The sequence below is a fragment of the Croceicoccus estronivorus genome (genome assembly GCF_001625325.1).
In the GTDB taxonomy this organism is placed as follows: Bacteria; Pseudomonadota; Alphaproteobacteria; order Sphingomonadales; family Sphingomonadaceae; genus Caenibius; species Caenibius estronivorus.
Window position 1 is genome coordinate 1 of sequence record NZ_JRQQ01000010.1, and the last position, 56,507, is coordinate 56,507.

The 56,507-nt window shown below is 59.1% G+C and carries 55 protein-coding genes and 1 pseudogene (1 of these 56 running past the window's edge); 31 read left to right on the plus strand and 25 right to left on the minus strand.

Translation table 11 applies throughout. The annotated features are described in order from the left end of the window. From MB02_RS14690 to MB02_RS14705, 4 genes and pseudogenes are all read left to right on the plus strand, one after another. Positions 1–227, plus strand: a pseudogene (locus MB02_RS14690) (phosphoenolpyruvate carboxykinase (ATP)); the annotation flags it as partial. Positions 228–375: 148 nt separating this feature from the next. Then, positions 376–699 carry a hypothetical protein gene (locus MB02_RS14695; RefSeq protein WP_067539339.1) on the plus strand — a complete coding sequence of 108 codons (324 nt, stop codon included), beginning with the start codon at positions 376–378 and terminating at the stop codon, positions 697–699. Between the two features lie 205 nt (positions 700–904). Beyond that, the gene (locus MB02_RS14700; protein ID WP_067539342.1) at positions 905–1,402 is read left to right on the plus strand and encodes a hypothetical protein; all 498 of its coding nucleotides are present in this window, start codon (positions 905–907) and stop codon (positions 1,400–1,402) included. A 5-nt stretch (positions 1,403–1,407) separates the two neighbouring features. After that, positions 1,408–1,632, plus strand: coding sequence for a hypothetical protein (locus MB02_RS14705; protein WP_067539345.1), 225 nt, complete (start codon positions 1,408–1,410; stop codon positions 1,630–1,632). A gap of 102 nt (positions 1,633–1,734) precedes the next feature. Here MB02_RS14705 and MB02_RS14710 read toward each other — a convergent pair whose 3' ends face one another. Beyond that, complete coding sequence (locus tag MB02_RS14710; protein WP_067539348.1) at positions 1,735–2,391, minus strand: alpha/beta hydrolase; 657 nt, start codon at positions 2,389–2,391, stop codon at positions 1,735–1,737. Positions 2,392–2,498: 107 nt separating this feature from the next. On the opposite strand from MB02_RS14710, the gene MB02_RS14715 reads away from it, so the two are divergent. From MB02_RS14715 to parC, 4 genes are all read left to right on the plus strand, one after another. Next, positions 2,499–3,578 carry a cysteine desulfurase family protein gene (locus MB02_RS14715; protein WP_067539353.1) on the plus strand — a complete coding sequence of 360 codons (1,080 nt, stop codon included), beginning with the start codon at positions 2,499–2,501 and terminating at the stop codon, positions 3,576–3,578. Then, on the plus strand, positions 3,575–4,663 hold the full coding sequence (locus MB02_RS14720) for a cysteine desulfurase family protein (protein ID WP_067539356.1): 1,089 nt from the start codon (positions 3,575–3,577) through the stop codon (positions 4,661–4,663). Before MB02_RS14715 ends, MB02_RS14720 begins: the two co-directional genes overlap by 4 nt. Before the next feature lie 2 nt (positions 4,664–4,665). Next, entirely contained in the window at positions 4,666–4,998 is a 333-nt protein-coding gene (locus tag MB02_RS14725; protein ID WP_067539359.1) for a 2Fe-2S iron-sulfur cluster-binding protein, read from the plus strand. 79 nt (positions 4,999–5,077) lie between these two features. Then, positions 5,078–7,369 carry a DNA topoisomerase IV subunit A gene (gene parC, locus MB02_RS14730; RefSeq protein ID WP_067539362.1) on the plus strand — a complete coding sequence of 764 codons (2,292 nt, stop codon included), beginning with the start codon at positions 5,078–5,080 and terminating at the stop codon, positions 7,367–7,369. Between the two features lie 60 nt (positions 7,370–7,429). Here parC and MB02_RS14735 read toward each other — a convergent pair whose 3' ends face one another. The 7 genes from MB02_RS14735 to MB02_RS14765 all read right to left on the minus strand — a co-directional run bounded on the left by MB02_RS14735 (position 7,430) and on the right by MB02_RS14765 (position 13,441). Next, positions 7,430–7,966 carry a hypothetical protein gene (locus tag MB02_RS14735; protein WP_067539365.1) on the minus strand — a complete coding sequence of 179 codons (537 nt, stop codon included), beginning with the start codon at positions 7,964–7,966 and terminating at the stop codon, positions 7,430–7,432. Positions 7,967–8,415: 449 nt separating this feature from the next. Beyond that, complete coding sequence (locus MB02_RS14740; protein WP_067539768.1) at positions 8,416–9,066, minus strand: DUF2971 domain-containing protein; 651 nt, start codon at positions 9,064–9,066, stop codon at positions 8,416–8,418. A gap of 254 nt (positions 9,067–9,320) precedes the next feature. Next, positions 9,321–10,499, minus strand: coding sequence for a CCA tRNA nucleotidyltransferase (locus MB02_RS14745; RefSeq protein ID WP_067539368.1), 1,179 nt, complete (start codon positions 10,497–10,499; stop codon positions 9,321–9,323). Then, positions 10,492–11,094 carry an NUDIX hydrolase gene (locus MB02_RS14750; RefSeq protein ID WP_067539371.1) on the minus strand — a complete coding sequence of 201 codons (603 nt, stop codon included), beginning with the start codon at positions 11,092–11,094 and terminating at the stop codon, positions 10,492–10,494. Before MB02_RS14750 ends, MB02_RS14745 begins: the two co-directional genes overlap by 8 nt. Then, a complete protein-coding gene (locus MB02_RS14755; RefSeq protein WP_067539374.1) occupies positions 11,091–11,636 on the minus strand; it encodes a DUF1285 domain-containing protein in 546 nt (181 codons plus the stop codon). Before MB02_RS14755 ends, MB02_RS14750 begins: the two co-directional genes overlap by 4 nt. 40 nt (positions 11,637–11,676) lie before the next feature. Further along, positions 11,677–12,186, minus strand: coding sequence for a GNAT family N-acetyltransferase (locus MB02_RS14760; protein WP_067539377.1), 510 nt, complete (start codon positions 12,184–12,186; stop codon positions 11,677–11,679). 55 nt (positions 12,187–12,241) lie between these two features. Further along, on the minus strand, positions 12,242–13,441 hold the full coding sequence (locus tag MB02_RS14765; protein WP_067539771.1) for a PQQ-dependent sugar dehydrogenase: 1,200 nt from the start codon (positions 13,439–13,441) through the stop codon (positions 12,242–12,244). A gap of 136 nt (positions 13,442–13,577) precedes the next feature. Here MB02_RS14765 and MB02_RS14770 point away from each other — a divergent pair, with 136 nt between their 5' ends. From MB02_RS14770 to folP, 5 genes are all read left to right on the plus strand, one after another. After that, the gene (locus MB02_RS14770) at positions 13,578–14,486 is read left to right on the plus strand and encodes an oxidoreductase (protein ID WP_235829536.1); all 909 of its coding nucleotides are present in this window, start codon (positions 13,578–13,580) and stop codon (positions 14,484–14,486) included. 84 nt (positions 14,487–14,570) lie between these two features. Next, the gene (locus MB02_RS14775; RefSeq protein WP_067539383.1) at positions 14,571–15,185 is read left to right on the plus strand and encodes a ribonuclease HII; all 615 of its coding nucleotides are present in this window, start codon (positions 14,571–14,573) and stop codon (positions 15,183–15,185) included. A 95-nt stretch (positions 15,186–15,280) separates the two neighbouring features. After that, on the plus strand, positions 15,281–16,873 hold the full coding sequence (locus MB02_RS14780; protein WP_067539386.1) for an ABC-F family ATP-binding cassette domain-containing protein: 1,593 nt from the start codon (positions 15,281–15,283) through the stop codon (positions 16,871–16,873). Between the two features lie 196 nt (positions 16,874–17,069). Further along, positions 17,070–18,218, plus strand: a complete 1,149-nt coding sequence (locus MB02_RS14785; protein ID WP_067539389.1) for a site-specific DNA-methyltransferase — start codon at positions 17,070–17,072, stop codon at positions 18,216–18,218. 58 nt (positions 18,219–18,276) lie between these two features. After that, positions 18,277–19,392, plus strand: a complete 1,116-nt coding sequence (gene folP, locus MB02_RS14790) for a dihydropteroate synthase (RefSeq protein WP_067539396.1) — start codon at positions 18,277–18,279, stop codon at positions 19,390–19,392. Positions 19,393–19,438: 46 nt separating this feature from the next. On the opposite strand, the gene MB02_RS14795 is transcribed toward folP, so the two are convergent. Continuing rightward, positions 19,439–20,863: a sigma-54-dependent transcriptional regulator gene (locus tag MB02_RS14795; RefSeq protein ID WP_067539399.1), complete on the minus strand. Its 1,425-nt coding sequence runs from the start codon at positions 20,861–20,863 to the stop codon at positions 19,439–19,441. Positions 20,864–21,071: 208 nt separating this feature from the next. Between MB02_RS14795 and MB02_RS14800 the strand changes: the two genes are divergently transcribed. From MB02_RS14800 to MB02_RS14845, 10 genes are all read left to right on the plus strand, one after another. Further along, the gene (locus tag MB02_RS14800) at positions 21,072–21,197 is read left to right on the plus strand and encodes an aa3-type cytochrome c oxidase subunit IV (protein ID WP_082826232.1); all 126 of its coding nucleotides are present in this window, start codon (positions 21,072–21,074) and stop codon (positions 21,195–21,197) included. Then, entirely contained in the window at positions 21,197–22,330 is a 1,134-nt protein-coding gene (locus tag MB02_RS14805) for an NAD(P) transhydrogenase subunit alpha (protein WP_067539405.1), read from the plus strand. The genes MB02_RS14800 and MB02_RS14805 overlap by 1 nt, the downstream gene beginning before the upstream one ends. Positions 22,331–22,347: 17 nt before the next feature. Continuing rightward, a complete protein-coding gene (locus MB02_RS14810; RefSeq protein ID WP_067539408.1) occupies positions 22,348–22,632 on the plus strand; it encodes an NAD(P) transhydrogenase subunit alpha in 285 nt (94 codons plus the stop codon). Positions 22,633–22,823: 191 nt separating this feature from the next. Beyond that, positions 22,824–24,227 (plus strand): NAD(P)(+) transhydrogenase (Re/Si-specific) subunit beta, encoded by a 1,404-nt coding sequence (locus MB02_RS14815; RefSeq protein ID WP_067539774.1) that lies wholly within the window; start codon positions 22,824–22,826, stop codon positions 24,225–24,227. 187 nt (positions 24,228–24,414) lie between these two features. After that, entirely contained in the window at positions 24,415–25,110 is a 696-nt protein-coding gene (locus tag MB02_RS14820; protein WP_067539777.1) for an aspartate/glutamate racemase family protein, read from the plus strand. A 78-nt stretch (positions 25,111–25,188) separates the two neighbouring features. Next, entirely contained in the window at positions 25,189–26,349 is a 1,161-nt protein-coding gene (locus MB02_RS14825; RefSeq protein WP_067539411.1) for a deoxyguanosinetriphosphate triphosphohydrolase, read from the plus strand. After that, complete coding sequence (locus MB02_RS14830) at positions 26,342–27,076, plus strand: NAD(P)H-binding protein (RefSeq protein ID WP_067539414.1); 735 nt, start codon at positions 26,342–26,344, stop codon at positions 27,074–27,076. The genes MB02_RS14825 and MB02_RS14830 overlap by 8 nt, the downstream gene beginning before the upstream one ends. A 55-nt stretch (positions 27,077–27,131) precedes the next feature. After that, positions 27,132–28,139 carry a bile acid:sodium symporter family protein gene (locus MB02_RS14835; RefSeq protein ID WP_067539417.1) on the plus strand — a complete coding sequence of 336 codons (1,008 nt, stop codon included), beginning with the start codon at positions 27,132–27,134 and terminating at the stop codon, positions 28,137–28,139. A 4-nt stretch (positions 28,140–28,143) separates the two neighbouring features. Beyond that, the gene (locus MB02_RS14840) at positions 28,144–28,593 is read left to right on the plus strand and encodes an abscisic acid-deficient protein Aba4 family protein (RefSeq protein ID WP_067539420.1); all 450 of its coding nucleotides are present in this window, start codon (positions 28,144–28,146) and stop codon (positions 28,591–28,593) included. Further along, positions 28,590–29,189, plus strand: a complete 600-nt coding sequence (locus MB02_RS14845) for a DUF938 domain-containing protein (protein WP_067539423.1) — start codon at positions 28,590–28,592, stop codon at positions 29,187–29,189. The genes MB02_RS14840 and MB02_RS14845 overlap by 4 nt, the downstream gene beginning before the upstream one ends. Positions 29,190–29,210: 21 nt before the next feature. On the opposite strand, the gene MB02_RS14850 is transcribed toward MB02_RS14845, so the two are convergent. From MB02_RS14850 to MB02_RS14860, 3 genes are all read right to left on the minus strand, one after another. Then, on the minus strand, positions 29,211–29,339 hold the full coding sequence (locus MB02_RS14850; RefSeq protein ID WP_067539781.1) for an entericidin A/B family lipoprotein: 129 nt from the start codon (positions 29,337–29,339) through the stop codon (positions 29,211–29,213). A gap of 77 nt (positions 29,340–29,416) precedes the next feature. Next, positions 29,417–30,328: a DMT family transporter gene (locus MB02_RS14855; protein WP_067539426.1), complete on the minus strand. Its 912-nt coding sequence runs from the start codon at positions 30,326–30,328 to the stop codon at positions 29,417–29,419. A gap of 80 nt (positions 30,329–30,408) precedes the next feature. Beyond that, positions 30,409–31,947 carry a CpaF family protein gene (locus MB02_RS14860; RefSeq protein ID WP_156495542.1) on the minus strand — a complete coding sequence of 513 codons (1,539 nt, stop codon included), beginning with the start codon at positions 31,945–31,947 and terminating at the stop codon, positions 30,409–30,411. Positions 31,948–32,194: 247 nt separating this feature from the next. Between MB02_RS14860 and MB02_RS14865 the strand changes: the two genes are divergently transcribed. Continuing rightward, positions 32,195–33,094 (plus strand): DMT family transporter, encoded by a 900-nt coding sequence (locus MB02_RS14865; RefSeq protein WP_235829537.1) that lies wholly within the window; start codon positions 32,195–32,197, stop codon positions 33,092–33,094. A 2-nt stretch (positions 33,095–33,096) separates the two neighbouring features. Here the strand turns inward: MB02_RS14865 and MB02_RS14870 are convergent, their stop codons facing one another. After that, positions 33,097–34,605, minus strand: coding sequence for a hypothetical protein (locus tag MB02_RS14870; protein ID WP_082826233.1), 1,509 nt, complete (start codon positions 34,603–34,605; stop codon positions 33,097–33,099). A gap of 123 nt (positions 34,606–34,728) precedes the next feature. Between MB02_RS14870 and MB02_RS17500 the strand changes: the two genes are divergently transcribed. Next, on the plus strand, positions 34,729–35,928 hold the full coding sequence (locus MB02_RS17500) for a glycosyltransferase (protein ID WP_170304753.1): 1,200 nt from the start codon (positions 34,729–34,731) through the stop codon (positions 35,926–35,928). A 38-nt stretch (positions 35,929–35,966) separates the two neighbouring features. Here the strand turns inward: MB02_RS17500 and MB02_RS17505 are convergent, their stop codons facing one another. From MB02_RS17505 to MB02_RS14885, 4 genes are read right to left on the minus strand one after another with little or no spacing between them, the layout of a single operon-like run. Beyond that, complete coding sequence (locus tag MB02_RS17505; RefSeq protein ID WP_082826235.1) at positions 35,967–36,866, minus strand: lysylphosphatidylglycerol synthase domain-containing protein; 900 nt, start codon at positions 36,864–36,866, stop codon at positions 35,967–35,969. After that, entirely contained in the window at positions 36,859–37,605 is a 747-nt protein-coding gene (locus MB02_RS17510; RefSeq protein WP_082826236.1) for a class I SAM-dependent methyltransferase, read from the minus strand. The genes MB02_RS17505 and MB02_RS17510 overlap by 8 nt, the downstream gene beginning before the upstream one ends. A 9-nt stretch (positions 37,606–37,614) precedes the next feature. Next, complete coding sequence (locus MB02_RS14880) at positions 37,615–39,294, minus strand: hypothetical protein (RefSeq protein WP_067539438.1); 1,680 nt, start codon at positions 39,292–39,294, stop codon at positions 37,615–37,617. Beyond that, entirely contained in the window at positions 39,291–40,301 is a 1,011-nt protein-coding gene (locus tag MB02_RS14885) for a glycosyltransferase family 2 protein (protein WP_067539792.1), read from the minus strand. The genes MB02_RS14880 and MB02_RS14885 overlap by 4 nt, the downstream gene beginning before the upstream one ends. 191 nt (positions 40,302–40,492) lie before the next feature. On the opposite strand from MB02_RS14885, the gene MB02_RS14890 reads away from it, so the two are divergent. After that, positions 40,493–40,768 carry an HNH endonuclease gene (locus MB02_RS14890; protein ID WP_067539440.1) on the plus strand — a complete coding sequence of 92 codons (276 nt, stop codon included), beginning with the start codon at positions 40,493–40,495 and terminating at the stop codon, positions 40,766–40,768. A 15-nt stretch (positions 40,769–40,783) separates the two neighbouring features. On the opposite strand, the gene MB02_RS14895 is transcribed toward MB02_RS14890, so the two are convergent. The 7 genes from MB02_RS14895 to MB02_RS14925 all read right to left on the minus strand — a co-directional run bounded on the left by MB02_RS14895 (position 40,784) and on the right by MB02_RS14925 (position 48,846). After that, complete coding sequence (locus tag MB02_RS14895; RefSeq protein ID WP_082826237.1) at positions 40,784–42,124, minus strand: GGDEF domain-containing protein; 1,341 nt, start codon at positions 42,122–42,124, stop codon at positions 40,784–40,786. Between the two features lie 222 nt (positions 42,125–42,346). Beyond that, positions 42,347–42,604: an ATP synthase F1 subunit epsilon gene (locus tag MB02_RS14900; RefSeq protein ID WP_067539443.1), complete on the minus strand. Its 258-nt coding sequence runs from the start codon at positions 42,602–42,604 to the stop codon at positions 42,347–42,349. A 4-nt stretch (positions 42,605–42,608) separates the two neighbouring features. Beyond that, complete coding sequence (gene atpD, locus MB02_RS14905) at positions 42,609–44,066, minus strand: F0F1 ATP synthase subunit beta (protein ID WP_067539446.1); 1,458 nt, start codon at positions 44,064–44,066, stop codon at positions 42,609–42,611. Between the two features lie 24 nt (positions 44,067–44,090). Continuing rightward, positions 44,091–44,969, minus strand: coding sequence for a F0F1 ATP synthase subunit gamma (locus MB02_RS14910; protein ID WP_067539449.1), 879 nt, complete (start codon positions 44,967–44,969; stop codon positions 44,091–44,093). Between the two features lie 23 nt (positions 44,970–44,992). Further along, entirely contained in the window at positions 44,993–46,522 is a 1,530-nt protein-coding gene (gene atpA, locus MB02_RS14915) for a F0F1 ATP synthase subunit alpha (protein ID WP_067539452.1), read from the minus strand. A gap of 28 nt (positions 46,523–46,550) precedes the next feature. Then, a complete protein-coding gene (locus MB02_RS14920) occupies positions 46,551–47,105 on the minus strand; it encodes a F0F1 ATP synthase subunit delta (protein WP_067539454.1) in 555 nt (184 codons plus the stop codon). A 172-nt stretch (positions 47,106–47,277) separates the two neighbouring features. Beyond that, the gene (locus MB02_RS14925) at positions 47,278–48,846 is read right to left on the minus strand and encodes a S1 family peptidase (protein WP_328585425.1); all 1,569 of its coding nucleotides are present in this window, start codon (positions 48,844–48,846) and stop codon (positions 47,278–47,280) included. A 76-nt stretch (positions 48,847–48,922) separates the two neighbouring features. Between MB02_RS14925 and MB02_RS14930 the strand changes: the two genes are divergently transcribed. Then, the gene (locus MB02_RS14930) at positions 48,923–49,960 is read left to right on the plus strand and encodes a bifunctional transcriptional activator/DNA repair enzyme AdaA (RefSeq protein ID WP_067539457.1); all 1,038 of its coding nucleotides are present in this window, start codon (positions 48,923–48,925) and stop codon (positions 49,958–49,960) included. A gap of 28 nt (positions 49,961–49,988) precedes the next feature. On the opposite strand, the gene MB02_RS14935 is transcribed toward MB02_RS14930, so the two are convergent. Further along, entirely contained in the window at positions 49,989–52,154 is a 2,166-nt protein-coding gene (locus MB02_RS14935) for a primosomal protein N' (protein ID WP_067539460.1), read from the minus strand. 161 nt (positions 52,155–52,315) lie between these two features. On the opposite strand from MB02_RS14935, the gene fsa reads away from it, so the two are divergent. The 4 genes from fsa to MB02_RS14955 form a co-directional block, all read left to right on the plus strand. Then, positions 52,316–52,972, plus strand: a complete 657-nt coding sequence (fsa, locus tag MB02_RS14940) for a fructose-6-phosphate aldolase (RefSeq protein WP_067539463.1) — start codon at positions 52,316–52,318, stop codon at positions 52,970–52,972. Positions 52,973–53,080: 108 nt separating this feature from the next. Continuing rightward, positions 53,081–54,901: a cobaltochelatase subunit CobT gene (gene cobT / locus MB02_RS14945; protein WP_067539468.1), complete on the plus strand. Its 1,821-nt coding sequence runs from the start codon at positions 53,081–53,083 to the stop codon at positions 54,899–54,901. A gap of 76 nt (positions 54,902–54,977) precedes the next feature. Next, positions 54,978–56,498, plus strand: a complete 1,521-nt coding sequence (cysS, locus tag MB02_RS14950; protein ID WP_067539471.1) for a cysteine--tRNA ligase — start codon at positions 54,978–54,980, stop codon at positions 56,496–56,498. Next, positions 56,495–56,507: the start of a D-2-hydroxyacid dehydrogenase gene (locus MB02_RS14955; RefSeq protein WP_067539474.1), read on the plus strand. It continues 932 nt past the right edge of the window; only the first 13 of its 945 coding nucleotides appear in the window; its start codon is at positions 56,495–56,497; its stop codon lies off the right edge, out of view. Before cysS ends, MB02_RS14955 begins: the two co-directional genes overlap by 4 nt.

Below are 56,507 nucleotides of genomic sequence, written 5' to 3' on the forward strand. Positions count from 1 at the left end.
GCAGCCTGAACGATGTGGAGTTCCGCAAGGACCCGAACTTCGGGTTTGATGTGCCGGTCGCGGTTCCCGGCGTCGACACCGCGATCCTCGATCCGCGCTCGACCTGGACGGACAAGGACGAATACGACGCCACCGCACAGAAACTCGTCCAGCTCTTCGTCGACAACTTCGCCCAGTTCGAAGACCACGTCGACGATAGCGTCAAACAAGCCGCACCTGCAGCCTGATTGACAAATTTGATGGGTATCAACGGGTTGGCTGGCACAAGCCCGGCCAACCCGTTTTGATTCTGGATCTTTCACCTTTTGGGCTTGTGACAGGGCACGTTGAGTGCATCATGGGCGTGGCTTCAGAAGGTTTGCAAGGAGTGGTTAGATGAGCATTTTTGACGCAGTTCTGAAAGGCATTGGCGGCGCACCCGACGATGTCGCAAATCTTGCTTCACAGCTTGGTATTGACCCTGCGATGGTGGAAAAGGCGATCGGAGCCCTTGGTCATGCGCACCAGCTTCAGGGCGATACGGTAGATGCCGCTGCTGCGCAGACCGGCCTTTCGAAAGCAACGCTGCAGCAGATCGTTGAAGCTATCGGCGGTGAAGGCTCGCTGATGCAGTTCGCCAACATGCTGGACTTCGACGGCGATGGAAATCCGTTGGACGATATCGCAGGCATGGCGAAAGGCTTGTTCGGCAAGAAATAGGCCACTCTGTCCGAGGGGCTATAAACAAACCTGCCCCATGACAGGACAATTGATCTGAACGTCGGAAGAAAGTGTGAACAGGTCGTCCTGAGGCGTCGCTTATCTTGCTCAAGCAATTGCGACGTTTCTGGATGGATTATTAAGACCTCGCCGCAATAATCGGGAACAGAAACCGGGTCGCACGGTTTCAGCGGGGGAAACCGCAATGAATATACTTGAGACGCTACGCCGCACAGGCGGGCTGTCGGCCATTTCCAACAGGCTGGAGATTTCTCCGGCTGAGTCCGCGCAAGTGGCTGATGCCTTTTTGCCTTTTCTTATCGCCGGCTTCCGGCGAGTGTTTGAACGTGCCGGTCAGGATGGCCTCCTTTTCCAATTGGAAAGCCTGGGAGGCGAAGAAATGGCCCAGGCGGTTCTCATGCCGCAGGAAATCGCCGGATCGGCAGGGGATGCGGCATTGAGGCTAGCATTCGGATCCCGCGAAGGTGCGCGCAATGTCGAAGCGCAAGTGCGCGACGTGATCGAACTGGAACCCACAAAATTGCGAGATGCCATGCGATTGCTGGCGATGCTGCTGGGTGGGTATCTCGCGTCCCGGGCGGAGCGGGAAGAAATCAACGTGACCGACAGCATGGCGACATTGCTGAAACCGAATGGGGACAAGGATCCGCTGGATGCGATCCTTCCCGCGGTTGAGGGCTAGCCGCGATGGATGCCGTTCTTTCCGTCATGATGCTGACGGCCATTGCCTTGTTGCTGGGCGCGCTGTTTCTATGGCGCCGCGGTGGCAAGCCTGTCCGTCAGGTGGTGCTGATGGTGATCATGGCGCTGGTGCTGATGGTCAATGTCGCGATCTGGACATTGCCGGATGCCAGTGGAGAGAACCCGCTGGAGCAGGTCGAGGCTCAACAAGCAGCTCACGGCGACAGTTAATCACACTCCCCCTGCGTTCGGGCAGGGAAGCGCACCCAGGCCAACCTCCCGCGCTCCGGCAAACATATGATTTGACGGAGCCGGGCAAGGTCGATGGTCCGATTACTTGATCGGGCAATCCGGCGAGAGGCGGAAATCGAGATAATTGTCGACCGAAAGCATCAGGTCTTCCAACTCGTTTTCGAAGAAGTGGTTCGCACGCGGGATCTCGTCGTGGTGGATCGTGATATGTTTCTGCGTGCGCAGTTTATCGACGAGCTTCTGTACTGCGGACGGCTGTACGACTGTATCGCCCGCACCCTGAACGATGATGCCTGAGGCAGGGCAGGGGGCGAGGAATGAAAAATCATACATGTTCGCGGGCGGATTGATCGAAATGAAGCCGCGGATTTCCGGCCTCCGCATGAGTAACTGCATGCCGATCAACGCACCGAAACTGAATCCCGCGATCCAGGTGGTCTGTGCTTCGGGGTGGATTGACTGCACCCAGTCGAGCGCGGCGGCGGCGTCGGACAATTCACCGATGCCGTTGTCGAAGCTGCCCTGGCTGCGGCCAACACCGCGAAAATTGAAACGCAAGGTTGCAAAACCGCGATCGACGAATGTCTTGTAGAGACGTTGGACGATGCGATCGTTCATCGTGCCGCCGCCCTGGGGGTGCGGATGAAGGATCATGGCCACAGGCGCGCGTGGGCGGGCAGAAGGCTGGAAGCGGCCTTCGAGGCGGCCTTCGGGACCGGGGAAGATGACTGACGGCATGGGTGACCCCTGAGAATGCGAAAATGTCGCGCGGGTGGCGCGCTGGAAGTGTAGGGCTATATAGTGTCCGTTCCATATTTCGCAATTCCCGTGGACAAGGACCTTTCTTGCGCATCTATTTCGATCACGCCGCGACCACACCGGTCCGGCCCGAAGCCCAGGCCGCAGTGGCGGAAGGCCTGGCGCGCTGGGCCAATCCGTCGAGCCCGCATGGGGAAGGGCGCGCGGCGCGCGCTGCTCTGGAAGATGCGCGCGTCAGGATCGGAAAAGCACTGGGCTGGAACGGTGAGGTCATTCTGACCAGCGGTGCCAGCGAAAGTGCGGTTATCGCCTTGACCCGAGCCAAAGGCGGTGCGCGTCTGGCAAGTGCCGTGGAACATGAATCGGTCCTACGCGCCTTGCCTGAGGCTGGAATACTTCCGGTGATGGCGAATGGTGCATTGGACCTCGAGGCGCTGGGTCAGGCTCTCAATGGGCAAGAGCGCGCGGTTGTCGCCGTCCAGGCCGTGAATTCGGAAACTGGCAATCGGCAGGACATTCAGGCCATTGCTGCCGTGGTACACGATGCCGGCGGATTGCTGATCGTCGATGCGGCGCAGAGCGCGGGGAAATGGCCGGTTCCCGCAGAGGCGGATATGGTGATCGTATCCGCGCACAAGCTTGGTGGCCCACCGGGTGTGGGGGCCTTGCTGGTCAAGGACTTCGCGCAGTTGGAAGCCTCGGGCGGACAGGAGCGTGGCTATCGCCGCGGGACTGAGAACCTGCCTGGCGCGCTTGGCTTCGCGGCAGCTCTGGAAGCTTGCTCGCAGCCATATTGCGATCCGGCCGTGCTAGCCCCGATTGTCGAAATTCTGGCTCCGGCAATGGGCGAACTGGGAGGGACGCGGCTGGCTACGAGCCTTGCCGATCCGACCCCCTATGTGGAAGCATTGGCCATGCCGGGGTTGTCGGGTAGCGCGCAGTTGATGCGCTTCGACATGGCAGGCTTTGCCGTGTCGCAAGGCAGTGCCTGCTCATCCGGCAGTCTGAAACGCAGCCATGTGCTGGAGGCAATGGGGCTGGATACCGATATTGCCGACCGTACGATCCGGGTAAGCTTTGGCTGGAACACCCGGAAAGAGGAGGTGGAGGCTTTCTGCGCTGCCTGGATTGCGATGGCCAGGGATGCGAAGGCTCGCGCCGCATGATCTATTGCGATTATCAGGCGACAACCCCACTGGCACCCGAAGCGCGCGAGGAGATGCTGCGCTGGCTCGACGGGCCAGCCGGCCAGGGTTTCGGCAATCCCCATAGTCCGCATCGTCTTGGCCGGATGGCGGCGGCGGCAGTGGAATTGGCGCGGGAACGGGTGGCAGCGCTCTGTCCGCCGGGCGGCAGCGTCGTATTTACCGGTTCGGCGACCGAAGCGCTCAATCTCGCTTTACGGGGCAGCACTGCACCGGGTGACATCCGGCCCGTGGCCGTGTCGGCGATAGAGCACGCGGCTGTCCTCGATACCGCCCATGCGCTGGGCGGCCCGGTGAATGTCTTGACGGTCGACGCTGCGGGGATGGTGGCTGAGGAGCCTGACCTTGTGCCTGACACCCGTCTTGTGGCCGTTATGCAGGTCAACAACGAGATCGGTACGATCCAGCCGGTCGAGGCAATAGCCGCGCATGCGAAGCGGATCGGGGCGTTGTTCGTGTGCGATGCCGTGCAAGGGGCGGGGAAGGTCGCGCCGCCCGCAAATGCCGAAATGATCGCGATTTCCGCGCATAAACTCTATGGTCCGAAAGGCATTGGGGCGCTTTGGGTTCGTGAAGGGGTCGAACTCGCGCCGATCGTTACGGGTGGCGGGCAGGAGATGGGTTTGCGTTCAGGCACTCTCAGTCCGGCGCTCTGTGCCGGTTTCGGGATGGCGGCGAAGCTGGCCTTCGAACAGCAGGAGGCCGACGCGAGGCATGTGGAAACCCTGTGGAAAAGGGCGGGAGAACTTTTCTCGGGCTGGACTCTCAATGGCAGCGCCGAGATGCGCTGGCATGGCAATCTCAATCTGCGGCGGGATGGGCTGGATGTGGCGCGGTTGATGGCGGATGTCCGTGATGTGGCATTTTCCGCAGGTTCGGCCTGTGCCAGTGGTTCAGGAAGGCCGAGCCATGTGCTGAGCGCCATCGGCCTTGACCGGAAACAGGCGAAAAGTTCTATCCGCCTGGGATTTGGGCGCTATTCGACCCTTGCGGAAATCGAGGAAGCGGCGGAAAAGATCAATGCAGCCGCTCAGAAACAGGAATGAGGATGATCCGGGTCACATTCATCACCGCGAATGGCGAAAAGGTCCCGGCAGAGGCCGAAGAGGGATCGTGCCTGTTGGACGTAGGCCAAGCGGCGGGGATGCCGCTGGAGGGGACTTGCGAAGGGCAGATGGCCTGTTCCACATGCCATGTCATCGTGGCAGGTGACTGGTTCGGAAAATTGCCGGAGGCCCGTGAGGAGGAAGAGGATATGCTCGACCTGGCGGCAGGCGTCCAACGCACCAGTCGCCTCTCCTGTCAGATCACGTTGACTGCGGATCTGGATGGGCTGGAAGTACGGATACCGCCGGAAAGCCACGATCTGAAGGGTATATAGCCAACTATCCCTTCAAACGGTGGATTGCACAAACCTGGCGCTAGAGCGCATCCTGCAGCCCTGCTAGGTCATTCCGATCATGGATACGACCACCACTGACGAATCCTCCGATCCGTTCGACGCCATTGTCGATGCCCCGTTCGATTCCGCCCTGTCGGAACGATATCTGGTCTATGCGCTGTCGACGATCACCGCTCGTTCGCTGCCGGATTTGCGCGACGGATTGAAGCCCGTCCACCGCAGGCTGTTGTGGGCCATGCGTCAGTTGAAACTGGACCCGAGCCAGGCGTTCAAGAAATCGGCGCGCGTGGTGGGTGACGTAATCGGTAAATACCACCCTCATGGCGACCAGTCGGTCTATGACGCGATGGTTCGCCTCGCGCAGGATTTCGCGCTGCGCTATCCGTTGGTCGAGGGGCAGGGCAATTTCGGCAATATCGATGGCGATAATGCCGCAGCCTACCGTTATACCGAGGCGCGGCTGACGCCCACGGCAATCCGCCTGATGGCGGGGCTGGACGAAGGCACGGTCGATTTCATCCCGACGTATAATGGGGAGGAGGAAGAACCGGAGATATTCCCCGGCCTGTTCCCGAACCTGCTGGCCAATGGGGCCAGCGGGATTGCGGTCGGCATGGCAACCAACATCCCCAGCCACAATGTGGCCGAGATCGTCGATGCCACGCTGGAACTGGTCGATAACCCCCATGTCGAACACAGCCGCCTTATGGAACTGTTCCAGGGGCCGGATTTCCCCACTGGCGGCGTTGTCGTCGACAGTCCGGAAACGATTGCGGCGGCATACGAGACGGGGCGCGGCTCCTTCCGCGTGCGCGGGCGCTTCCGTGCGGATGAGGCTGACAAGGAAGAGGATCGCGAGGCGGGGATAGAGCGGCTGGGCGGCGGGCAATATCAGCTCGTCATCTCCGAGATCCCCTACATGGTGCAGAAGGGCAAGCTGATCGAACAGATTGCCCAACTGATCGCGGATCGCAAACTGCCGATCCTGGAGGATGTACGTGACGAGAGTGACGAACATATCCGTATCGTGCTGGTGCCCAAGAGCAGGAATGTCGATCCGGAACTGCTCAAGGAAAGCGTTTACAAGCTGACCGATCTCGAAACGCGTTTCGGCCTCAATCTCAATGTGCTCGATGCCACGCGCACGCCCATGGTCATGGGATTGAAGGAATTGCTGGCTAACTGGATCGCCAGCCAGATCGACATTCTCCAGCGCCGCAGCCAGCATCGGCTGGACAAGATCGCCGCACGACTGGAGCTGGTCGAAGGCTATATCGTCGCTTTCCTCAACCTCGACCGGATCATCGAAATCATCCGGACGGAGGATGAGCCGAAATCCGTGATGATGGCGGAATTCAACCTGACCGACCGCCAGGCCGAAGCGATCCTCAACATGCGTTTGCGCAGCTTGCGCAAGCTGGAGGAAATGGAGCTGCGCCAGGAACGGGACGACCTGCTGGCGGAACGTGACGAACTGGAAAAGCTGCTGGCCAGCCCCGCACGGCAACGGACCCGGTTGAAACGCGACCTTGGCCAGTTGCGCAAGGAATATGCGGAGGACACGCCGCTCGGCCGCCGTCGCACGACGATTGCCGAAGCCGCGCCGACTGTCGAATTCAGCATGGACGCGATGATTGAAAAGGAGCCGGTCACGGTGATCCTTTCGCAACGCGGCTGGATTCGCGCGGCGAAGGGTCATGTCGCGCTCGATTCCGATTTCAAGTTCAAGGAAGGCGATGGGCCGGCCTTCGCGCTTCACGCCCAGACGACGGACAAGCTGTTGATCGCGGCGGACAATGGCCGCTTCTACACCCTGGGTGCGGACAAGCTGCCGGGCGCACGCGGTTTTGGCGAGCCGATCCGGACAATGGTCGACATCGATGCAGACGCGCAGATCGTGAGCGTGCTGGTCTATCGGTCCAAGGGGCAGGTTCTGGCTGCCAGCAGTGCGGGCAAGGGCTTCGCTGCGGAGATGGACGAGCTGCTCGCCGAAACGCGCAAGGGCCGCCAGGTGATGAACGTAAAGGCTGGGGTGAAGCTTGCGGTCGTGCGCGAGATTGCCCCGGAGCACGATCACGTCGCGGTTGTTGGCGACAATCGCAAGCTGGTGATCTTCGCGCTCGAAGAATTGCCGCTGCTCGCACGTGGGCAGGGCGTGGCGCTACAACGGTATCGGGACGGCGGGTTGTCCGATGCGGTCACGCTCAAGCTGGAGGATGGCCTCAGCTGGACCATGGGTGGTGAGACGGGCCGCACCCGCACTGAAAAGGATATGATGTTGTGGAAGGTGGCCCGTGGCGCTGCCGGGCGTTTGCCCCCCACCGGGTTCCCGCGCGACAACAAGTTCTAGGCAAATTATGGAAATTGCGGAGGGGCCGGATGCGATAACGAGCATCCGGCCCCTTCCAAATCAGCCGCCAGCCTGCTGCGACAACGCGTCGCTCAATGCCTGGGCGGTGAAACGCACGATCAGCCCCTGGCCGTCGGTCGCGAAATATTCGCGCTTGAGAGTGACCGGCTTGCCCGAATAGTCGATGACCACGTTGCCTTCTTCGAGCTTGGTGACACTGCCCAGCGCAACGCCGTCCACGCTGCGTACCGCGGCGCCAACCTGCAAGGCAGCGTCGAGTGCGGCCGCGGCCTTGGCTGCTGCTGCTTCTACGGCAGAGTCCAGTTCGGCCTTGGTGGCGCCGATCATCGGGCCGTTCGGGCCGTCAGCGAAAGATGCGGCACCCAAGGTTGCCTTGTTCGTGCCGGTATCGATAATCACGACATCGTCGCGGATTTCGGCAATCGTGCCTACCACTTCACCCTGCGGGTCATAGACCGTCGCACCGGCAGTGAGCGTTGCCCCCTGGTTCGCTTCTGCCGGCGCCTGAGCCCATGCGGAGGCAGGAACGCCAGCCGTGGCAAGCGCCGCGATTGCGGCCAGTTTAGAAAATTTCATTATATACTCCAATACGTTACCTTCAGGACTTCCATGCCGAAAGGAAACGGGTCTGAGCGCGGGAGTGGTGCGCTGTGTGGCGACGGCGAGAGATGCGGTCACCTGGCAGCATATTGCCGCCGTAAGGGGTGGAAGCGGGCGCAATGCCCGGCTCCATGCGGAAAGTCGTTCCAGCACAGTTGCTGGACACACCACCCTGCCAATGCAGGACAGCCCGCAAACCCGTTCCGTTCTGACAAGGGACCTGTCCCATCATTGGCGGTGAATGGCAACCGTAAATGGCGGAAAAACGTAACTTGATGGAGGTGAGGGGCATTGCATGGAACACTTACCGCTGTTGGGAAGGTGAGACCCAGCCATTGACTCCTTCGTTCATTGTTAGCCTAAGCGTAATCCCCTTTTTGACCCACAATTCACCATTCTGGGGTAAGACCCTGAAGTCTAGCTGCTCATTTCCAAAGGTCGGCGCGCATCTGGTTCACTACGGCGAAACGTTGGAATGGCAGGCGCGCCTTTCGCTTTGTGACGGTGGCGTTGAGATCGCCCAACGCGTTGCCAAGCTGGCTCCTTGTAACGTCGCACACTTGGCCTACGATCACCTCCTTAAGCGCCAGGTCGGCATCGAAATCCCGAAACCAAAGACCGGTCTCCGCATCACGATCCTCCAACGCAACGAACAACCTGACCTCATTTTCGTAACGCCAATGACTGAATTTCGTGCTGGCTACTGTTCGCATCAATGCCTTAGCGTCGGGGCCTTCGAGCAATGCCCGATCAATCGGCAATCGCTTCCGACTATAGGCTACCCTTGTGAGGAGGTCGTCTGGAACGTCGAAGCCTAGGCACATACCGTGGTGGCGCTCGGCGTAATGACTCCATTGTACCGGATTTCGCCAACTGCGGCTGAAACAAAGCATGCCGGCCAGCTGAGACATTTGGGATTTCATCGCTTGAAATGCCTGCCGCAACTCAGGATCGCGGAGCGACAGCGCAAACATTTCGAATGGGCCGTTTAGATCATCGAGTGTCGCGATTTTGAGACGACGTTGGTTAATGTTCTCCAGCCCATATTTGCGGTCTAGGAAGTGATAAACTCTCATCTGGCCCCCCAAGCATTCGAGACGTTTATGTCGCAATAGCAACTTGGAATAGAAACGCCCCGCTGCATTTGGAAGGTCAACCCTGAGCTTGCTCTGTTCGAAGCCGCAGCGCATCAAGTTCTGTAAAACGCACTATTGTTTGCTTAGGTCAAAGCTGTCGGGCTCGGGCCAAGAGATTACCATGCCAGCCAAGAGTGCCTCCGCCCCAATTCCGACAAGGAAAGTTTGCGGCCGCTATTCATGCAGCCGAAGCATCAGGACTGGGCCAATAAGGCCTCAAGGAGTTCCTGTACCCGCTCGGGGCCCGGGAAACCTTCCTCGACCCATTGGGCTTCGACCATGCGCAAGGTTCGTGCGACCAAGGGGCCGGCCTTGACGCCGCGAGCAACGATGTCTCCGCCTTTGAGTGGAAAATTCGGTATTTCCCAATGTGTTATCGGGGTAATGGCGAAGCCGCCAAGCAGGAGCCGGTCGACGGCGCATTCCAGCCCTTCCCGGTAAGCGAGGGCGCGGGGATCTGTTCCGTCGGCGTCCTGCCGCTCTGCAATACAGGAAAGCCGCTTGCGCTGCTTTCCTGACAGGCGGAGCCGTGCTGCGACATTGTCGGCCACCGGTTCTGCTGCTGGCAGGAGAGCCGCAAGACGGCGCAGAGGGTCCGGCGAAACGTTTGCCGCACGCTCGGCAGCGATGAGCCGCTCCAGCACGGCAATCTGCGCATTCCCCGCTTCGGGGAGAATGACTGGCAGCACGCCGAGTGATCGCATGCGGGCGACAGTCGCCGATGGGTCGGGCAGGGCGAGCAGGTTGAGCAGTTCCATCGCAACCCGTTCGCGGCTGAGACCTTTCAACGTGCCGGCGAGTTCCTTGCAAGCGGCCTCTGCCGCTGGATCAAGCTCGGCACCGAAACGGGCCTGAAACCGAAAATAGCGCAGGATCCGCAAATGGTCTTCACGGATGCGTTCATGGGCATCGCCAATGAAACGGACGCGTCGCGCGACGAGATCGGCCAGCCCGTCATGGAAATCCGAAATTTCCAGCGTCGTCGGATCTGCGTAGAGCGCGTTGATCGTGAAATCCCGCCGGTCGGCGTCGTGGTGCCATTCCTCGGCATATTCCACGGTCGCGCGGCGCCCATCGGTCGAAATGTCGCGTCGCAGCGTGGTGATTTCCACGTTGCCTTCGGGAAGCACGGCGGTGACCGTTCCATGGTCAATGCCGGTCGGCACTGTGGTGATGGTTGCGTGTTTCAGGCGGCGGATCACTTCTTCGGGCGGGAGTGGCGTTGCGCAGTCCACGTCCTTGACCTCTACGCCCAGCAACGTGTCACGCACTGCGCCGCCGACCCAGCGGGCATTGCCATCGCCAAGCGCGGCAACCAGCGCGGCAAGGTCTTCGCGAGCGGTCCACGCGGCCGCTGGGAGATACTCAGCCATTGCCGAAATCCCCCCACGCGATGCGTTTGGACAGATTGGCGATGATCCCCGCTGTCACGCCCCAGATGCGGTGGTCCTGCCACATGATCTCTGTGTATCCGCGCTCTATACCGTTCCAGACCTTGTATTTGCGTTGCTGGTTGGCGGGGTTGAATACAAAATCGACCGGCGCCTCGAACCATTGGGCGACTTCGGTCGGATTGGGTTCAAGCTTTATGTCGGGCGGAACCACGGCGACGACAGGGGTCACGGCAAAGCCCGAGCCTGTCCGGTAAAGGTCGCTTTGCCCGATCACCGTGACATCGCTTTCGCGAATGCCGAGTTCTTCCCATGCCTCGCGCAGAGCGGCTTCCACCGGTGTTTCATCGCCGTCGATCTTGCCGCCGGGAAAGGCCACCTGCCCCGGATGGGAGCGCATATTGCTGGGCCGGTGGATGAACAGGAAGCCCGGTCGCTCGCGTTCCGTAATCGCGGCAAGGACGGCAGCGGGCCGGAACGTGCCCGAAGGAAAGGCGGAAGCTTCGTCCTCCATGTCGGCAGCGACAGCGTGCCCTGCCGTGTGGAGCGAGCGTAAGCGTTCGACAAGCATGCTCATGCAGGCACCAGCGGGAAGCGCATGCCTTGGCTGGTAACGGCCATCTCGCCGTTTTGGAGCGCCATTTCGGCAAGCTGCCCATATGTGCTGCGGTTGAGGCGAGCCTCTGTGCCATGGCGAACGCCGATATACAGGGCGGGCGTATCGGGATCGCCCCGCGCGATAATCGGATGGCCAGGCCCGGCGATGACCGTGTCGCCGGTGTTGAGCCGGAAGGCGAGAGTGCCGTCCTGCTGCACAACGTCAGTGGCGATAAATGCTGCGTCTTCCACTTCGATGGACTGTTTTTCCACCGGCGTGACCAGCCAATGCTGGCCTGCTTCGTCACGCCACAAGAGAGAGGAAAAGGCGCGGACCATGGCAGGGCGGGTAATTTCGCCGCCGTCATGGAACCAGCGCCCATCCGCGGCGATGCGCATGAGACTGTCGCTGCTGTGTTGCGGTTGCCATTGATCCACGGGAGGCAGACCTTGCGCCTCGGCCAGTGCGGCAATTTCTTCCAGCGTGAGGGAAGCCAGTTCGGGGGGCGGTTCGTAAGGCATCGGTTCCAGTCTGTTCTTCAGACCCCGATGCCAGAAGCGATCAGCCGCGCCAAGGCCCCAACATGCCTTCGCGAGGGAGAACGCCGGGATTGTCGCACCGTACCAGCAAACGCTTCGGGTCGACCGGGCCGGGGACCTGCCAGCCTTGAGTGGGCGCGGCGGAAAAGCCGAAGAAGCGGCCGTAGTAATCCTCGTCCCCGATCATGACCAGGGGCAGGGGGGCACGTTCGTCCAGCGCGCCGATCAGGGCGAGCATCAGGGCCTTGCCATAGCCTTCCCCCTGATGTTCAGGCACCACTGCGACCGGGCCGACCATGACCATCGGGTGATTGCGACCTTCCGGATCGGCTAGCGCGACCGGCCATGACTGGATTGTCCCGACCAGATAGCCGTCTTCATCCAGTGCGGCGAAACTAAGCCCCGGCAGCCAGTCCATCCCCTCTCGAATGCGATAGGCGGTGCGCTTGTGCCGCTCCGGTTCGAAGGCGCGGTCCAGCAACTCCTCGATCAGTGCGGGATCTATGTCGGCAAGGGGAATCAGGTCAGCCATGGGCCGCGCGCGGATAGGGCCGCGTAAGAGGAATGTCGATGTTTTTCGGTCAGGATCAGCGCGGCGTGAGCTTGAGCAGGTTCGCGCCCTTGCCATCCTCGACCACCCAGATTGCTCCGTCGGGTCCCTGAGTGATTGCGCGCAGCCGCTCTCCAAAACCATAACGGGCCAGTTCCATCGCTTTTGCGCCGTTGACTGAGACGCGCACGAGAGCCTTGGATTTCAGGCCGGGAATCAGCGCCTGTCCACGCCAGTCGGGAAACAGGCTGCCAGTGTAGAACAGCAGGTCTCCGGGGGCGATTACCGGCGTCCAGCTCACTGCCGGGGCAGCGAATTGCGGGCGTTCGGAGTGGTTCGGGATCGGCGTGCCGTTATAGTGATCGCCGTCTGACGCGACGGGCCAGCCATAGTTCTTGCCCGGTTCGACGAGGTTCAGTTCATCGCCGCCCGCAGGGCCATGTTCGACGTCCCATAACTGCCCCTGTGGGTCGAAGCGCAGGCCGAGGATATTGCGATGGCCATAAGACCAAACCTCATGGCTGGGCGTGTCGCGCCCTGCGAGCGGATTGCCGTCAGCGGCACTACCATCGGGATTGAGGCGCACGATTGTGCCGAGCGTGTTTGAAATATCTTGAGCAGGTTCCTGCTTCTGCCGTTCTCCGGAAGCGACGAACAGGTATTTACCGTCTGGGGAGAAGGTGAGGCGGTGGGAATAATGCCCCCGGCCAGTCACTTTGGGAAACTGGCGCCAGATTACCTGCAGGTCCCGAATGGCGCAGCTGCCTTGTTCGGCGCAGACGAGGCGCCCTTTGCCGACGGCCGCGCCACGGGTATCCTTCTCGCCCGCTTCAGCCCAGCTGAGATAGATTGTCCGTGGATTCAGGTCAGCGGCTTCCTCACCCGGAAGGAAGGCAATGTCACCGAGCCCGCCTTGTCCGCCATAATCCACTTTCGGAGCGCCCGACACGGTGATCTTCCGACCGGTTTCCGTGTCGTATCCTGCGATTGTCCCTGCCTTTTGCGTAATCATCAACACGTTGGTGCCGGGAACGAACGCCATTGCCCATGGTTCGTCGAAATCGCCATGGGGGGCCACGTCGAAGACATCGGACGCATGACCCATTACGGGGGTGGCGGTTGATGCGCTTTCCGGTTCGGCGGCTGAGGCCTGCCTGTCCGTTGCTGGCTCGACCCCGCAGGCGGCGAGCACGAAAACGAGTGGGGAAAGGATCGAGTGCAGGCGAAGGTGGATCATGCCACGCATAACGCACTACCGGGCTCAGAGGTCCGGACGATTATGAAAATACCTGTGAACCGGAGACAACCTGTGCCCCGACGGTTACATGGTAGACAGATCACTTCAATCAGAGGTGATGTGGGGGAGAATGACAATGGCGTTCACTGAAGCGGACGTGCCATCGCAAGAGGGCAAGTGTTTCGTAGTGACCGGCGCCAACGCCGGCCTTGGGTTCTCGGCTTCTGCGGTTCTGGCAGCGCGCGGTGCACGGGTCGTTCTGGCCTGCAGGAACCGTGACAAGGCAAAGGCGGCGATGGTGCGTATCCGTGAGGTAACGCCTGATGCCGATCTCACTTTTTTGAAACTCGATCAGGGGGACCTGGCCAGTGTGCGAGCTGCGGCAGAGCAGGTTTCGGCAGAACCCCGGATTGATGCACTGGTGAACAATGCGGGCGTCATGTACCCGCCTCTGGTTCACACCGCCCAGGGCTTCGAGCCGCAATTTGGTGTCAATCATCTGGGCTGCTTCGCTCTGACGTCCCTGTTGTTGCCCAAATTGTCGGAGACGCCCGGTTCGCGGGTAGTTGTGACGGCAAGTCTTGCGCACCGGTTCGGCAAGATCGACTGGGACGACCTGGACGCGCGCAAGAGCTACAAGACTTCACAGCGCTACGCCGACAGCAAGCTTGCAAACTTGCTGTTTCTTTACGAGTTGGACAGGCGTTTGCGGGCATCCGGCTCTCCTGTAATGGCAGTTGGATGTCATCCCGGTGTCGCGGCTACTGAACTTGGGCGCAATTCCGCAGGGTTCAGATTCTTCATTCGCTTCTTCGGCTGGATGCTCAATACGGCGGAAATGGGCGCATGGCCGACATTGCAGGCGGCCACCGATCCCGCTGTGGTGGCGGGTGGATACTATGGGCCGCAAGGAATGGGTGAGATGCGTGGCCCGTCGGGACTCGCGAAGCGGGTGAAAGCCGCGACGGACCCGGAAACGGCTCGCCGTCTGTGGGATGTCTCGATCGAGAAAACAGGGATCGATCCCGGCCTGCCACCTGCCTGAACGAACTATCGGATCGGCTATTGGGCGTGGATATCGCGCCCGCTCCCCTTGTGCTTGGCTGCTGCTTGCGGCGATGACGAGGCTATGGGCAGGCTCCTCTTCTCCGCTCAGCAGGGTATTGTCGCCGGTGTGGACGAAGCCGGGCGAGGGCCGCTTGCCGGCCCGGTCATCGCGGCTGCCGTCGTGCTCGGGCGCAACGCGCCTACCGGGCTTGACGATTCCAAGAAGCTGTCGGCCAAGCGCCGGGCCGCATTGGAAGAGTCGATCAAGGGAACCTGCCATTGGGCGCTCGGTATTGCCGATGTGGAGGAGATCGACCGGCTGAATATCTTCGCCGCAACCATGTTGGCCATGACGCGGGCGATGGCGGGGTTGTGTACCGAACTGGGCGGGGACCCGGAGGATGTACTGATCGACGGTAACCTGACGCCTGCGGGGCGGTGTGAAGGCTGGCGTTGGCCCGCGCGTGCGCTGGTGGGCGGCGACGGGCTGGAACCCTGTATTTCCGCAGCTTCGATAATTGCCAAGGAACATCGTGATCGCCTGATGCGGGAAGCTGCGCTCAAGCACCCCCATTACGGGTGGGAACGCAACATGGGCTATGGGACGAAAGAGCACATGGCGGCCTTGCGGACGCATGGCCCGACACCGCTGCATCGACGAAGCTTCGCCCCGGTGGCGCAACTGGCCATGTTCTGATAAAGGGACCTTTCGAACGTGTGAGAAGGAGTAAGGCATCGTGAACAACAGCATGGAAATTGAACCGATTTTCCAAGCTGCTTCCATGGTGTCCTATGTCTTCTCTTCTCGTATTCGATCGCCTCTCTGCCACTCGGCCTGATCGAACCCCACTCTTTCCGGAACTCACTCTCGCGCTGGGGCGCGAACGTGTCGGGCTTGTCGGCCGCAACGGCTGCGGTAAATCAACTCTGCTGGCTATTGCGGCCGGACTGCGCGAGCCTGCCTCGGGAACAGTGACGTCCCATGGGACAGCCGGTTTTCTGCAACAGGTACAGCCGTCCGATGGCAACGTTGCGCAGGCGCTCGGTATTGCCGAGGTAATTGGGGCGATGGCGAGGCTGGAGCACGGTGTCGGTTCGGCTGACGATGCCGCCCTTGCGCAATGGGACCTCCCTGAACGACTGGAACAGGCGCTGGCTGCTGCCGGTCTGTCCGGCCTTGAGGTGGAGCGTGACGTCGCAAGCCTGAGCGGTGGAGAAAGAACAAGGTTGGGCCTGGCTCGCCTCATGGTGGAGCGACCGGACCTGCTCCTGCTGGATGAACCGACCAACAATCTCGACCAGGTTGGACGAGAGGCGATACATGTCTTGCTGCGCGATTGGCAGGGAGGGGCATTGGTCGCCAGCCATGACCGGGCATTGCTGGAGCAGATGGATCGCATCGCGGAACTCACGCCAACAGGCGTGACTGTTCATGGCGGCGGTTGGAGCAGTTTTGCGGCCGCGCGGGATGCGGCGCGGGAACGGGCGGAGGCGGAACTCGACCGGGCGAAACGCGCAGTTGGTCAACAGGCGCAGGCAGCCCAGCGGCAGGTGGAAAAGCAGGCGCGGCGGGACAAGGCCGGGCGGGCGGTCAAGGCGCGGGGGGATCAGCCGAAAATACTGCTCAGTAAACGGAGGGAACGGGCCGAACACACTGCGGCGGGGAACAGGCTGCTGGCGGAACGGCAGACACAGGAAGTGCTGGAAACGCTCGATCATGCCCGCAAACGGGTTGCGGCTGTAACGCCATTGACGATTGCACTGCCAGCCAGTGGCTTGCCCGCCAATCGCGTTGTGCTGGAAATGCGGGACGTCACGATCGAGCGGGCAGGAAAGCGGGTTGCGGGGCCCATTTCCCTGTCTCTAACCGGCCCGGAACGCGTTTCGTTGGCCGGGTCGAATGGGAGTGGCAAGACCAGTCTGTTGCGTGTGGTGACAGGCAAGGATCGCCCTGCGTCGGGAATGGTCCGGCGCACGAGTGGCGCCGTTGCCATGCTGGACCAACATGTGCAGCTGCTCGATCCCCATCTCACACTGGTTGATAATATTCGCTCTTACTATCCTGAAATAACGATACATAAATCGCATGAAATCCTTGCTCGTTTCGCATTCCGCAACCGTGAGGCGCTGCGTCCGGCAGGCACGTTGAGCGGGGGTGAAAAATTGCGGGCAGGGCTGGCAGTTGTCTGTTCCGGGCCGCGGGTGCCGCAATTGCTGGTTCTGGACGAGCCGACCAATCATCTCGATCTTGATGCGATAGAGGAACTGGAACGTGCCTTGGCGGCATGGGATGGCGCGCTATTGGTGGTCAGCCATGACGCTGCCTTTCTGGAAGCAATCGGGATCGAGCGCGAAATCTCTCTGACCACAAAAAAATCGGGTTGAGAGTCCTTCGTGCCACACCCCTAGATATCGAGTCCGCGCACCGTTCCCAGACTCCAGATGCTGTGTGGGACTCCTTGTGTTCTCATCGCATTAGCAGGCACTTAAGAATGCTTTGCGAAGATACTGTGACGATCCGAGCTTGACGCGGAGTCCGCGAAGACTCACCCTGTGGATAACTAAGGGGGTTTGAATACGGATGGTTCAGGTACTGACAAAGGTTCGCGCGCCAGCGCGCGCAGAGCCCAAAAAGGCGCGAGCGGTTGCCAAGGCGGAGTTGCCTCTGGGGCGGATTCTCGATGGCGATTGCGTCGAAGCGATGCGTTCGCTGCCGGATAATTGCATTGATCTGATCTTTGCCGATCCGCCGTATAATCTCCAGCTTGGCGGCGACCTCAATCGCCCGGACGGCAGCCATGTCGATGCCGTGACTGACGAATGGGACAGGTTCGACAGCTTCGCGGTCTATGACGGGTTCACGCGAGACTGGTTGACGGAGGCGCGGCGCATCCTGAAGCCGGATGGGGCCCTGTGGGTCATCGGGTCCTATCACAACATTTTCCGCGTCGGTGCGATCTTGCAGGATCTGGGGTTCTGGATACTCAACGACATCGTCTGGCGGAAATCGAACCCCATGCCGAATTTCCGTGGCACCCGTTTTACCAATGCGCACGAAACGCTGATCTGGGCGAGCATGGGTGAGAAGGCAAAATACCATTTCAACTACCGTGCTATGAAGACGCTTAATGACGAACTGCAGATGCGGTCGGACTGGGTGATACCGATTTGCAGTGGTCAGGAACGGCTGAAGAAGGGGGGACATAAGGTCCACCCGACGCAGAAGCCGGAGGCATTGCTCTACCGGGTCATGCTGGCGACCACGGAAAAAGGCGATGTCGTGCTCGATCCGTTTTTCGGTACAGGCACGACCGGTGCGGTGGCGAAGCGTCTTGGCCGGGAATGGATCGGCTGCGAACGTGAAGGAGGCTATCGCGAAGCAGCGCTGGAGCGGATCGAGATGGCCTTGCCGCTGGACGAAAGTTCACTGACGACCATGCAGAGCCGCAAGGATGCGCCTCGTGTGGCATTCGGCGCACTGGTTGAGGCCGGACTGATCCCGCCGGGGACGCAGGTGTTCGACAAGCAGCGCCGCTGGGCTGCGACAGTGCGGGCGGACGGTTCTCTGGAGAGCGGCAAGGACAACATTGGCTCGATCCATGGCGTCGGCAAGACACTGCAGGGTGCGCCAAGCTGCAACGGCTGGACCTTCTGGCACCTTGAACATGACGGTGCGGTGAAACCCCTCGATGCACTGCGCCAGCTTTATTTGCTGAGCGTGGAAGATTGATCTGCCCACTGTCATTTGCGTGGCCGCAGCAGCAATCGCGGCGTGAGGGTGCCGTGTTGTGACCCAGCAGCTTTATATCCGTCCGATCGGTCTTACCCCCAGCCCGCAAAGTGAAGAGGGAGAAGCGATCCGGCTTGGTGGTGGCATGGTCTATGCGCACCGCTTTGCTCTGATCGTGCGGCAAAATGACAAGATCCTGTCACGGGAACGGGTTTCGGTTGCCAACATGCAGGATGCGCTGACCTGTCTGCCGGCCGATCTGGCTGCTGAGGGGGCAGCGCAGTGGGCTGGGCTCCAGACTGTCCACGCCCCCCTGCAATGCGGCGAACGTACCATCCGGCTCGATCAGCCGCAGGTCATGGGTATTCTCAATGTCACGCCGGACAGTTTCTCCGATGGCGGTAAGTTCCTCGATAATCCGGAGGAGGCGCGCAATCACGCTGCTGCAATGCTCGAACGCGGGGCAGCAATCGTCGATGTCGGGGGGGAGAGCACCCGGCCCGGCGCGGCTGCCGTATGGGAAGGCGATGAACTGAAGCGCGTCGTTCCGGCAGTGCAAAGCCTGTCTTCGATGGGCGCAGCTATCAGCGTCGATACACGCCGTGTCGGTGTCATGGAGGCGGCGCTTGAGGCTGGGGCGCATGTCATCAATGATGTCTCGGCCTTGCGTCATGACCCGCGTGCGCTTGAATTCGCAGTGGCCCGTGGCGCCCCGGTGATATTGATGCATGCACCCGGTGAGGGGGAAGACCTTCACGCCTGTGCCGAATACACCAATCCAGCCCTTGATGTGTTCGACTGGCTCAAGCAGCGGCGCGATGCGGCCATTGCAGCGGGCATTGCGCGCGAGAAGATTATTCTCGACCCTGGTGTCGGTTTCGGCAAGTCGCTGGCACATAACCTTGCGGTGCTGAACGCGTTACCGCTTTATCATGCGTTGGGGCAGCCTTTGCTTCTGGGGGCCAGTCGCAAACGGTTTATCGGTGCGCTTGCCAATGAAGCGCCAGTCCATGAACGGCTGGGCGGTTCAGTGGCAGTCGCCATCCACGGCATGAATGCCGGTGTGCAGCTGTTGCGGGTTCACGATGTGGCTGAAACCGTGCAGGCACGCGATGTCTGGCGCGGGCTGCGGGATGGTGCGCTCACCGATTTCAGCGAATTGCCGGCCCTCTAAACGCAATAGCGACTGTGGATCGAGCCCCCTACGGAATGACGGTTTGTCAGGCCGCGTTGGAGCCTTCGATCCCCAGATCCCCCAGCTTCCGGTAAAGGGTAGAACGCCCGATGCCGAGGCGACGGGCCACTTCGCTCATCCGGCCGCGATAGTGGCCGATGGCAAGGCGAATAACATCGGCCTCAATCTCTTCTAGCGGCCGCAAATTGCCGTCTTCGGTATATAGCTCGATTCCGACACCGTCCTGCGCGTTGTTAAGCGAGGCTTGCGTATCTCCCAGCAGCTCGGACAGCTGCGGGAAATCCTGCGCGGTGAGAGCATCCCCGTCGCAGAACACAGCCGCGCGGAACAGCGTCGCCTGCAACTGGCGCACGTTACCCGGCCAGTCGTAGGCAGAAAGCAGCGCGAGAGCGCCATCGGTGATACTGAGCGGGCGCAGGCCCGGTTGCTCCCCGATGTGGTGGAGAAAATAGCGGGTCAGGGCTGGGATATCCCCCGGTCGTGCACGCAGAGGAGGCAATACGACGCGGGTATTGGACAGTGCTTCATAGAGATCGGGACGGAAAGCCCCAGCTGCCACCAGCTCTTCCAATGGCCAGTTGCTCGCCGAAATGATCCTGACATCCACGCGGAAGCGGTGCTGCGCGCCGATAGGCCGAACCTGTTGCGTTTTCAGAGCTTCGGCCAGCCGGTCTTGCGCTGTCGGCGGGAGGCGGTCGATCTCATCGAGTACCAGGGTGCCGCCGTCGCAATGCTGCAGCGCGCCGATCTGGCGGTCGAATGCGCCGGGAAAGGCACCTTTTTCATGGCCGAACAACACGGATTCCACGGAGTTGACCGGGATACCGCCGATGTTGACAATGCGCAGCTGATTTTTCGCTCGGGGACTGGCTGCATGCATGGCATGAACGAGCATCTCCTTGCCGGTTCCGCTCTCTCCTTCGATCAGGACACTTCCATGGCCACGCGCGGCTTTCGCAGCTTTCGCCAGGGCAGTGCGAAATTCGGCATTGGTGCCGATCATGGCATCGAAATCCAGAGTCGCTGCGATCTTTTCCGTCAGCGGCTGCAACTCGTCACGAGGTGCTTCACGGGTCGTTGCGCTGCGCAGCGCCTGCATGAGGCGGTCGGGCGAAACCGGCTTGACGAGATAGTCCGTCGCGCCTGCGCGCATGGCTTCGACTGCCAGCAATGGGCTGGCACTGGTGGTCAGCATCAGGATCGGCAAGGCCGGGCGTCGCGATTTCAATTCGGAAATTAGAGCGCAGGCGTCATCGCCAGGAACCCATTGGTCGAGGATGATCGCACCCAATTGCATGCCCTGGCGTGTGCCGAGCGTGGCAATGGCCGTTTCCGAATCGCGCACGATCAATGACCGCCAGCCTTCGCGTGCGGCGAGCGCACTGATCAGCCGGCTCTGTGCCGGTTCATCGTCGATCAGCATCAACAGTCGCTCTTCGCTTTCGCTCATGGTCCTCATCTGTCCCTAATTGGTACGGACCGACGAATAACGCGGGGGAGTAAAGAGCTGATTAAGCTTACCACCGGGTCAGCGGTTGGCTTGGGGGTAAGTCGGATCACTCAATCAAACCGAGCCTTGACGACAGGCGACGGAAAGCTAGAGCAGGCGCGATGCGGCCTCGGATTGGCCGCTTTTATTGAACTGGGGAAGGCGATTTATGGCTTCTGGGAATAACATGAAGGCCGCAGAACAATCCTACGAAAACTTCGTTACCTTGGTGAAATGGGCAACGCCGATTTGTGCGCTGGTTGCTCTGCTGGTTATCGTCCTGATCGCTAATTGATGGCAGGTCAGACCAGGATTGCGGTCCTCAAGGAACGGGCCGCAGGAGAAAGCCGTGTTTCCGCAACTCCCGAGACGGTAAAGAAATTTATCGCGCTCGGTGCTGCTGTGGCGGTCGAGCAGGGCGCAGGCGAACGAGCATCCATCGGCGACGCTGTCTACCGGGAAGCCGGGGCAGAAGTGGGGCCGTTGGATAGTGTCGTCAAGGATGCCGACATCGTTTTCGGTGTTCAGGGGCCGGACCCGGCGCTGCTGGCCGGGGCGAAGCCGGGCGTGTGGCTGGCCGCTGTGCTCGATCCCTTCGGGCAAAGGGCGCGAATCGATTCTTATGCTTCCGCCGGAATCGAGGCGCTGGCGATGGAATTCATGCCGCGTATCACGCGTGCGCAATCCATGGACGTGCTTTCGAGCCAGTCGAACCTCGCCGGTTACAAGGCTGTCATCGCGGCGGCCGATACTTACGGGCGTGCCTTTCCGATGATGATGACTGCGGCGGGCACGATTACCGCCGCGCGGGTCTTCGTCATGGGCGTGGGTGTTGCCGGCTTGCAGGCGATCGCGACAGCGCGCCGTCTGGGCGCGCAAGTTTCAGCAACCGACGTGCGATCCGCGACGAAGGAACAGATTCAATCACTTGGTGCCAAGCCGATCTTCGTGGAAGAAGTCGCTGGCATCGAGGGTGAAGGGCAGGGTGGCTATGCCACCGAAATGTCGGAAGAATACCAGAAGGCGCAAGCTGCACTGGTATCGTCCCACATTGCCAAGCAGGATATCGTAATCACGACGGCGCTGATTCCGGGTCGTGCCGCTCCGCGGCTGATTTCCGATGCACAGATCGCGACGATGAAGCCCGGCAGCGTGATTTTCGATCTCGCGGTTGGGCAAGGGGGGAATGTCGAGGGTTCGGTTGCCGATCAGGTCGTCGAGAAACACGGCGTCAAGATCATGGGTTACTCGAACACGCCGGCCCATCTTGCGGCGGATGCTTCGGCCCTGTTTTCGCGCAATCTCTATAATTTCCTGTCGGCCTTCTGGGACAATGAGGCGGGCAAACCCGTGCTGGACGAGGAAATCGGCAATGCCGTGCGGCTTACGCAAGCCGGCAAGGTCGTTAACGAACGGCTGCTCGGGTGAGAGGGAATAACTAAGTCATGGACTTCATCAATATCCTTTCGATCTTCGTAATGGCCTGCTTCGTCGGGTATTATGTGGTGTGGTCGGTTACTCCGGCTCTTCACACGCCGCTTATGGCGGTGACCAACGCGATTTCTTCGGTCATTATCGTTGGGGCGCTGATCGCTGCGGCCGCAGCGGGCAGCCCGGTGGCCAAATGGCTTGGCCTTGCTGGGGTGGTGCTGGCCAGCATCAACATTTTTGGCGGCTTCGCCGTTACCGAGCGCATGCTCGCAATGTACAAGAAGAAGGAGCGCAAATAATGGGCTCTCCTCGCTTCCTGTCTCCCGCACGGGCGGGGCACCAGTTGTTGCGCTCGGGCGCAGTGCGTTGGGCTTCTGCCTTTGCGGGGCTGTCGGCATTTCTGGCCACGACAGCGCAAGCTGCCGATTTCGCGTCAGGCGATCTTCCGCTGCATGTGGGGAATGCCTCGATTGCGGACGCTGCGGCGCATATGCCGCTGCCTGCGTGGGCATTGATCGCTTATCTCATTTCGGGCGTACTCTTCATTCTCGCGCTGCGGGGGCTGAGTTCACCTGCGTCTTCGCGTCGGGGCAATCGCTTCGGCATGATCGGCATGCTGATCGCGGTGGTTACGACTCTGGTGACCCATTCGGTAGCGACCTTGCCGGAAATCGCGATTGCGATTGCGATTGGTGGCGGGATCGGTTTCGTCATCGCCCGCAAGATTGCGATGACCGACATGCCCCAGCTTGTCGCTGCATTTCACTCGCTCGTCGGCCTGGCCGCGGTTTTGGTGGGGCTTGCTGCCTACTTCAACCCGGATGCGTTCGGCATTCTGTTGCCCGATGGGACGATCAATCCGGTCAGCCGGGTGGAAATGGGCCTCGGTATCGCCATCGGCGCGATCACCTTCTCCGGTTCGGTGATCGCTTTCCTGAAACTCGCCGGCAAGATGAGCGGTGCGCCGATCATGCTTCCGGGCCGCCATATCATCAATCTCGGCACATTGGCGCTGATCGTGGGTCTGACGGGGTATTTCACTACCGATCAGTCGATCGAAGTGATTGCCGCGATCACGTTGCTGTCGTTTATCATCGGTTTCCTGCTGATCATCCCGATCGGCGGCGCAGACATGCCGGTGGTTGTTTCCATGCTCAATTCCTATTCGGGTTGGGCCGCGGCGGCGATGGGCTTCACGCTGCATAACACCGCGATGATCATTACCGGCGCGCTGGTGGGTTCTTCGGGTGCGATCCTGTCGTACATCATGTGCCGGGCAATGAATCGCAGCTTCATTTCGGTGATTGCTGGCGGTTTCGGTGCGGACGATGGCGGATCGGGCGGTGCCGGAGCGGCCAAGTCCGATCGTCCCTGGAAGCGGGGCAGTGCGGAAGATGCGGCTTTCCTGCTGAAGGAAGCGCAAAACGTCATCATTATTCCGGGCTACGGCATGGCCGTCGCACAGGCGCAGCATACGCTGCGTGAGATGGGCGATCTGCTGAAGGAAGAAGGCGTCAACGTAAAATACGCGATTCACCCGGTAGCGGGGCGTATGCCTGGCCACATGAACGTGCTGCTGGCCGAGGCCAATGTCCCGTATGACGAGGTGTTTGAGCTGGAAGATATCAATAGCGAGTTCGCACAGGCCGATGTCGCTTTCATCATCGGTGCGAATGACGTTGTTAATCCAGCAGCGAAGAGCGACAAGTCGAGCCCGATCTATGGCATGCCGGTGTTCGATGTGGACAAGGCAAAGACGATCTTCTTCATCAAGCGTTCCATGGGCGGTGTCGGTTATTCCGGGGTCGATAACGATGTGTTCTATATGGACCAGACCATGATGCTGCTTGGCGATGCCAAGAAAATGGTTGAGGAAATCATCAAGTCGCTCTGACGCGCGGCTTTGTGATTTTTCAGTGAAAAGAGGCGGTTCCATATCTGGAGCCGCCTTTTTCTGTCTCCAGTGATCGCACGAGAGGCCCGATCTAACGCCCGGCCATTGTCACGGGTAACGTTGTAGCAAGGTTGATATGGCCTTAATTGGTACGGATTCACTAAGGGCACAGCAGGGAAACACCGCATTGCGTAAACTCGGCCTGATCGGCGGCATGAGCTGGGTCTCCACCCGGACATACTACGAACATATCAATCGCATCATTCAATTGCGTCGCGACCCTCACGCGAGCGCGCCGATGCTCCTCGAAAATCTCGATTTCACCAATCTGCGAGGTCTGACCAGCAGCGAAGACTGGGACCGTGCAGGGGGTATCCTGGTCGATTCCGCCAAGAGACTGGCCGACGCCGGGGTCGGTGCCCTGCTGATCGGGGCGAATTCGATGCACAAGGTTTACGACCGTGTCGCCGAAGCGGTCGACATTCCCGTCATTCACATCGCCGAGTGTGTTGGGGAAAGAATGGGCCGCGACGGAGTGAAAACCGCAGCGTTGATCGGCAGCAGCAATGTGATGACAGAAAGCTTCTACCGCGAGAGGCTGGTTGCCCACGGAGTCGACTTGCTGCCGCCGGACATGAAGAACACCGAGACCCTTGACCGGATCATTTACAATCAACTGACCTGCGGCAAGGTAACCCGCGATGCGCAGCGCGCGCTGAAAACGATCATTACAGTGAAGGCGCAGGAGGGGGCGCGGGCGATTGTTCTTGCCTGTACCGAGCTGGAACTGGTTGTGGACGTCGACGCCAATGTCCTGCCGATCTATGACTGCACGCGGATCCATGCGGAAAAAGCAGCGGCGTGGATCTTGGGTGACGAGTGAAGTTGCTCCAAAAACGGCCATGTGTTCACTGATGACCCCATTGCGTTAACCCTTCACCGGGCCTAGTTCGCACAGCGCATGAACCGCGCGCCCTATGCCTCTGATCCCGCGATTTCGCGCGGCCGTGAATTTCCGGAAGACCGGGCTGGTACCCGGGGACCGCGAAGCGAGTTTCAGCGTGACCGGGACCGGATCATTCATTCAATCTCGTTTCGCCGGCTACGCCATAAGACCCAGGTGTTTATTGCGCCTGACGGCGACCATTACCGAGTTCGCCTGACGCACAGTATCGAAGTCGCGCAAGTGGGGCGTGTGGTGGCCCGCGCGCTGGGCCTCGATGAAGATCTGACAGAGGCTTTGTGCCTTGCCCACGACATCGGCCATCCCCCGTTTGGCCATGCGGGGGAAAAGGCGCTGGACGGAGCGCTGCGGAACCGCGGCGGTTTCGATCACAATGCCATGGCCATGCGCATGCTGATGCGGCTCGACAGCCCCTATTGCGATCATGTCGGCCTGAACCTGACATGGGAGCTGTTGGAAGGCCTTGCCAAGCATAACGGGCCGGTTGCCCAACCGAATTGGGCGCTGGAAGAGCTGGACGCCGCTTTCCCGGTGGAATTGAACAGCTGGCCGTCGCTCGAAGCGCAGGTTGCGGCGTTGTCCGACGACATCGCCTACGACAATCACGATATAGATGACGGGCTGCGTGCCGGGTTCCTGCAACTGGACGATCTGCTCACTCTGGATTTCGTCGCGGATCAGTGGAGAGCCGTTGAAAAACGTTTTCCCCATGCCGCTCGCGACAGCCAGCTGCGCGAACTTGTACGCGGACAGATCGGGCTGATGGTCAATGACCTGCTCGACCATACGCGGGCCCAGCTGAACGGTGTGGATTCAGTGAACGAAGTGCGGGCTGCCGGACGGCCGCTTGCCGGTTTCTCACCTGAATTTGCTGCGCAGGAACGGGCGTTGAAATCGTTCATGTATGCGAGGCTCTATAATCACCCCGATCAGGTCGCCACGGCAGAGCGGGCGCGTGAAGTGATTGCATCTCTGTTCGCCGCCTATGAACAGGACCCGGCTTTGATGGCGGATGGCTGGGCAACGCAGGTCCCTGGAGATGAACCGGAACGTAGCAGGCATATCGTGGACTTCATTGCCGGCATGACGGATCGCTATGCGATCGATTGCTATGCGGCGATTTACGGGAGGATTCCGGAGGGCTTGCGCAATGTCTAGCCGACGGATCCTGTTGATTGGCGCAACCGGGTTGATCGGTCAGGCAGTGATGGCATGTGCCGTGGGTTATGAACCCGTGCGGCTGGCTGCAGTCGCTCGTCGCAGAGTGGCGTTGCCCCAGGGCGCACGAATGGAAATGTTCGTTGCCGGTACGGAACACTGGCCTGAGATTATCGAGTCCATGCGACCGGATGCTGTCGTCTGCGCACTGGGCACGACCTGGCGCAAGGCCGGGCGGGACGAAGATGCCTTTCGTGCGGTGGATGAGAAGCTGGTTCTGGATGTTGCTCGTGCGACCAGGGACGCCGATATTCGGCAGCTGATTGTCGTTTCATCGATTGGAGCGGATCGGCGGAGCCGCCATCTCTATCTGCGCGTGAAGGGCGAGGTTGAGGATGCCTTGCAGAAGATGCGCTTTGGCCGCCTCGATATTCTTCGGCCGGGCCTCCTTCGTGGGCATCGCGTGGAGGATCCGCGCCCGCGTGAACAATTGGCGATGTGGTTCAGCCCGATCATGGATATGTTCCTGCAAGGGGGAAATCGCCGGTTGAGATCTATTTCCGCCAAGCGAATGGCGGAGGCGATTCTGGAACTGGCGCAGGAAAAGGCGGGGGGGCGTTTCGTGCATGAGCATGACAGCATAATGCGGGCGGCGCGGCGCTTCGAACGGGATCTCGCAGACAAGGAAGTCGCTCAGGGCAAGCGGGCCGAGAGGAAGCTGGCCTGATACACCTCTGACCTGCTATCGGGTTTGCTCGGACGACGGGGGAGGGGATTTTCGGATGATCCAGCGCGCGACCAATCTTTTTGCGCTGTGGACGGTGATGGGTACGCTGTGGGCGTGGCTGGTCCCGGAACATTTCATATGGGTCGCCGACGGCTCTATCCGCCCTTTCGGTCAGCCGCTGATCAGCGTCCTGCTGGGCGTCATCATGCTTGGCATGGGCATTACTCTCTCGTTCGACGATTTCCGGCGCGTATTCGCCATGCCACGGTGTGTGGTGGCAGGCGTTGTCCTGCAATTCACGATTATGCCAGTGACTGGCGTGGTGCTGGCCCATGCACTTGGCCTGGCGCCTGGCCTCGCTGTGGGGCTCATTCTTGTTTCATGTTGCCCCGGTGGGACGGCTTCGAATGTGATAACCTATATGGCGCGGGCAAACGTGGCGCTGTCTGTCACGATGACAATGGCGTCGACTCTTGTTGCCATAGCGTTGACGCCGCTACTGACAGGCTGGCTGGCCGGCGTGTTCGTCGAAATCGATCGCTGGAGCCTGTTTCGCGAGATGGTGGCGATTGTTCTGTTGCCGGTTATCGCAGGGGTGCTTCTCAACCGTTACATGCCCAAGGTCACGAAGCTGGCAGCCAATGCCTCGCCGATGCTGTCGGTTTTGACAGTCGTGTTGATCGTAGGCGGCATTATTGCGAAGTCGAAGCCACTGATCGAGGCAAATTTCGGGATACTGCTGCTCTCAGTCCTGCTGCTGCATGCGTCCGGGTTTGGGCTCGGCTATCTTCTGGCGCGCGTGCTGGGCCTTGGCAGTGCCGAACAGCGAACAGTGGGCATTGAAGTCGGAATGCAAAACAGTGGCCTTGGCGCGACCCTGGCTTCCTCTCCTTCGTTCACTGCCCAATTTCCGAACCCGCTTCAGGCTGCTTTGGCTCCTGTGCCCAGCGCGTTGTCCTCCGTCTGTCATGTCCTGATCGGTAGCCTGCTTGCGGCTGTGTGGCGGAGGCAGCCGCCAGTCGCCTCTGCTGAGATCGGCGCGCCCGCCGTGGCCGAAAGCTGAACTCATGTGGGAGTTTTACCTCGCCCTCGTCAATCTGCTTGCCCTTGCCAGCTGGGCGGTGCTGATCCTGCTTCCGCGGAAGCCGGTGCTCCTGGCGTTTGCGCTTTATTGCGGGGTGGGAATCCTTTGCCTGTTATACGCAGTCGCGTTTGGGGCGGTATTGGCGGGCGTGACGGCGCCGGGCGGTGATGTGACCAATGCCGGCTTTTTTTCGATCGATGGCATCCGTGCGATGTTTGAAACCGATGCAGGCGTTGCCATCGGCTGGTCGCATTATCTCGCGTTCGATCTGTTTATCGGGATCTGGATCGTCAAGGATGCCGAAGCCAAGGGATTCTCGCGGCTCGCGCAGGCGCCCGTCCTGTTGTTGACGCTGCTGGCGGGCCCGGCCGGTTTGCTTCTCTGGCTTGTCGTTCGTGAAAAGCGCGCGCGCAGACAGGGGCGCATGACATGAAACGGCATGCTCCAGCGACCGCCCGTAATCGGGAGCCGATTGCCGCTATTCTCATGGAGGAACTGCCCGAGAGTGGTCTGGTTCTGGAGGTGGCGAGCGGCACTGGTGAACACGCGGTATTTTTTGCTGAACGTTTTCCTGCTCTTGCCTGGCAGCCAAGCGACCCGGATGGCACGGCGCGAAGTTCCATCGCGACATGGCGAGGTGATGCGGACCTGCCAAACCTGCGCGAACCAGTGGCGCTCAACGCAGCGGATGCAACATGGCCGGTCGAGTCTGCGGAGGCCATCGTATGCATCAATATGGTGCATATCAGCCCATGGAGCGCGACTGAGGGGCTGTTTGCGGGTGGCGCAAGGATATTGCCGGCGGGGGCGCCGCTCGTACTTTACGGGCCCTATCTTGAAGAGGGCGTCGATACCGCCCCGTCCAATCTGGATTTCGATGCCAGTCTGAGGGCGCGCAATTCCGCCTGGGGTATTCGCGCCCTTGCTGACATGGACATGTTGGCGGCGGGTAATGGTTTCACCCGCACACGGCGGAGCGCCATGCCCGCCAACAATCTCATGCTGGTCTACCGCAAGAAGGGCGACTGAGGCCCTTCTTTTCGCGGCTTTTTACATGGCGTCGTCGGCGGCCTGCCCAACCGATTCGATGTCCCGTCCAACACCCTTTACCGTGTTACAGGCGGTAGCAGTCAGGGCGATGCCGCTGATAGCCAGAGCGAGGATGAATTTGCGTACCATCTTGTTGTCCCTTTTGAAGAGCAGCGCCTTGCGGTGAGCTTGCTCGTGCCAAACGTACTTTCCCGCCTTCGGTTCCATCATCGACCGAGCATGGTTTCCGCCCTGATCGTGGCACGAACCTGGGAATGCTCGCGCCAGGCGATGACCAGCCCGGCGGTTATGATCAGCGGCGCACCGATCCAGGTTGCGGCGGGCGGAAACTGATCGAACAACAGCGCGCCATACAGTGTCGACCACACCAGCCCTGAATAATCCATGACTATGACGCTGGAGACCGACCCGAACCTCAACGACATCGTCAACAGTATCTGACCGGCAAAGCCGCACAGACCCATCAGCATCAGAAGAATCCAGGTAGTCGCATCATGGGCGACAGAGACGAATGGCAGGCTGAGGGCCAGGATTGGGCTGGTAAATGCGGCGAAGTAAAAGACGATCGTCAACGGTTCTTCGGAACGATTGAGGTCCTTCACCAGGATTGAAAGCAAGGCGATGGCGAAAGCCGACCCAAGCCCGACTGCCAGACCAAGCAGCGGAATATCGACCTGTCCCGGCTGGGTTATGATGAGGATTCCGGTAAACCCCAAAATGAGCGCCGACAGACGCCAGGCACCGACTTTCTCATGGAGAAGAAATACCGAGAGGATCGTGGCGAACAGCGGTGCGGTGAATTGCAGCGCCTGTGCTTCTGCCAGTGGAAGCAGAAGGGCTGCGCCAAATGTCATGGCCATGCCGGTCATGCCGATCATCGCCCGGCGAAAGTGATGCTGTACGCGTGTGGTTCGCAAACGGGAAAGGGACCCCCTCATCGCCAGGAAAGCCAGCAGGAGCGGAACCGTCAGAAACTGCCGCCAGAACATCGTTTCCAGCAGGTGAACCCCGCGCTCCCCGACCAGCTTGACCATCGCGATCATCGTCGAAAGCATCACTACCGCTGCAATGCGGATGGCGAGAGCGAGGATCGGGCGCTGTTGGGGGACGGCGGGCATGTTCCCGCCTTAGATTGCGGTGTGTTGGGATCAAGCTTTTTGCACCCATGCCGCTATTCGCTGTGGCATGGGTGTGGAGATCAGAGGCAAGCTTCCAGATAGGCTTGATCGAACCCGAACTGGCGAGCCTTCTCAAGGGTATAGGGGCGGAGACCCGAACTGCGGAATTCACCGATGATCTTGCCGTCCTCGGTTTCGTCAAGATACTCGAAATGGAACAGTTCCTGCGTCACGATAACGTCGCCTTCCATGCCGATCACCTCTGTGACGTTGGTCGTGCGGCGTGACCCGTCGCGCAGGCGCTTTACCTGAACGATAAGGTCGATCGATTCCGCGATCTGGCGCGAAATAGCCTCTTTCGGGATCTTGATGTCGCCCATCAGGATCATGTTTTCCATACGTGCGAGGCATTCACGCGGGCTGTTGGAGTGCAGCGTACACATCGAGCCATCGTGGCCGGTATTCATGGCCGCCAGAAGGTCGAAACATTCGGAACCACGAATTTCGCCCAGGATGATCCGGTCCGGACGCATACGCAGCGCGTTCTTCACGAGGTCGCCGATGGTGATTTCACCTTGGCCTTCCAGGTTCGGAGGGCGGGTTTCGAGTGGCAGCCAGTGAGGCTGTTGCAAGCGAAGCTCGGCGGCGTCTTCAATTGTCAGAACACGTTCGCCCGGATCGATCATTTTCGACAGCGCATTGAGCATGGTCGTCTTACCCGAGCCGGTGCCGCCCGAAATCACCACGTTCATGCGGCAGGCACCAGCGATCTTCAGCGCAGTGGCCATCTTCTCGTTCATCGAGCCGAAGTCCTTGAGCATATCGAGAGTGATCGGCTTTTCGGAAAACTTACGAATCGAGATGGCGGTACCGCGCAAGCTGAGCGGCGGGACGATTACGTTGACGCGGCTGCCGTCCTTCAGGCGGGCGTCGGCCAGCGGTGTGGTCTGGTCGACGCGACGGCCGACCTGGTTCACGATCCGCTGGGCAATCTGGAACAGGTGCTGTTCATCGCGAAACTTGATGCTTGCGAGCTGCAGCTTGCCCTTCTTTTCGATGTAGGTCTGGTTGGGGCCATTGACCATGATGTCGGATACGTCGGGATCGCTGAGTAGCTCTTCCAGTGGCCCGAACCCGAGCAGTTCATCGACCAGCACCTTTTCCAGTGCGAACTGTTCGCGGCGGTTTAGCGTGATCTTGAGTTCGGCGAGGACTTCGAGAATGATCGGCCGGAATTCTTCCGACAGTTCTTCCTTGGTCAGAGTCGCCGCTGCTTCGGGATCGACACGTTCGAGCAGACGCGGCAGCACCTGCTCCTTGATCTTGTGAACGCTGGCTTCAAAGCCTTCGACCTTGGCTTCGCCGGATACCACCCCATTGGCGCGGTCGGCGAGGCGACTCATCGCGTCGGCCTTCGCCGGATGCAGGGCTTCGGGCATCCCTCCCGGAATATCGGCCGACTGGCCACCGGGCAGTGGCGGGAACTGGTCACCTCCGGGTGGCGGAGCCCGGCGGTCTTCCGGCATGGCACCGCCCTTCATCGGGCGGGCAACGCCAAAAGTCGGCCTTGCCCCCTGACCCATGCCGCCAACACCAGTTCTGCGACCGAATGCGCTCATTCATAACTCCCGTGAACACGGTTTGGACCGGCCGTAACCGGCGCTGTTTGGTTGTTGTTAATTATAAAGTTTTGAGAACTTCCTAACGCAGCAAGGAAGTCGGAAATTATCTCCAACGCCGCAGATCTCTTGCGATTTTCCCAGTTTTCCGGGGCAAAGCGGCGTTCCGTGCGCGCCAAATCGTAAACGTCTGGCGTGGTTTGTCGCATGTGCCTATGGGGGCGCAGTTTCGATCAGGAGCGGTGCAGTGCAGCAGGAAGAACGGATCGGCCTGATCTATGGAGGGCTCGGCTTCGCAACGTTTCCAATAGGGGACGCCATGGTGAAGACCATGGCAGGAGAATGGGCGCCAACTGCCATCGCGGAATTGCGCTATCTTATCGCCGCGCTTGGTCTTGGCGTTGTGCTGGCGGTGCGGGAAGGGCGGCGGGGATTTCGTATTCCCCGACCAGGAATCCAGTTGATGCGCGGGCTGGGCGTCGGTTGCGCGGGGCCGGCCTTTTTCGCCGCCCTGATGCTGATGCCGATGGGAGAAGCAACCTCCATAACCCTGACGCAGCCGGTACTGACCGGGTTGCTGGCGGTCTTGCTGCTGAAAGAGCCTGCACGGCGTGAGACCTGGATCGCGACAATACTGGCTTTTGCCGGCGTCCTGGTCATTTTGCGGCCGAGTTTTATCGAGCTGGGCTGGGCGGCGCTGCTGCCGCTTTCGACCGCTTTGGGGATGAGCCTGACCATGATCGGCAATCGCATGTCGGCCAATCTGGCGAGCCCGTTGGCGATGCAGTTTGCTATCACCGCAGTGGCGAGTGTCGTGATTGGCCTCTTTGCACTGGCCGGCCATGTGAGCGGAATCGAAGAGCTTCACATTGGCGCGCCGTCAGCTCTCGTTCTGGCGAAATGCGTTTTCGTGGCTGTGGTTCTGACTACAGGGCACTGGTTGGTGTTCATGGGCACGACCCGCGCCGGGGCGGGAACGGTGGCCCCGATGACTTACCTGCAATTGCTGGGAGCAACGGCTATGGGCTGGATCGTGTTCGGTGACAGGCCTGATCTTGTAGCACTGATCGGTGCGGCCATGATCGTTAGCGCCGGACTTTATCTGTGGTGGAATGGCCGGGTCAAAGAAGCTGCCGAGTTGCCTTGAGATTACAGCCTTTGTAGTGCGCGCTTATTATCCACACAACTAGGAAGATTTACCTCTTTTTCGTCAGAATTCGGACCAACAACGTAAAGGTGATATGTCAGCCCATCGTATCCAACTGGGCTTTTCCAGAGTGGCAAGAGGGTTTCTTTTGGTATGTTGGTGATTGTACGATCACTGACGAGATAAGAACGGCCATGGCGAGTGATCTCATCGCGCAGAAAGTTCTCCAGTTGCGGGGAATTGATTAGTGTATTGTGGTAATCCCACCTGACAAAATCGAGCATGCAATGTTGTTCCGGTCGCTCGAATTTCATTCCCGACAAGGCAGAGAGGCCTGAAACTCGCCATTCGGGAAATGCCATCCAATGTCTATTTTCCAATCCCTGCTTGCGGATCTCGGCCACAGCCACGTGGGCAGTGTCAAAAGGACGTTGCAATGCTATGATCGCGGTGCTGATGCCTGATAATGCCGCTATCGTCAGCCAGGTGCGAAAGGCTCCACTCGGTATTTTGCCTTGCATGTGGCCATGCCAGGCGAGCAGAATGAGAAAGAGGGCGATAAGCATCAGGTGACGCAAGCCAAGGGGATAGGAGGCAAGGCTGAAAACCAGAGTCAGCCCAATGAAGCCAAATAGAAGCACTCGATTAGTGAGGGTGTCGCGCGTTTCATGCCAACACAAGGCAAGAAACCCAATCCAGGCAATGTTGGCGATTGGAAAGAGGCGGCTGTTCCATTGAGGCCTTAGCCCACCTTGGAAGGGAATAAGGAGACTGTCGACCTTCTGAATCCAGAGTATTGCGCTATTCTGGATGCCGAGCTGCTGAAAGGCTGAAACCATATTCGGCGCAGGCCAAACCGTCCATGTGGCAACTATGCCGGAGAGTAACCACAAAGCTGCCCAAGGCGGCGTTAACGCCCCTTCGCGCCATTTCATGAGCACAAAGATTCCCGAAAGTACTCCGAACAGAAAGTCGCACATTGGGAGGAGGACGATGGCGATCCATACCCAACGGCTTCGCCATGTTGCCATGACGAGCAGGAGCACCAATACGCCCAGCGTCTGACTACGCGAAATGGTGAAAAAGTCGAATAGGAAGAATTCGCTCAGTGCTATCAGCAGCCGTTCGATGCGGGTAAATGGGCTCGCGAAGATGATCAGACATTGTCCAGGAATGGCAAGCAGCAACGCTGCCAGCCAAAGTGTATCGAGCGGTTCCGTGAGATGGGCAAGAGAACGCAGAAGCAAATACCACAATGGTGGATGGCCTTCGTACCGCAACCATTGGAGCAAGGTGGCGATATCCGGTGCCTGCACAGCGATTTGCAGGGCCTGATATTCGTCGGGCCACGGCCAGTGCGTGACGATCAAGGCAGTCTGCAGGGCAAGAACGGCGGCGCAGGCGAGCAACCAGATTACAGAGCGGTCGAGGAGACGATCGGCTGTGCTGAATGCGGTGCAGATACCCTTGGAAAAACGCGAAAAAGGCAGTTTAGTTTGGAAAGCCGTCATCGCTTGTTTGAAACCCTTTGTTTCTCACACCATGCTTGGCGATAGTCTTGATTATCTCGAGGTGCAGCGTTCGGAAGAATTGTTGGTGGACCTTTGCTCTTCTAGTGGTCAGATATGGCATTGATGAAGATACTTTTCCTCACATCCACTTTGCCCCGTTTTCCTGGAGACATGCAGGCGAATTTTGTTGCTGAACAGGCAGAAGCTTGGCTGGCTGCTCGGCCATTCGACGAAATCACGGTTTTGGCGCCACACGACTCGGGGGCACCGAGAAAAGAAAGGCATGGGAACCTTTGCATTGAACGCTTTCCCTATATGCTAAGGGAGCGATGGCAAAGGCTTGCTTATCCCGCAATTCTCCCGAATATTCGGCGCAATCCTGCACTTGTGTTACAAGTACCGTTTTTTTTGTGGGGCGAGTACCGAGCGGCAAGTCAGGTAGTCAGGGGATTCAATCCTCATTTGATTTACGCCCATTGGGTCATGCCTCAGGGGGTGGTCGCATGGCAATTAAAACGAAAACTCGGTATTCCTTATATTTTACAGAATCACTCATCTGACCTTTCTGCATTTTTAAAATTAGGTGGATTTGGAAGAAAAATAGCTAAAGATGTACTAAAGAGTGCAGAGCATTTCTTCTGTGTTAATGCATACCAGAGAGATTTCGCTCTGGATTTTTTTGATGATGATGTGCAGCGTGCGGAATTTTCCAAACGCTGTACCGTATTACCAATGGGAATTGGTGGAAATTTTTTTTCATCCACTAAAAAAGAAAAAAACGGCTTTGAAATTGCGACGATTGCTCGCCTTTCAAGAAAAAAAGGTCTAAATTATCTTTTGGAGGCGGCAGAGAGGCTTGCTGACCGAGGTGTCATGCCAAGCATTGGGATAGCTGGTGACGGAGAGGATCGCGCCGAACTTCAAGCAATGGTCAGTAAGGCAAATGTGACATTTACCGGTTTCTTAAACGGCAGAGAAAAAGAGCACTTTTTAGCATCGGCTCAACGCTTCATATTTCCTGCACGTTCTTCTGATGGTGACGTGGAAGGTATGCCAGTTGCTTTGCTTGAGGCGTTGTGTCGCGGATGTCCTGTTTTAGCGAGTAAGGACACTAATATAGAATTACTGCCAGAATGGCCTAGCATTTGTGAAACAGTAGCCCTTGTTCCTGACCCAACAAACATTGAAGCTTTAGAGAAGGCAATCGAGCGATTGCTGGGTGCCGATCAGGAAAAATCACGGGAGGCGGCAAAACTGATGTCACGCTATCGTTGGGATTGCCTCATCCAAGAATATCTAAGTGTGATCGAAAAGGTGGCCTAATCACATGACTTGCAGGAATCGGGTAAATTGGTTTTGAATCAAGGCTGACCTTGCAGGGAGCTTAAGCTAACCCCGATCAACCAAGCTAAGGCATCACCGACAATGGTGACAAGGCGAAAACCCGCAGCGGCGAACAATATGACGCTGTCTGGGTAAGCACCGGATAACAGGGAAAAAAAACTGATTTCCCGCAGACCAAGCCCTGCTGGTGCGCCAGGGGTTACAAATCCTATTAGCCAACTGACTACCAATGCACTTGCTACTCTCAATGCTGAAGGCCAACTCCAATCACCACTCATCGCACTTATAAGGACGATATTGGCTGCAGAAAGCAATACAAAGACCGTTAGATAACATGTCAATGCGCAAATCAGTGTCCCGGTGAGGCGGCTGACAATATTAAGTCTCTTTCGAACAAGTAATATTGAGACTGCTAAAGCTACAATTGCCGCCATACCAACAACAATAGGAAGGCGGAGGCTGGCTCCTTCCACGAATCCCAATGTTGCAGCAAGGCCTGCCAGGATTGCTCCGGCGATGAGAACGCCAGATTGCTCCAATACAATTGCAATGCCGGAGGCTTCAAGGGGCATGCCATATTTTTTGGCCAAATAAGCTCGTCCAAAGAAATGCGCTACATTACCGGGTATGTACTTGCCAATCTGAGAAATCATAAAAATAATAGACCAATGAGTAAATTTTATCCTATAACTAAATTTATCCGAAATAATTTTACAGGAAATTATCATAATAAATATGGTAATAAAATAAATAAATAGAGACAGTATAATAATTTTATAATTAGAATAAATATAATTAAGTGAAAAATATGATTTATTTTCTATTAAGTAAAAAGAAAAAAATATCAATGATGTTATGGACAATAAAATGCCCATAAACTTCCCGTATGAGTAAAGTTTTTTTGAAATTCTATTCATTTATTATGGTCGTTGGTTTGTGCGCAACCGCTACTATTCCGACTGCGAGAAGGCCAGATCGGTCAAGAAAGCGATCAACTTTCGCTGAGGCCAGAGAGAGAGGCGCGTTTAAGATCGTCGATACCACGAGGAGTGGGCGAAAAATAGACGTCAATCCGATCAGCACCGTTGCAAATTGATGGTGAAGGAAGCTCAAGATTCCACCGTATATGGTAATTGTCTCGATCTCGAATCCAGCATTACGGAGCAGAGATTCAAGACCTCTTGGCGTGAAACGGAAATAATCGTGAGGAAGTTCGTGCTGTCGGCTGAGGTGTGGTGCGCTAATTACAAGCGTCCCTCCCTTTTTTAAAGTTCGAAACAGTTCGCAAATAGCTGCTGAGGGATTAGGAACATGTTCTAAAACCTGATGGCAAATGGTTGCATCGTAGCGTTCCGTTGGGACCTGAGGCATGTCTGTAATGTCTGCGAGCCAAGTAACTTGTTCATTGGCCTTCGGTGCGATGTCGAGTGATTCACGGATCGCGTTTCGTGTGATGATTCCACTCCATGCACCGCGACCAGAGCCAGCATCCAGAACAAGACCTTTGCTATATTTCGAGGTTGGTTGGAATGCGGCTTTCCATAAGCTATATGTGGTGCCAGAGAAATAAATGTTGCATAATTTGTCTGCACCGGCGTCGCGATCTAATGCTTTCTGACGGGCATTCTGAATATATTTTGTAATTGATTTCGCCATTACACGTCCTCAGTAGTCCGTGAAAAAACGGCCTTTGGGCCATTCGAATGCTGGGTGGGGGAGGTGATCGCCCCAGCGCAATACCGTCTCGTTGCGACGTGATCCGGTAACGATATGTCGGCCGCGCGACAAAGTGACGACGTCACCCGGCGCATGGGAGTGGCCATCTATTTCGAGTGTGCCATCTTCGACAGTGTATGGCCCCGGTACTGCGATCGCGATCGTTTCAGGTTCGACGCCTGCTGCGATCCGCTTTCCGGCGACATAGGCGAGCCCCCAATGCTGAATGTAGTTGTCATGCAACGTCTTTGCGTCGTCGGGCAACAGGTGCAGATCGCTGTCTGTTTTTGCGAAGACATTGCGCAGGGCATGACTCGTGGCGATCACAAGCGGAACCTGTTCCTGTTGCATCGCCTCGCTGTATTCCGGTTTTTTCGCACGACGGTAATTTTCCAGGGCCCAGCCGCTGGCAAAGTGTGGAACGGCGCGGGGATACTCGCTCAGCATCCCGCTCTCGTCGATATAAGTTACCGGCTGAGGAAATATCTCGCGCAATCCCGTTTGAATCGTCCGCTGCCGGTCCAACATTGTCCTGTCTTCAATGTAGGAAAGGGCGAATGCATTAAGAACGAATGCGATGCTGAGCGGGATGAGGCCGTAACGGTTGCGAAATTGATCGATGGCCGGCGCCGCTGCGACAAGGGCAGGGGGCAAGATGAAGACAAAGAAGTATGGGTAGGCGTTGCGATAGAATGCCACCGTGCAAAGCGGAGCGAGCAGCGCGACGAGAATAATACGCTCCTGCCAGGTACGGCCCTGCTTCCATATGAGACACGCGGCCAATATGAGAATAATGGCAAGCAGGGGGGCATAAATGATCTGTCTGACGAGGGATCGCCCCTGGGGAAACAATCCGCCTGAAAACATTCGATCAATCGAGAGTTGCCCCAGTCTCGCCACGTCATGCAGGGGGGCAGCCAATCCCATCCTTGGAAGCCAAGGTCCGACCAGAAGCAGCAGGATCAGGGCCAAAGCCGTTAGTGCTGCGATACCGGCGACAATCCAGCGTTGGGTGGGCGTCTGTAACCGGATCAGCAGAACGCCGAAAAAGGCAGGCGCATAAAGCACGCTCTTGATCGTCGCCACACTTGCGAGAATGACAAGCAGACCTGCAATTGCCAGTTCCAGCGGACGAAGCGGGCGACATAGCCCAATCCACAACGCCCCCATCAGCAGCGCTGCGGCAATCATGTCGGCGCGCAAGGCAAACGCATGGAGAAATACATATCCACCAGATGCATAGGCAAGCGCGCACAGCGCAGCGGTTTCGCGGCTCGCAAAATAGCGAGCCATGGCGAAAATCGCTGCCAAAGTAGCGAACTCAAAGGGAAGGATCAGCGCACGAATGATCCGGATATGTGTGATATTATCGCCGGGGAGCGACGGGACCCAGGAATAGAGCCAGACAAAGGGTGTTTGCAGCCACTGCACGGGCTGACCGAGCAGATGCCGGTGTATCAGGCTGAAATGGAAGAACTCATCCCAGTTTATGCTCTTCGAAAAGACAAGCTCGAATTGCATCAGGAGGACGAGCGCCAGGGCCGCGAGCGGCCAGACAATTGATCGGACATCGGGCAGACTGACATTGCCGAATCTGGTGGTGGCAACTGTCGAAGCAGATGCGGTCACGCGGCGTCCTTTCGCCCATTCTTGTGATGCGTGTGCTCCGTGTCGGGCGTTGAATTTGCAGCTTCCAGCATGTCCTCGATCTGGCGCAGGCGAGTAAGACTGGCTTCGACCAATTTGCGATTGGCTGCGATCAGATCGGCAAGCACGCCCAGCACGGCGATCAATGTCCCCAGGACCAGCAAGGCACCACCAATCACCAGCGATTGAACGTGCCCGTCGCCTTCTCCCATCAGGAAATAGACAAGAAACCGCAGGATCGGCAGGGCACCGACAAATGCGATAAGCGCACCAGCCCCGACGAATGCGCGCAGGGGATTGTACGTCGTGTAGGCGCGGGCCATGGTGATCCCGGTATTCATGATGAAACGCGGGATCGACTTGAACAGACGAGACGGGCGGGTCGTGGCATTGGTGCGGATCGGTACGCTCAGGATCGCCATCCGTTTCCGCCCTGCCTGGATCAGCATGTCCGTCGTGTAACTGAATTCGGTCGTGATATTGATGCGCTGTGCTGCCTCGCGGCTGATTGCGCGAAAGCCGCTTACCGCGTCAGTCACCTGGACACGGGAAAGACGCTGCACCGTAGCGCTGCCAAACCTTTGCAGTTGCCGCTTGATCGCCCCGAAATGGGCGTTGTCCGATACACCCCGGTCACCGATCACGATATCGGCACGCCCATCCAGGATGGGCGTGACAAGCTTCGCAATATCTTCACCGGCATATTGCCCGTCGGCGTCAGTGTTCACGATGATGTCCGCACCTGCGCGCAAGGCGGCGTCCACCCCGGATTGGAATGCTGCGGCCAGTCCGCGGTTGCGGCGGTGGCGCACGACATGGTGAACGCCCCACATTCGCGCGACCTGCGCAGTGTTATCGCTGCTGCCATCGTCGATCACCAGAATCTCGATCCGCTCGATCCCGGGGATGGAACGGGGGAGTGCCGCGAGTGTGTCGGGCAGGTGCTCGGCTTCGTTCAGGCACGGAATCTGGATAATCAGCTTGGTCATGTTGCCCCCACGCTTGCGGCCTTGGACCGCAGTCACCCGACCATTTGGCCTGCCAGGCTTTAAGGAAGCGTAAACTATGAAAATTTGCTTTTGCGAAGCTCTGACCAGAGGGCATGAGGGTGGTTGAAGATGGAGAAGGTGAATTCCATGCTGCCTTGTCGTGAAGCTGATTCGTCGTCACGGAGACCGTCATGAGTGACGAAGAAGGCCATTGCTGGTTGTGTGGCCGCCCGCTTGGCGAGCAGGTGGAATGGCATCACCCCGTGCCGAAGAAGAAGGGCGGGCGGGCTGTGGTGGCACTTCATCCGATTTGTCACCGGACGATCCATGCAAATTTCACGAACTCGGTTCTGGCAAGAATCGGTGATGATCGTGAAACCGTGATGGCCAATGAGACGGTGGCTCGGTTCGTCAGTTGGGTGGCGAACAAGCCACCTGATTTTCACGCACCGACGAGAAAGGGGTGAGGGTATACTGCCCTGCTATGCTGCGGCGAGAGTTTCCACGAACGTCATGCCATTGTCGCAAGACTTTGCCTGATACATCAGTCGATCCGCTGCGATGATTACGGCCTCTGCGTCGACCGGGGCATCGGCGGGGACTACGGCGACGCCGACGCTTGCGCCAATCTCCCATTCCTCCCCGTTTGATACACTCGCCAGATTGTTACGCAGATATGCCAGCACGGTATCGACGGAGAGACCCGATGTCGCAGGGAGCAGGGCGAGAAACTCGTCTCCTCCAAGGCGGGCGAGCATGTCGTCGTTGCGGAACGATTTGCGAAGCGCGGAGGCGACCTTGATCAGGCACCGATCGCCTTCGGTGTGGCCGAAGCGATCGTTCACACCCTTGAAGCCGTCAAGATCAATGAAGGCGACTGCAAATCCCTCAAGGTTCTCGTCACCGATCAATTTCTCAAGTCGTTTGAGTGCGCCACGGCGATTGAGCAGTCCGGTAAGCTGGTCATGCTCCGCATCTATTTCGGCTGCGCGGCGGGCCGATATGTCCTCGATAACTGACACGAAAAAGTCGGGACGGCCGTCATCCTTGCGGATCATAGACACTGTGAGATTGATCCAGACTACGGTGCTGTCCGCACGCACGTAGCGTTTCTCCATCGAATATCGTTTCGCACGACCATTCAGGAGATCCTGCAAATGCGCCAGATCCGCATCGAGATCGTCTGGATGGGTAATGCGCTGGAATCCCCCCTGGATGAGGTCTGCCCGCTCATGTCCTGCAATTTCGCAGAAGCGGTCGTTCACGAGAATGAACTGACCTTCGGGCGTCACGTGGGCGATGCCTACAGATGCCTGATCGAATGTTGCCTTGAAGCGCTTGTCCGCTTCCGCACGCGCACGCTCGCCGCGTGCATGCGCGTGACGGGCAAGTCCCAGATTGATCAGGCCGGCAAGCAATTGCAGGGCGAGCAAGTCCCCATTGTCAAACGCTTTGCTGACTGTGGAGTGGAGTGTCAGCACACCGACATTGGCCCCTTCGAAGGGGATAGGAGCGACAATTGCAGACAGAAGCATTGTCCCACCTGGCACTCCACCGGCGGGCTGACGTTGTGCCTTGATAGAGCAGAATCCCGGCAAATTGAGCGCATTGCGTGAGCGGCTGCCGACGGCTTTTGCCGTTACGCCGCTAGTCGCACGGCAAACGAGATGTTGCTTCTCGCGTAGCTCGATTTCACCACCATCGGCGGCTGGAATCAGGCGCAGTGCGTTGTCGAGAACGATCTGGAGGACACGCTGAAGATCGTCTCCCGCAGCGCTGACTGAAGTCTGTATGGCGAGAAATTCGCGGGGCCAGTTCAGCATCTTGGCCGACTGATCCTCTGCATCTGCGAAAGAAGGCGTTTTCTGGCGTAACAAAATCGTCCCAACCTCGCAGTCTCGGGTGTCTTACGGGCACAATAGAATTGTTACGGTTGAGACGATGTAAACATTGGGGAACGTTTTGCCACGGTGCGCGGATTTGTGACAAAAAAGGGTGCCGCGATGGGCACCCTTTCTGTCTATTGTCCGGTGGTGAGGGCAGTTTCAGCCTTCAACATGCTCCGCGAGAACGGTGAGGCCATTGGCACCCACTTCGGCGAAGCCGCCGCGCACCTGAATTTCCTCAGGTGCGCTGCCTTCGGTCTTGTAGATCTGGACGGCGCCATCGGGGACCGTGGACATGAAGGGCGCGTGCCCTTCCAGCACACCGAATTCGCCTTCCGAGCCGGGGACGACCACCATGTGGACATCCTCGGAGCGGACCAGCTTGGCCGGCGTGACGAGTTCGAAGTGCAGAGCCATGATCTCAGGCTTCCTCGGCCAGCTTCTTGGCTTTCTCGACTGCTTCGTCGATACCGCCAACCATGTAGAACGCTGCTTCCGGCAGGTGATCGTACTCGCCTTCGACAACCGCCTTGAACGAGGCGATGGTGTCTTCGATCTGCACGAACTTGCCGGGGATGCCGGTGAAGACTTCCGCAACGTGGAACGGCTGTGAAAGGAAGCGCTGGATCTTGCGGGCGCGAGCGACCGTCAGCTTATCTTCTTCGCTCAGTTCGTCCATGCCGAGAATGGCGATGATGTCCTGCAGCGACTTGTACTTCTGCAGCGTTTCCTGAACCTTACGAGCCGTTTCGTAGTGTTCCTGGCCGACGACGCGCGGTTCGAGGACGCGACTGGTGGAATCGAGCGGGTCAACCGCAGGGTAAATACCCAGTTCGGAAATCGCACGGGACAGCGTCGTCGTCGCGTCGAGGTGAGCAAACGAAGTTGCCGGGGCCGGGTCGGTAAGGTCGTCCGCAGGGACGTAAATAGCCTGCACCGAGGTGATCGAACCCTTGGTGGTCGAGGTAATGCGTTCTTGCAACTGGCCCATGTCGGTCGACAGGGTCGGCTGATAACCCACAGCCGAAGGAATACGACCGAGAAGGGCGGACACTTCTGCACCAGCCTGAGTGAAGCGGAAGATGTTGTCCACGAAGAACAGCACGTCCTGACCTTCCTGATCGCGGAAGTATTCCGCCATGGTCAGACCGGAGAGAGCAACGCGAGCACGAGCGCCCGGCGGTTCGTTCATCTGGCCAAACACCAGCGCAACCTTGGAGCCTTCCGAGGTGGCATTGCCTTCGGCGTCCTTGGCGATAACGCCAGCATCGAGGAATTCGTGGTAAAGGTCGTTACCTTCGCGAGTACGTTCGCCAACACCGGCGAAGACGGACACGCCACCGTGGCCCTTTGCGATGTTGTTGATCAGTTCCTGGATCAGCACGGTCTTGCCCACGCCGGCGCCGCCGAACAGGCCGATCTTACCGCCCTTGGCGTAGGGAGCGAGAAGGTCGATGACCTTGATGCCGGTAACCAGAATGGCCGCTTCGGTCGACTGGTCGATGAAATCCGGGGCTTCGGCGTGGATCGGCGCCGACAGGTCCGAGTTGACCGGGCCGCGTTCGTCGATCGGCTCACCGACGACGTTGAGAATGCGTCCCAGAGTTTTCGGGCCGACGGGCACAGTGATCTGCGCACCGGTGCTGCTCACGCTCTGGCCGCGGGTCAGGCCATCAGTGCCGTCCATGGCGATGCAGCGCACGGTATTTTCACCGAGGTGCTGAGCGACTTCGAGCACCAGCTTGGAACCGCCATTGTCGGTTTCGAGCGCGGTGAGAATGGCCGGCAGTTCGCCTTCGAAGGTCACGTCGACGACAGCGCCGATGACCTGGCTGATAGTGCCGTTGGTGGTCTGGTTGAGAACGGGGGCGGTGGCCATGGTCGTTTCCTTGCCTGTGATCTCTTACAGCGCTTCTGCGCCAGCGATGATTTCGATGAGTTCGGTGGTAATCGCGGCCTGACGGCTGCGGTTGTACTGGATGGTCAGCTTCTGGATCAGGTCGCCCGCGTTGCGCGTGGCATTGTCCATTGCGGTCATCGATGCACCCTGTTCGGACGCGGCGATTTCCAGCAACGCGCCAAACAACTGCGTCTTGAGGTAACGCGGCAGCAGCTCGGTGAGAATTTCCTCTTCGCCCGGCTCGTATTCGACGACAGCACCGGAGTTGTCCTCCACCGCTTCCGCAGGGGCAGGGACCGGAATGATCTGCTGCAGGGTCGGGTCCTGAACAAGAGCCGATTTGAACGTCGGATAGATCAGGTGGGCGATGTCGAATTTGCCGCCTTCGAACATATCGACCAGTTCGGCGGCAATTTTTTCCGCTTCCTCGTAGCCCGGGTTACGGACTTCGGAAGTGTCGAATTGGCCGATGATCGCGTCAGGGAAAGCGCGCCTGATAGGGGCGCGGCCCTTCTTGCCGACGAGATAGAACTGAACCGACTTGCCTTCGGCCTGCAATGCACGGGCTTTCGCCAGGGCAGCGCGGACGATGTTGGAGTTCAGACCGCCGCAAAGACCCTTGTCGGTGTTGATCACGACCAGAAGGTAGCGTTCACTGCAACCCGTCCCCGCCAGCAGGCGGGGAGCGTTGTCGTTGCCTGCAACTTTGCTGGCGAGGCTGGCCATGACGTCCGCGAGCCGTGAGGCGTAGGGACGTGCAGCTTCCGCCGCAGCCTGCGCTTTACGCAGCTTTGCGGCGGCGACCATCTGCTTGGCCTTCGTGATCTTCTGGGTCGACTTGACCGAGTTGATCCGGCCCTTGAGTTCCTTAAGCGAGGCCATGACGGCTCCCTGTTAAGTGTGGCTCAGGCGAACTGCTTCGCGAAAGTATCAAGTGCGGCGACGGTCTTTGCCTTCGCTTCGTCACCGAATTCCTTCGTTTCGCGGATCAGCTTCAGAACGTCGGCATGATCAGAACGCATGTAGCTGAGCATGGCGGCTTCGTATTCGGTCACGCGATCCACGGGGATCGAATCCAGGTAGCCGTTGGTGCCAGCAAAGATAGACAGCGTCTGTTCTTCGAAAGGCAGCGGGCTGAACTGGGGCTGCTTGAGCAGCTCGGTCAGGCGCGCACCGCGGTTCAGCAGCTTCTGGGTTGCGGCGTCGAGGTCCGAACCAAACTGCGCGAAAGCGGCCATTTCACGGTACTGCGCCAGCTCGAGCTTGATCGAGCCCGCAACCTTCTTCATCGCCTTGGTCTGGGCCGAACCACCCACACGGGACACCGAAAGACCGACGTTAATGGCCGGACGGATACCCTGATAGAACAGGCCGGTTTCAAGGAAGATCTGACCGTCGGTGATCGAAATCACGTTGGTCGGAATGTAAGCGGACACGTCGCCTGCCTGCGTTTCGATGATCGGCAGCGCGGTCAGCGAACCGGCGCCGTTCTCGTCATTCATCTTCGCCGCGCGTTCGAGCAAGCGGCTGTGCAGGTAGAACACGTCACCCGGATAGGCTTCGCGACCCGGCGGGCGGCGGAGCAGCAGGGACATCTGACGATAGGCCACGGCCTGCTTGGAAAGGTCATCATACACGATCACGGCGTGCATGCCGTTGTCGCGGAAGAACTCGCCCATAGCGGCGCCAGTGTAAGGCGCGAGATACTGCAGCGGAGCCGGTTCGGAAGCGGTAGCGGCTACGACAATGGAATATTCCATCGCGCCGTTTTCTTCGAGCTGACGCACGATCTGCGCAACCGTTGAACGCTTCTGGCCGACCGCGACGTAGATGCAGTAGAGCTTCTTGGACTCATCGTCGCCGGCGTTGACTTCCTTCTGGTTGATGAAGGTGTCGATGGCGACGGCGGTCTTGCCGGTCTGGCGGTCGCCGATGATCAATTCGCGTTGACCACGGCCAACGGGAACGAGAGCGTCGATCGCCTTGAGGCCGGTCTGCACCGGCTCGTGTACCGATTTCCGAGGAATAATGCCTGGGGCTTTCGCCTCGACGCGCTTGCGCTCGACATTCTCGATCGGGCCCTTGCCGTCGATCGGATTGCCCAAAGCGTCGACCACGCGACCGAGCAGACCCTTGCCGACGGGAACGTCGACGATAGTGCCGGTACGCTTGACGCTGTCACCTTCCTTGATCTCGGAGTCAGAGCCGAAGATCACGACGCCGACGTTGTCGGCTTCGAGGTTGAGAGCCATGCCCTGAACGCCATTGGCGAATTCGACCATTTCACCGGCCTGGACATTGTCGAGGCCGTGAATGCGGGCGATGCCGTCACCGACCGACAGCACGCTGCCGACTTCGCTGACCTGTGCTTCTGTGCCGAAGCTGGCGATCTGGTCCTTAATGACCTTGGAGATTTCTGCGGCGCGGATTTCCATGTTCAGCCTTTCACTGGGAATCTTGGCATCAGCCCTTCATCGCATGGGCGAGGGAATTGAGACGGGTACGGATCGAATTGTCGATCCGCTTGGAACCGATGGTGACGACCAGCCCACCCAAAAGGTCGGGGTCGACACTGGTGCGGATTTTTACATTGCGGCCTTCGCGGGCCTTCAGCTTTTCCTGCAGGCTGGAAACCTGTGCGTCGGAAAGGGGGTGGGCGCTCGCGACTTCGGCGGTCACTTCGCCACGCTGGGCGGCGGCGATGACCGAAAAGGCGCGGATCATCGCAGGCAACTGCGAGACGCGACGATTCTGGGCAAGAACACCAAGGAAATTGGTGGTCAGCTTGTCGAGACCGAGCAACCCGGCAAGCGCGTTCACCGCCTTGCCAAGATCTGCGCGGCTGACTTCGGGGTTCTTGATAAGCCCCGTGAGATCAGCCGATTCGCCAAGGGCGGCGGCGAGCTTTTCAAGGTCGGATTCGACCGTGCTCACATTGCCTGCCTCGGATGCGAGTTCGAACAGGGCGGCGGCATATCGCCCTGCTAGGCTAGACTGTATACCGGCGGAAATCTCCACGCGCGAAGGTCCTCTTGGGTCCGAAGGAACGGAAAATTTTTCCCAGCGCAAAAAGGCACCCTCAAGGGCACCCCCGGCAAGGTTGGCGGCCCCCTATCACCGGGGGGAAAGGGATGCAACCCGAGTCGGGATTCTTGCTGCGACTATTGTGCAGGTGCGGCAGAGACAGGCGTCATTCTGCGGTATGGCAGCGATAGACCAGCCGCTCGTTCGGCTGTGAAGGCAGCAGCGCAGCGATCGCACCTTGCTGTTCCCCGAGAGCGCGGGCGGCGCCATCCCCGCTGCCGCACGCCGGAGGATCATATTTCGCCCGTTCGGCCCGGACCGACTCCATTGCATCGTGATCGAGGAGATAGCGGTCCACCCGATATTCCTGCCGGGCGGGGTCGTAATGGGCGACTGAGACGGTTTCTTCCTCGTTGGGCACCAGAATGCGTGACCATTTTCCGCCCGACAGCCCATACTGGCTGCGGTGATTGACGCAGCCTTCGTCGGTCCAGTTCAATGGCACATCGTTCATTTCGGCGTTGGTGACGCGGCTGCGGGCAAGATCGATCGTGCAGACCAGATCGCCCTTGCCATTGGCCGCCGCCGGTTGGGGTTTCTCGGCAGGCACAGTATGCTGGGCGAGCGAGGCGACGGCGCGTTCCTCTATCTGATCCATGGAAGGCCGCGTGAACCAAGCCGCAAACATGCCGATAAGCACGATACCGGTCAGGGCCCCGGCGATGGTCGCATGGCGCTCGCTTCCCTTCTCCTTGGCATGCCAGGTGTAGAGCCCGGTCAGCAGGGAGAGGGCTAGCAGCAAGGCTGCAATTGCCATTCCGTTATCCCGTTCCTCCACGATGTCGAATTCCGCGTCCCGCCGTGCCGCGTCGCGCCGCTGTGTAGCTTGTGCTTCCTGACGGCGAGCGAGTTCCATTGCGGTCTGGGCCTCGCGTTCGGAACGGACGCGTTCCGCCGCGTCGAGTTCTGCCAGGCTCTTGCACGGTAATCCGTTGACTACCGGCTCGACCCCGTTGGAACGGAGAAACGGCAGGATCTCGCGCGTGGAAACGGCAAAGAAGAATTCGGCGTCGGTCCCTTGCGATTCGGCGCCGAAGCTGTTCGCTCCGATGACGCGTCCGCAGTTGTCGAGCAGCGGGCCGCCGGAATTGCCCCGCGCGATGGGCGCGGTATGGAGCACGGTATCGAAATCGCGTGTGGGCCGTTCGCCAGAGACATAGCCGCGGCTCTTTACCGGGGGTTGCGGGCGCAGCACGTCGGCAACGGAAAGGCCCTGCGCACGATCTACATTCATGGGATAGCCCACCGCGGAAACCAGAGTGCTGTCCTGCGGGGGTACGCTGGCGATTGCCAGTGGAGGCAGATGGAGCGGCTTGGTCGCTTCGATCAGTGCGAGGTCATTTTTCGGAGAATAGGAGACGATTCTGCCGGGCACCGCTTCTCCACCCTGTGGTGGCACGATGCCGAGAGTGAGGCCGGAAACTTGCAGCACCTCTTGCACCACGTGTGCATTGGTCAGGATTCTGTCCCCTTGCACGACAAAGCCGGTACCGTGAGAGACCGGGAACAACTGGCTCCCGTCATGACCCAGCACTACGACACGAACCACCCCGCGCGCTGCTGCCGCAATGTCGGATGGATCCGCACGACTGGGGGTCGGTGCCAGAGCCATCGCGCATATTGCGATAGGGAGGAGGAAGGAGAGCAGGCGAAGCAGGGGTTTGCCGAACATCATACTCCTAAATGACAGCAATTGATTTGAGCGCAAGAATCGGGACGCAAATTGCCTCTCGCATCCCTATGCTGTCTGAATGATGATCGAAGACCCTGAACGCCTGAAAGCGATGAGAGCTGCCTTTGCCGCGCGTGATCGTTCGAAGGATGGCGATTTCGTGGTCGCTGTTCGCTCGACCCGGATATATTGCCGTCCGAGTTGCCCGGCCCGCAGGCCGAGGGCGGAAAATATAGCCTTCTATTCCGACAGCGTCAGTGCGGAGGCGGCAGGGTTCCGTCCCTGCAAGCGCTGCCGACCCGATGAAGCTGCGCGCGACGTGCAGGCCGTACTCGTGGGTATTGCTGCACTACGTGATGCCGGGCAAGCGTTGACACTTGCGGAATTGTCCAGCCTGACGGGCTATTCATCGGGCCACTTTCAACGCGTATTCAAACGCGCCACCGGGCTTTCGCCCGCAGCCTACGGACGTGCCTTGCGAGCAGAACGAGCGCAAGAGGTGCTGTCGGACGGAAAGCGGGTAAGCGATGCGATTTATGATGCGGGGTTTGCCGTACCTTCGCGTTTTTACGAGGCGATGGAAGGGAGATTGGGCATGGTGCCATCGGCATGGTTGAACGGTGGGGCCGGTTCCCGGATTTTCTGGTCAGTTGTCGATACCAGTTTGGGGGCGATGCTGGTGGCCGCGACGGACAAGGGTGTCTGCCGACTGGCCTTCGACGAAGGGGTGGATGATCTCGCACGGCGTTTCCCCAATGCGGACCTGGTCGAAGGAGGGAAGACATTTTCATCTTTGCTGGAACGGGTCGTGGCCTCGGTCGAGCGGCCTGGAACGGAGATGGATATTCCGCTTGATGTTAGGGGAACTGCTTTTCAGGAGCAGGTATGGGAGGCCTTGAAGGCAATTCCTGCCGGGGAAACCCGAACATATGCGCAGATCGCGGCTGCAGTCGGCAGCCCCAAGGCGGTGCGTGCCGCAGGAAGTGCGAATGGCGCCAATCCCGTTGCGGTGCTGGTTCCCTGCCATCGGGTGATCCGCTCTGACGGAAGTCTCGGCGGCTACGCCTACGGGAATGAAATCAAACAGGAATTGCTGCGGCGGGAACAAAATAAGTGAGCCCGGTGCGGTGGCGCAAGAGTTGCCGCTAAACGAAGCTGTAAGGGTCGATGTCCACGGAAACCCGCACACTGTTCGGTAACTGGAACTGCGCAAGCCACTGGCGGATCACGTCCTGCAATCGCGCCGTGCGCCGCGCATTTATAAGCAGGCGATAACGATAGCGGCCACGGAGCAGGGCCAACGGTGCGGGCGCAGGGCCGAGGATGGCGATGTCAGGCACGTCGGGGCGTTTCCCGCCGATTGCGCGTGCGGCATCGCGTGCTTCCGCCTCGTCTTCGCTCGATACGATAATTGCAGCCCAACGCCCGAACGGTGGTGCGCCGGCTTCCCTGCGTGCCTCTGTTTCCGCTTCATAGAAGGCGTCACGATCCCCGGCTGCGAGAGCGGCGATGACAGGCGCTTCGGGATGGCGGGTCTGGATCAGGACTTCACCCGGCTTCGTTCCGCGTCCGGCACGCCCTGCAACTTGTGCAATCTGTTGATAGGTCCGTTCCGCAGCGCGCAGATCGCCGCCTTCAAGGCCGAGATCGGCGTCGACAACGCCGACCAGTGTCAGCTCGGGGAAATGGAAACCCTTGGTAACAAGCTGGGTGCCCACAATTACATCAATGGCTTTTGCTTCGGCCATCGCGATAAACTCGGCGGCTCGCTCAGGCGTGTTGAGCGTGTCAGAAGTTGCGACCGCTACCCGCGCTTCGGGCATCAGTTCAGTCACCTCGTCGGCAATGCGTTCCACACCGGGGCCGCAGGCGACGAGACAATCCTCCGTGCCGCATTCGGGGCAGGCGGGGGGAGGGGGAACCTCGTGGCCGCAATGGTGACAGGCGAGCCGTTGCGAAAACCGATGCTCGACCAGCCAGGCGCTGCAATTGGGGCATTGGAAACGATAGCCGCAGTGACGGCACAAGGTCAGAGGAGCGTATCCGCGGCGGTTCAGGAACAGCAGCGTCTGTTCGCCGCGCTCGGCGCGGGCCTCCATCTCAGTGACCAGTTGTGGCGCCAGCCAGCGGCCGCGCGGCGGCGGGTCCGCGCGCAGGTCGATTACCGAAACGTCCGGCAATTGCGCGCCACCGTAACGGGCGGCGAGTTCGATCCGCTTGTAAGTGCCGCTATCCGCCATCTGCAGGCTCTCCAGTGCGGGAGTGGCGCTGGCCAGAATGACTGGAATCTGTGCAAAGCGGCCGCGCATTACCGCGACATCTCGCGCGTTGTAGCGAACACCTTCATCCTGCTTGAAGCTGACTTCGTGGGCTTCATCGACTACGATAAGGCCCAGCTTGGCATATGGGAGGAACAGTGCGGAACGGGCGCCGACTACGACTTGTGCTTCCCCGCTGGCAATGGCCCGCCACGCTCGCCGGCGCTCGGTAGATTTGAGCGAGCTGTGCCAGGTGACCGGCTGTGTGCCGAAGCGCTCCTCAAAGCGTTTCAGGAATGCTTCGGTCAGAGCGATTTCAGGTAACAGGACAAGGACCTGCCTGCTTTCCTCCAGAGCTGCGGCGATCCCCTCGAAATAGACTTCCGTCTTGCCGGAACCTGTCACGCCATCAAGCAGGAAGGGCGTGAAACCGCCCTGCTTGATGGCAGCGATAAAGATGTCGGCTGCCTCTTGCTGCTCAGGGTTGAGCACGGGTACCGCGTGGTGGGGATCAGCGCGGGGAAAGGGACGGTCGCAATCGACTATGACAGGTTCCAGCGCACCGGCATTGGCGAGCCCCCGCAGTACGCCTTCCGAAACTCCGGCAATTCCGGCCAGTTCACGCAACGTCGCCTGTTCGCCCTGAAGAGAATCGAGCGCAACGGCACGTTGTGGTGTCATGCGCTGTGGCTCCACGCCGGAGAGCCGATATTCGGTCATTGTCGCAGGGCCTTTGAGTGCTCCGCCACTGGACAAAACCATTCGTGCGACAGAGGCAGGCGCGGCGCAGTAATAATCCGCTGTCCACTCGACCAGCCGCCTCAGTTCGGGAGGAAGTGGGGGAACAGGCAGTAGCCCCACAAGCGGGCGAAGCTTACTGTCCGGTACTGAGGTGGCTTCCAGCCTGTCTTCATCCCATACCACGCCGACGATCTGGCGGGGGCCAAGCGGCGCGAGAACGACCGATCCCGGTTCCACCACCATGCCTTCGGGAACCCGATAATCGAGCGGGCCGAGCGCGGCATTGAGAACGAGGAGGCGGACACGGTTCATGGTGCAGGGGCTTATATGGGCGTGCCTGTGGTCCGGCCGCAAGGACGGAACGCAAGCAAATGGAATGACGTGTTGATTGGTGAACGGGTCGGCCTCCCCTAGCGGATAGGGTCGGGCTTGGCTAAGGCGTCAGGGAATCGCTTTTCCAGCCGGAGCCGAACATGAAATTCTTCGCCGACACCGCCGAAATCGCCGATATCGAGGAACTGGCCGCTACCGGTCTGCTCGACGGTGTGACAACAAATCCGTCCCTGATCGCCAAATCGGGCCGTGACTTCATGGAAGTGACCAAGGAAATCTGTGGAATCGTGGATGGTCCCGTCAGTGCAGAGGTTGTTGCTCTGGACCATGAGACGATGATGAAAGAAGCGGAAGTCCTGCGCAAGATCGCGGACAATGTCTGCATCAAGGTGCCGTTGACGATTGACGGGTTGAAGACCTGCAAGGCGCTGACCGGCGATGGTACGATGGTCAATGTAACGCTTTGCTTTTCCGCCAATCAGGCATTGCTCGCGGCCAAGGCCGGCGCGACTTTCGTTTCGCCCTTTGTTGGCCGTCACGACGACAACGGCTTCGACGGCATGGATCTGATCCGCGATATTCGGCTGATTTACGACAACTATGCTTTCGACACCGAAATCCTCGTCGCATCCGTGCGGCACGTGGTCCACGTGCTTGAAAGTGCGCGGATCGGGGCCGATGTGATGACTGCGCCGCCGGCGGTCATTCGCGGGCTCGTCAAGCATGTGCTGACTGACAAGGGAATCGAGGGGTTCCTTGCTGACTGGGCCAAGACCGGCCAGACCATTCTGAAATGAGGCCTTGTATAGCGGCCTGAACTTGTTTCGGGATCGGTTTCGCCTCAAGGTCCATCGTGTGCATCAGGCACGAAGCATTCTGAATAAGGGTAACGTTCGCAAAGCCATATGTCCGAAGAATCGCCTCTCGACCGGTTCAAGTCCGCACTGACCAGCACCAGCCGTGCGATTGCGCACGAACCGGAACTGGAACTGACATGGACCGCGGACGCTCCTGCGCAAACGGGCAAGAACTTGCGTGTTCCGATGCCGGGGCGGAGCCTGCCGCATGACAAGGCAATGGAAGCGCGGGGCTTTGCGGACAGTTTCTCGCTGCGATTGCGCCATCACAACGATGCTCTCCATATGCGCAATGCGCCGCCGGAAGCAGCGGCGCGTGCCTGCTATGATGCGGTTGAAACCATCCGTTACGAGGCGTTGGGCTCGCGCGATTATGCGGGGATACGCCAAAATCTGGTCGCTGCGGAGGATGTCCGCCTGGCGTCCGATCCGATTGCCCGTGCGGCAACGCCGGGCGAGGTCCCGATGCAGGTTGCGCTGGGCCTGCTGCTGCGTGAACGCCTGACGGGCGAAGCCGTACCAGAGGTCGCGCGTGCAGGCGTCGACATGGTGCGTGGCTGGATTGAGGAACGGGCTGGCGCCGACTTCGATAAACTGGCCCATTCGCTGGAGGATCAACAGGCCTTCCAGAGTCTTTCGCTGGATATGTTGCGCCATCTGGAGCTGGTTCAGGCAGAGCCTGTCGAACCTGAGACGCTCGACGACGATGACGAGCAGGAGGACGAAGAGGGCGGGGAAGAGGACGAGGGCGAGGAAGATTCCGAGTCCGGTGAAGATATGCGCCGAGAGATGTCGGGCGAGATGCAGGATGGGGAACAGGGTGACGACACCGATTCCCAGCCGGAGCCCGATGGCGAGATGGGCGAGGCCGACATTGACGACGAGGGCGAGGAAGGGATGCTGCCGGTCCGTCCCAACCGCCCGTGGACGGAACTGCCCGCCAATTTCGAATACAAGATTTATACCGAACGGTTCGACGAGGTTGTCGGAGCGGATGAGCTGTGTGACGAGGAAGAACTGACCCGCTTGCGGGCCTATCTCGATAGTCAGCTTACCGGGTTGCAGGGCGTCGTGACACGGCTTGCCAACAGGCTTCAGCGTCGCCTCATGGCGCAGCAGAACCGCAACTGGGATTTCGATCAGGAAGAGGGGATGCTGGACGCCGCACGCTTGGCGCGTGTGGTCGTGTCGCCAGGGCATTCGCTGTCCTACAAGATCGAACGCGATGTTGAATTCAAGGATACTGTCGTCACGCTGCTGATCGACAATTCAGGTTCCATGCGAGGGCGCCCCATTTCGATTGCTGCGATCAGTGCCGATGTCATGGCGCGAACGCTGGAACGCTGCGGGGTCAAAGTTGAAATCCTCGGCTTCACCACGCGTGCCTGGAAGGGCGGCCAAAGCCGTGAGGCGTGGCTGGCGGAAGGGAAGCCTACCAATCCTGGTAGGCTGAACGACCTGCGTCATATCGTTTACAAGAAGGCCGATGAGCCGTGGCGCCGTGCGCGGCGCAATCTTGGCCTGATGATGCGCGAAGGCCTGCTGAAAGAAAATATCGACGGCGAGGCATTGCTCTGGGCCCACAATCGCCTGCTCGCAAGGCCGGAAGATCGCCGGATACTGATGGTCATTTCGGACGGTGCTCCGGTCGATGATTCAACGCTGAGCGTAAACAATGCCGGCTATCTCGAAGCGCATTTGCGCAAGATGATCGAGTGGATCGAACGGTTGAGCCCGGTTCAGCTTATCGCCATCGGCATCGGTCATGATGTGACGCGATATTACAAGCGGGCCGTCACGATCATGGATGCGGAACAACTGGGCGGTACAATTATCGAGCAGCTCGCCGATCTGTTCGAGGTTGAGTAACCGGCTGACCGGTTGGTTCCGTATCGGTGTCGCCTCGCGGCTTGACGTTTGAAAGGGCGTGCGTAAGGCCCGCCCCATGACCCAATCTGTGCCGCTGAAGCTGTTCAACAGCCTGACCCGCCAGCTCGAAGTGTTCGAGCCCGTCCATCCGGGTGAGGCGCGTGTCTATTCCTGCGGCCCGACGGTCTATAACTACCCCCATATCGGCAATATGCGGGCTTATGTCTTTGCCGATGTGCTTGGCCGGACGCTGGCATGGAAAGGCTATAAGCTGACCCATGTCATCAACATTACCGACGTCGGCCATCTGACGGACGATGCCGATGCCGGTGAGGACAAGATGGAGAAGATGGCTGCGGAAAAGGCGCAATCCATCTGGGACATCGCGGAACACTACAAGCAGGCCTACTGGGGGGATGTGGCAGCTCTCAACATTCGCCAGCCAGCGGAATGGACAATTGCGACGGATTACGTCCCGCAAATGATCGAGTTTGCAAAGTCGATTGCGGAAAAGCACTGCTACGAACTGGATAGCGGCCTTTATTTCGACGTCGGCAGCGTCGCTGACTACGGGCGGCTGGCACGGGCTACCACCGATGAGGGTGAAGGCCGGATCGAAACGGTGGAAGGCAAGCGCCATCCGGCGGACTTCGCGATCTGGCGCAAGACTCCATCGGGGGAAAAGCGGCAGATGGAATGGGATTCACCCTGGGGTCGGGGCGCGCCGGGGTGGCATCTGGAATGTTCGGTGATGAGCGGGCGAGTCCTGGGCTTTCCGTTCGACATTCACACCGGCGGCATTGACCATCGGGAGATTCACCATCCCAATGAGATTGCGCAGAATCAGGCCTATTGCTGCACCAACGGGCTAGATGTCCCGGCCAACAGCGGCGCGCGCATATGGATGCACAACAACTTTCTTGTTGAGCGTAGTGGCAAGATGTCGAAGTCATCGGGTGAATTTCTTCGGCTCCAGCTTCTGATCGACAAGGGTTATCACCCGCTTGCCTACCGGATGATGTGTTTGCAGGCGCATTATCGCAGTGAACTGGAGTTTTCCTGGGAAGGGCTGGGTGCTGCGCTGACCCGCTTGAAGCGGCTGGTCATGGCGATTGTCCAGCTTAAGGCCCGTCATGCGGAAGCTGGTGAAGATGCTGCCATTTCTCTTGACCGGATCGCGGGGAATGAAGGGTGGACCTTCGAGCGGGTCCGGAGTGAAGTTGGGCCCAAGCTCATCCCCTTGCTGGAAAAATTCGACGCAGCGATTGCGGACGATCTGAATACGCCGATTGCTCTCACCGTTCTGGAAGAGGCAGTTGGCATGAAGAAGGTCGACGCAGGCCTCAAACTGCTTACCCTGCAGGCGATGGATGCCGTTCTGGGTCTGAACCTGTTTGGTCTTAACCGTGCAGACCTGCGTATCCGGCCGAAATACGTGGAGATCGACGAAAGCGAAATCGATGCCGCGATGGAACGGCGCAAGGAGGCACGGGCTGCCAAGGACTTCGCCAGCTCCGACGCGATCCGTGATGAATTGGCTGTAAAAGGTGTTGAAGTGATGGATGGCGATCCGCTTGGCTGGGATTGGAAGCTGTGACAATCGCGG

Coding starts and splice junctions, on each gene's coding strand:
- MB02_RS14695 (WP_067539339.1), top strand. CDS start 376: ATGAGCATTTTTGACGCAGTTCTGAAAGGCATTGGCGGCGCACCCGAC.
- MB02_RS14700 (WP_067539342.1), top strand. CDS start 905: ATGAATATACTTGAGACGCTACGCCGCACAGGCGGGCTGTCGGCCATT.
- MB02_RS14705 (WP_067539345.1), top strand. CDS start 1,408: ATGGATGCCGTTCTTTCCGTCATGATGCTGACGGCCATTGCCTTGTTG.
- MB02_RS14710 (WP_067539348.1), bottom strand. CDS start 2,391: ATGCCGTCAGTCATCTTCCCCGGTCCCGAAGGCCGCCTCGAAGGCCGC.
- MB02_RS14720 (WP_067539356.1), top strand. CDS start 3,575: ATGATCTATTGCGATTATCAGGCGACAACCCCACTGGCACCCGAAGCG.
- MB02_RS14725 (WP_067539359.1), top strand. CDS start 4,666: ATGATCCGGGTCACATTCATCACCGCGAATGGCGAAAAGGTCCCGGCA.
- parC (WP_067539362.1), top strand. CDS start 5,078: ATGGATACGACCACCACTGACGAATCCTCCGATCCGTTCGACGCCATT.
- MB02_RS14735 (WP_067539365.1), bottom strand. CDS start 7,966: ATGAAATTTTCTAAACTGGCCGCAATCGCGGCGCTTGCCACGGCTGGC.
- MB02_RS14740 (WP_067539768.1), bottom strand. CDS start 9,066: ATGAGAGTTTATCACTTCCTAGACCGCAAATATGGGCTGGAGAACATT.
- MB02_RS14745 (WP_067539368.1), bottom strand. CDS start 10,499: ATGGCTGAGTATCTCCCAGCGGCCGCGTGGACCGCTCGCGAAGACCTT.
- MB02_RS14750 (WP_067539371.1), bottom strand. CDS start 11,094: ATGAGCATGCTTGTCGAACGCTTACGCTCGCTCCACACGGCAGGGCAC.
- MB02_RS14755 (WP_067539374.1), bottom strand. CDS start 11,636: ATGCCTTACGAACCGCCCCCCGAACTGGCTTCCCTCACGCTGGAAGAA.
- MB02_RS14760 (WP_067539377.1), bottom strand. CDS start 12,186: ATGGCTGACCTGATTCCCCTTGCCGACATAGATCCCGCACTGATCGAG.
- MB02_RS14765 (WP_067539771.1), bottom strand. CDS start 13,441: ATGATCCACCTTCGCCTGCACTCGATCCTTTCCCCACTCGTTTTCGTG.
- MB02_RS14770 (WP_235829536.1), top strand. CDS start 13,578: ATGGCGTTCACTGAAGCGGACGTGCCATCGCAAGAGGGCAAGTGTTTC.
- MB02_RS14775 (WP_067539383.1), top strand. CDS start 14,571: ATGGGCAGGCTCCTCTTCTCCGCTCAGCAGGGTATTGTCGCCGGTGTG.
- MB02_RS14780 (WP_067539386.1), top strand. CDS start 15,281: ATGTCTTCTCTTCTCGTATTCGATCGCCTCTCTGCCACTCGGCCTGAT.
- MB02_RS14785 (WP_067539389.1), top strand. CDS start 17,070: ATGGTTCAGGTACTGACAAAGGTTCGCGCGCCAGCGCGCGCAGAGCCC.
- MB02_RS14795 (WP_067539399.1), bottom strand. CDS start 20,863: ATGAGCGAAAGCGAAGAGCGACTGTTGATGCTGATCGACGATGAACCG.
- MB02_RS14800 (WP_082826232.1), top strand. CDS start 21,072: ATGGCTTCTGGGAATAACATGAAGGCCGCAGAACAATCCTACGAAAAC.
- MB02_RS14805 (WP_067539405.1), top strand. CDS start 21,197: ATGGCAGGTCAGACCAGGATTGCGGTCCTCAAGGAACGGGCCGCAGGA.
- MB02_RS14810 (WP_067539408.1), top strand. CDS start 22,348: ATGGACTTCATCAATATCCTTTCGATCTTCGTAATGGCCTGCTTCGTC.
- MB02_RS14815 (WP_067539774.1), top strand. CDS start 22,824: ATGCCGCTGCCTGCGTGGGCATTGATCGCTTATCTCATTTCGGGCGTA.
- MB02_RS14825 (WP_067539411.1), top strand. CDS start 25,189: ATGAACCGCGCGCCCTATGCCTCTGATCCCGCGATTTCGCGCGGCCGT.
- MB02_RS14830 (WP_067539414.1), top strand. CDS start 26,342: ATGTCTAGCCGACGGATCCTGTTGATTGGCGCAACCGGGTTGATCGGT.
- MB02_RS14835 (WP_067539417.1), top strand. CDS start 27,132: ATGATCCAGCGCGCGACCAATCTTTTTGCGCTGTGGACGGTGATGGGT.
- MB02_RS14840 (WP_067539420.1), top strand. CDS start 28,144: ATGTGGGAGTTTTACCTCGCCCTCGTCAATCTGCTTGCCCTTGCCAGC.
- MB02_RS14845 (WP_067539423.1), top strand. CDS start 28,590: ATGAAACGGCATGCTCCAGCGACCGCCCGTAATCGGGAGCCGATTGCC.
- MB02_RS14850 (WP_067539781.1), bottom strand. CDS start 29,339: ATGGTACGCAAATTCATCCTCGCTCTGGCTATCAGCGGCATCGCCCTG.
- MB02_RS14855 (WP_067539426.1), bottom strand. CDS start 30,328: ATGCCCGCCGTCCCCCAACAGCGCCCGATCCTCGCTCTCGCCATCCGC.
- MB02_RS14860 (WP_156495542.1), bottom strand. CDS start 31,947: ATGAGCGCATTCGGTCGCAGAACTGGTGTTGGCGGCATGGGTCAGGGG.
- MB02_RS14870 (WP_082826233.1), bottom strand. CDS start 34,605: ATGACGGCTTTCCAAACTAAACTGCCTTTTTCGCGTTTTTCCAAGGGT.
- MB02_RS17500 (WP_170304753.1), top strand. CDS start 34,729: ATGAAGATACTTTTCCTCACATCCACTTTGCCCCGTTTTCCTGGAGAC.
- MB02_RS17505 (WP_082826235.1), bottom strand. CDS start 36,866: ATGAATAGAATTTCAAAAAAACTTTACTCATACGGGAAGTTTATGGGC.
- MB02_RS17510 (WP_082826236.1), bottom strand. CDS start 37,605: ATGGCGAAATCAATTACAAAATATATTCAGAATGCCCGTCAGAAAGCA.
- MB02_RS14885 (WP_067539792.1), bottom strand. CDS start 40,301: ATGACCAAGCTGATTATCCAGATTCCGTGCCTGAACGAAGCCGAGCAC.
- MB02_RS14890 (WP_067539440.1), top strand. CDS start 40,493: ATGAGTGACGAAGAAGGCCATTGCTGGTTGTGTGGCCGCCCGCTTGGC.
- MB02_RS14895 (WP_082826237.1), bottom strand. CDS start 42,124: ATGCTGAACTGGCCCCGCGAATTTCTCGCCATACAGACTTCAGTCAGC.
- MB02_RS14900 (WP_067539443.1), bottom strand. CDS start 42,604: ATGGCTCTGCACTTCGAACTCGTCACGCCGGCCAAGCTGGTCCGCTCC.
- atpD (WP_067539446.1), bottom strand. CDS start 44,066: ATGGCCACCGCCCCCGTTCTCAACCAGACCACCAACGGCACTATCAGC.
- MB02_RS14910 (WP_067539449.1), bottom strand. CDS start 44,969: ATGGCCTCGCTTAAGGAACTCAAGGGCCGGATCAACTCGGTCAAGTCG.
- atpA (WP_067539452.1), bottom strand. CDS start 46,522: ATGGAAATCCGCGCCGCAGAAATCTCCAAGGTCATTAAGGACCAGATC.
- MB02_RS14925 (WP_328585425.1), bottom strand. CDS start 48,846: ATGATGTTCGGCAAACCCCTGCTTCGCCTGCTCTCCTTCCTCCTCCCT.
- MB02_RS14930 (WP_067539457.1), top strand. CDS start 48,923: ATGATGATCGAAGACCCTGAACGCCTGAAAGCGATGAGAGCTGCCTTT.
- MB02_RS14935 (WP_067539460.1), bottom strand. CDS start 52,154: ATGAACCGTGTCCGCCTCCTCGTTCTCAATGCCGCGCTCGGCCCGCTC.
- fsa (WP_067539463.1), top strand. CDS start 52,316: ATGAAATTCTTCGCCGACACCGCCGAAATCGCCGATATCGAGGAACTG.
- cobT (WP_067539468.1), top strand. CDS start 53,081: ATGTCCGAAGAATCGCCTCTCGACCGGTTCAAGTCCGCACTGACCAGC.
- cysS (WP_067539471.1), top strand. CDS start 54,978: ATGACCCAATCTGTGCCGCTGAAGCTGTTCAACAGCCTGACCCGCCAG.